54 protein-coding genes, 4 tRNA genes, 1 rRNA gene and 1 pseudogene (1 of these 60 cut by a window edge) are annotated in these 57,671 nt (G+C 42.7%); 44 read left to right on the top strand and 16 right to left on the bottom strand.

The genetic code is table 11. The features are described 5' to 3' along the window. Positions 1-1,086 carry the 5' portion of a MalY/PatB family protein gene (locus BN1765_RS16910; RefSeq protein WP_050616216.1) on the bottom strand. 90 nt of this gene lie to the left of the window's left edge, so the window shows 1,086 of its 1,176 coding nt (coding positions 1-1,086); its start codon is at positions 1,084-1,086; its stop codon lies off the left edge, out of view. A 495-nt stretch (positions 1,087-1,581) separates the two neighbouring features. Here BN1765_RS16910 and BN1765_RS16905 point away from each other — a divergent pair, with 495 nt between their 5' ends. The 3 genes from BN1765_RS16905 to BN1765_RS16895 all read left to right on the top strand — a co-directional run bounded on the left by BN1765_RS16905 (position 1,582) and on the right by BN1765_RS16895 (position 4,698). Next, positions 1,582-2,082: an Lrp/AsnC family transcriptional regulator gene (locus BN1765_RS16905; RefSeq protein WP_050616215.1), complete on the top strand. Its 501-nt coding sequence runs from the start codon at positions 1,582-1,584 to the stop codon at positions 2,080-2,082. Further along, the gene (locus BN1765_RS16900; protein WP_050616214.1) at positions 2,079-3,245 is read left to right on the top strand and encodes an aminotransferase; all 1,167 of its coding nucleotides are present in this window, start codon (positions 2,079-2,081) and stop codon (positions 3,243-3,245) included. The genes BN1765_RS16905 and BN1765_RS16900 overlap by 4 nt, the downstream gene beginning before the upstream one ends. 268 nt (positions 3,246-3,513) lie before the next feature. Then, on the top strand, positions 3,514-4,698 hold the full coding sequence (locus BN1765_RS16895) for an MFS transporter (protein WP_050616213.1): 1,185 nt from the start codon (positions 3,514-3,516) through the stop codon (positions 4,696-4,698). Between the two features lie 50 nt (positions 4,699-4,748). Here BN1765_RS16895 and BN1765_RS16890 read toward each other — a convergent pair whose 3' ends face one another. Then, positions 4,749-4,964 (bottom strand): helix-turn-helix domain-containing protein, encoded by a 216-nt coding sequence (locus BN1765_RS16890; protein ID WP_050616212.1) that lies wholly within the window; start codon positions 4,962-4,964, stop codon positions 4,749-4,751. A 267-nt stretch (positions 4,965-5,231) separates the two neighbouring features. On the opposite strand from BN1765_RS16890, the gene yugI reads away from it, so the two are divergent. Together yugI and BN1765_RS16880 are read left to right on the top strand one after the other, a co-directional pair. Further along, positions 5,232-5,630 carry a S1 domain-containing post-transcriptional regulator GSP13 gene (gene yugI, locus BN1765_RS16885; protein WP_050616211.1) on the top strand — a complete coding sequence of 133 codons (399 nt, stop codon included), beginning with the start codon at positions 5,232-5,234 and terminating at the stop codon, positions 5,628-5,630. Positions 5,631-6,220: 590 nt separating this feature from the next. Continuing rightward, the gene (locus BN1765_RS16880; RefSeq protein WP_050616210.1) at positions 6,221-7,507 is read left to right on the top strand and encodes a Glu/Leu/Phe/Val family dehydrogenase; all 1,287 of its coding nucleotides are present in this window, start codon (positions 6,221-6,223) and stop codon (positions 7,505-7,507) included. Between the two features lie 143 nt (positions 7,508-7,650). Here BN1765_RS16880 and BN1765_RS16875 read toward each other — a convergent pair whose 3' ends face one another. Continuing rightward, on the bottom strand, positions 7,651-7,884 hold the full coding sequence (locus BN1765_RS16875) for a DUF378 domain-containing protein (protein WP_050616209.1): 234 nt from the start codon (positions 7,882-7,884) through the stop codon (positions 7,651-7,653). 135 nt (positions 7,885-8,019) lie between these two features. Between BN1765_RS16875 and BN1765_RS16870 the strand changes: the two genes are divergently transcribed. From BN1765_RS16870 to BN1765_RS16845, 4 genes are all read left to right on the top strand, one after another. Further along, a complete protein-coding gene (locus BN1765_RS16870) occupies positions 8,020-9,183 on the top strand; it encodes an iron-containing alcohol dehydrogenase (RefSeq protein ID WP_050616208.1) in 1,164 nt (387 codons plus the stop codon). A gap of 328 nt (positions 9,184-9,511) precedes the next feature. Further along, a complete protein-coding gene (locus BN1765_RS16860) occupies positions 9,512-10,861 on the top strand; it encodes a glucose-6-phosphate isomerase (RefSeq protein WP_050616206.1) in 1,350 nt (449 codons plus the stop codon). A gap of 220 nt (positions 10,862-11,081) precedes the next feature. Then, positions 11,082-12,002 (top strand): hypothetical protein, encoded by a 921-nt coding sequence (locus tag BN1765_RS20170; protein WP_147554222.1) that lies wholly within the window; start codon positions 11,082-11,084, stop codon positions 12,000-12,002. Between the two features lie 102 nt (positions 12,003-12,104). Then, positions 12,105-12,509 (top strand): YugN-like family protein, encoded by a 405-nt coding sequence (locus BN1765_RS16845; RefSeq protein ID WP_050616203.1) that lies wholly within the window; start codon positions 12,105-12,107, stop codon positions 12,507-12,509. Positions 12,510-12,531: 22 nt separating this feature from the next. Here BN1765_RS16845 and BN1765_RS16840 read toward each other — a convergent pair whose 3' ends face one another. After that, positions 12,532-13,311: a potassium channel family protein gene (locus BN1765_RS16840; RefSeq protein ID WP_050616202.1), complete on the bottom strand. Its 780-nt coding sequence runs from the start codon at positions 13,309-13,311 to the stop codon at positions 12,532-12,534. Positions 13,312-13,769: 458 nt separating this feature from the next. Here BN1765_RS16840 and BN1765_RS16835 point away from each other — a divergent pair, with 458 nt between their 5' ends. Further along, positions 13,770-14,423 (top strand): HD domain-containing protein, encoded by a 654-nt coding sequence (locus BN1765_RS16835; protein ID WP_315969840.1) that lies wholly within the window; start codon positions 13,770-13,772, stop codon positions 14,421-14,423. Positions 14,424-14,709: 286 nt separating this feature from the next. Here the strand turns inward: BN1765_RS16835 and BN1765_RS16830 are convergent, their stop codons facing one another. Beyond that, a complete protein-coding gene (locus BN1765_RS16830; protein ID WP_050616200.1) occupies positions 14,710-16,551 on the bottom strand; it encodes an acyltransferase family protein in 1,842 nt (613 codons plus the stop codon). Positions 16,552-17,145: 594 nt separating this feature from the next. Between BN1765_RS16830 and lepB the strand changes: the two genes are divergently transcribed. From lepB to BN1765_RS16780, 10 genes are all read left to right on the top strand, one after another. Further along, entirely contained in the window at positions 17,146-17,685 is a 540-nt protein-coding gene (gene lepB / locus BN1765_RS16825; protein ID WP_050616199.1) for a signal peptidase I, read from the top strand. Between the two features lie 299 nt (positions 17,686-17,984). Beyond that, a complete protein-coding gene (locus tag BN1765_RS16820) occupies positions 17,985-19,370 on the top strand; it encodes an L-cystine transporter (protein ID WP_050616198.1) in 1,386 nt (461 codons plus the stop codon). Between the two features lie 192 nt (positions 19,371-19,562). Continuing rightward, on the top strand, positions 19,563-20,279 hold the full coding sequence (locus BN1765_RS16815; RefSeq protein ID WP_050616197.1) for a class I SAM-dependent methyltransferase: 717 nt from the start codon (positions 19,563-19,565) through the stop codon (positions 20,277-20,279). Positions 20,280-20,468: 189 nt separating this feature from the next. Beyond that, positions 20,469-20,912 (top strand): MaoC family dehydratase N-terminal domain-containing protein, encoded by a 444-nt coding sequence (locus tag BN1765_RS16810; protein WP_050616196.1) that lies wholly within the window; start codon positions 20,469-20,471, stop codon positions 20,910-20,912. 18 nt (positions 20,913-20,930) lie between these two features. Continuing rightward, a complete protein-coding gene (locus BN1765_RS16805; protein ID WP_050616195.1) occupies positions 20,931-21,350 on the top strand; it encodes a MaoC/PaaZ C-terminal domain-containing protein in 420 nt (139 codons plus the stop codon). Between the two features lie 21 nt (positions 21,351-21,371). Then, the gene (locus BN1765_RS16800) at positions 21,372-22,535 is read left to right on the top strand and encodes a thiolase C-terminal domain-containing protein (protein ID WP_050616194.1); all 1,164 of its coding nucleotides are present in this window, start codon (positions 21,372-21,374) and stop codon (positions 22,533-22,535) included. An 11-nt stretch (positions 22,536-22,546) separates the two neighbouring features. After that, positions 22,547-22,963, top strand: coding sequence for a Zn-ribbon domain-containing OB-fold protein (locus BN1765_RS16795; protein WP_050616193.1), 417 nt, complete (start codon positions 22,547-22,549; stop codon positions 22,961-22,963). A gap of 72 nt (positions 22,964-23,035) precedes the next feature. Beyond that, positions 23,036-24,229, top strand: coding sequence for an acyl-CoA dehydrogenase family protein (locus BN1765_RS16790; protein ID WP_050616192.1), 1,194 nt, complete (start codon positions 23,036-23,038; stop codon positions 24,227-24,229). Between the two features lie 23 nt (positions 24,230-24,252). Next, positions 24,253-25,371 (top strand): acyl-CoA dehydrogenase family protein, encoded by a 1,119-nt coding sequence (locus tag BN1765_RS16785; protein ID WP_050616191.1) that lies wholly within the window; start codon positions 24,253-24,255, stop codon positions 25,369-25,371. Positions 25,372-25,562: 191 nt separating this feature from the next. Further along, on the top strand, positions 25,563-27,740 hold the full coding sequence (locus tag BN1765_RS16780) for a sigma-54-dependent Fis family transcriptional regulator (protein WP_050616190.1): 2,178 nt from the start codon (positions 25,563-25,565) through the stop codon (positions 27,738-27,740). Positions 27,741-27,864: 124 nt separating this feature from the next. Here BN1765_RS16780 and BN1765_RS16775 read toward each other — a convergent pair whose 3' ends face one another. After that, positions 27,865-28,365, bottom strand: a complete 501-nt coding sequence (locus BN1765_RS16775) for a GNAT family N-acetyltransferase (RefSeq protein WP_050616189.1) — start codon at positions 28,363-28,365, stop codon at positions 27,865-27,867. A 374-nt stretch (positions 28,366-28,739) separates the two neighbouring features. Between BN1765_RS16775 and BN1765_RS16770 the strand changes: the two genes are divergently transcribed. Together BN1765_RS16770 and BN1765_RS16765 are read left to right on the top strand one after the other, a co-directional pair. Further along, positions 28,740-29,597: a GRP family sugar transporter gene (locus tag BN1765_RS16770; protein WP_050616188.1), complete on the top strand. Its 858-nt coding sequence runs from the start codon at positions 28,740-28,742 to the stop codon at positions 29,595-29,597. A gap of 15 nt (positions 29,598-29,612) precedes the next feature. Beyond that, on the top strand, positions 29,613-30,398 hold the full coding sequence (locus tag BN1765_RS16765; RefSeq protein WP_050616187.1) for a glucose-1-dehydrogenase: 786 nt from the start codon (positions 29,613-29,615) through the stop codon (positions 30,396-30,398). Between the two features lie 235 nt (positions 30,399-30,633). Here the strand turns inward: BN1765_RS16765 and BN1765_RS16760 are convergent, their stop codons facing one another. After that, positions 30,634-30,897: a DUF1883 domain-containing protein gene (locus tag BN1765_RS16760; protein ID WP_050616186.1), complete on the bottom strand. Its 264-nt coding sequence runs from the start codon at positions 30,895-30,897 to the stop codon at positions 30,634-30,636. Between the two features lie 635 nt (positions 30,898-31,532). Between BN1765_RS16760 and BN1765_RS16755 the strand changes: the two genes are divergently transcribed. Then, positions 31,533-32,948 (top strand): NAD-dependent succinate-semialdehyde dehydrogenase, encoded by a 1,416-nt coding sequence (locus BN1765_RS16755; protein ID WP_147554268.1) that lies wholly within the window; start codon positions 31,533-31,535, stop codon positions 32,946-32,948. 243 nt (positions 32,949-33,191) lie between these two features. Here the strand turns inward: BN1765_RS16755 and BN1765_RS16750 are convergent, their stop codons facing one another. Next, entirely contained in the window at positions 33,192-34,289 is a 1,098-nt protein-coding gene (locus BN1765_RS16750) for an AI-2E family transporter (RefSeq protein ID WP_050616184.1), read from the bottom strand. Between the two features lie 264 nt (positions 34,290-34,553). Here BN1765_RS16750 and BN1765_RS16745 point away from each other — a divergent pair, with 264 nt between their 5' ends. Further along, positions 34,554-35,069, top strand: a complete 516-nt coding sequence (locus BN1765_RS16745) for a type 1 glutamine amidotransferase domain-containing protein (RefSeq protein WP_050616183.1) — start codon at positions 34,554-34,556, stop codon at positions 35,067-35,069. 262 nt (positions 35,070-35,331) lie between these two features. On the opposite strand, the gene BN1765_RS16740 is transcribed toward BN1765_RS16745, so the two are convergent. Continuing rightward, positions 35,332-36,474, bottom strand: coding sequence for a zinc-dependent alcohol dehydrogenase (locus BN1765_RS16740; protein WP_050616182.1), 1,143 nt, complete (start codon positions 36,472-36,474; stop codon positions 35,332-35,334). A 400-nt stretch (positions 36,475-36,874) separates the two neighbouring features. Between BN1765_RS16740 and BN1765_RS16735 the strand changes: the two genes are divergently transcribed. Continuing rightward, a complete protein-coding gene (locus tag BN1765_RS16735; RefSeq protein ID WP_050616181.1) occupies positions 36,875-37,192 on the top strand; it encodes a DUF6442 family protein in 318 nt (105 codons plus the stop codon). Between the two features lie 5 nt (positions 37,193-37,197). Further along, the gene (locus BN1765_RS16730) at positions 37,198-37,407 is read left to right on the top strand and encodes a helix-turn-helix transcriptional regulator (RefSeq protein WP_050616180.1); all 210 of its coding nucleotides are present in this window, start codon (positions 37,198-37,200) and stop codon (positions 37,405-37,407) included. Positions 37,408-37,634: 227 nt separating this feature from the next. Here the strand turns inward: BN1765_RS16730 and rluF are convergent, their stop codons facing one another. After that, a complete protein-coding gene (rluF, locus tag BN1765_RS16725; protein ID WP_050616179.1) occupies positions 37,635-38,333 on the bottom strand; it encodes a 23S rRNA pseudouridine(2604) synthase RluF in 699 nt (232 codons plus the stop codon). 160 nt (positions 38,334-38,493) lie between these two features. On the opposite strand from rluF, the gene BN1765_RS16720 reads away from it, so the two are divergent. The 12 genes and pseudogenes from BN1765_RS16720 to BN1765_RS20165 all read left to right on the top strand — a co-directional run bounded on the left by BN1765_RS16720 (position 38,494) and on the right by BN1765_RS20165 (position 49,509). After that, positions 38,494-38,826, top strand: a complete 333-nt coding sequence (locus BN1765_RS16720; RefSeq protein WP_050616178.1) for a DUF1904 family protein — start codon at positions 38,494-38,496, stop codon at positions 38,824-38,826. A 268-nt stretch (positions 38,827-39,094) separates the two neighbouring features. After that, complete coding sequence (locus BN1765_RS16715; protein ID WP_050616177.1) at positions 39,095-40,627, top strand: bifunctional metallophosphatase/5'-nucleotidase; 1,533 nt, start codon at positions 39,095-39,097, stop codon at positions 40,625-40,627. 51 nt (positions 40,628-40,678) lie between these two features. Then, the gene (locus tag BN1765_RS16710; protein WP_050616176.1) at positions 40,679-41,299 is read left to right on the top strand and encodes an S-layer homology domain-containing protein; all 621 of its coding nucleotides are present in this window, start codon (positions 40,679-40,681) and stop codon (positions 41,297-41,299) included. 733 nt (positions 41,300-42,032) lie between these two features. Further along, a complete protein-coding gene (locus tag BN1765_RS16705) occupies positions 42,033-42,503 on the top strand; it encodes a GyrI-like domain-containing protein (RefSeq protein ID WP_230199544.1) in 471 nt (156 codons plus the stop codon). A 218-nt stretch (positions 42,504-42,721) separates the two neighbouring features. Next, complete coding sequence (locus BN1765_RS20525) at positions 42,722-42,985, top strand: hypothetical protein (RefSeq protein ID WP_230199543.1); 264 nt, start codon at positions 42,722-42,724, stop codon at positions 42,983-42,985. Then, complete coding sequence (locus BN1765_RS20520; RefSeq protein ID WP_230199542.1) at positions 42,970-43,392, top strand: hypothetical protein; 423 nt, start codon at positions 42,970-42,972, stop codon at positions 43,390-43,392. Before BN1765_RS20525 ends, BN1765_RS20520 begins: the two co-directional genes overlap by 16 nt. An 84-nt stretch (positions 43,393-43,476) precedes the next feature. After that, positions 43,477-44,316, top strand: a pseudogene (locus BN1765_RS19685) (tyrosine-type recombinase/integrase). A 124-nt stretch (positions 44,317-44,440) separates the two neighbouring features. Beyond that, positions 44,441-44,815 (top strand): hypothetical protein, encoded by a 375-nt coding sequence (locus BN1765_RS16685; RefSeq protein ID WP_050616172.1) that lies wholly within the window; start codon positions 44,441-44,443, stop codon positions 44,813-44,815. A gap of 490 nt (positions 44,816-45,305) precedes the next feature. Beyond that, the gene (locus BN1765_RS16680; protein ID WP_230199541.1) at positions 45,306-46,787 is read left to right on the top strand and encodes an FTR1 family iron permease; all 1,482 of its coding nucleotides are present in this window, start codon (positions 45,306-45,308) and stop codon (positions 46,785-46,787) included. Next, a complete protein-coding gene (gene efeO, locus BN1765_RS16675) occupies positions 46,784-47,953 on the top strand; it encodes an iron uptake system protein EfeO (protein WP_050616170.1) in 1,170 nt (389 codons plus the stop codon). The genes BN1765_RS16680 and efeO overlap by 4 nt, the downstream gene beginning before the upstream one ends. Positions 47,954-47,967: 14 nt before the next feature. Further along, positions 47,968-49,218 (top strand): iron uptake transporter deferrochelatase/peroxidase subunit, encoded by a 1,251-nt coding sequence (gene efeB / locus BN1765_RS16670; RefSeq protein WP_050616169.1) that lies wholly within the window; start codon positions 47,968-47,970, stop codon positions 49,216-49,218. Positions 49,219-49,347: 129 nt separating this feature from the next. Next, complete coding sequence (locus tag BN1765_RS20165) at positions 49,348-49,509, top strand: hypothetical protein (protein ID WP_154666095.1); 162 nt, start codon at positions 49,348-49,350, stop codon at positions 49,507-49,509. 158 nt (positions 49,510-49,667) lie between these two features. Here the strand turns inward: BN1765_RS20165 and BN1765_RS16665 are convergent, their stop codons facing one another. The 3 genes from BN1765_RS16665 to BN1765_RS16655 form a co-directional block, all read right to left on the bottom strand. Continuing rightward, entirely contained in the window at positions 49,668-50,942 is a 1,275-nt protein-coding gene (locus BN1765_RS16665) for an MFS transporter (RefSeq protein ID WP_050616168.1), read from the bottom strand. Then, on the bottom strand, positions 50,927-51,415 hold the full coding sequence (locus tag BN1765_RS16660; protein ID WP_230199540.1) for an ArsR/SmtB family transcription factor: 489 nt from the start codon (positions 51,413-51,415) through the stop codon (positions 50,927-50,929). The genes BN1765_RS16665 and BN1765_RS16660 overlap by 16 nt, the downstream gene beginning before the upstream one ends. A 195-nt stretch (positions 51,416-51,610) precedes the next feature. Continuing rightward, complete coding sequence (locus BN1765_RS16655; RefSeq protein ID WP_050616167.1) at positions 51,611-52,744, bottom strand: conserved virulence factor C family protein; 1,134 nt, start codon at positions 52,742-52,744, stop codon at positions 51,611-51,613. A gap of 438 nt (positions 52,745-53,182) precedes the next feature. On the opposite strand from BN1765_RS16655, the gene BN1765_RS16650 reads away from it, so the two are divergent. Next, positions 53,183-53,977 (top strand): YflT domain-containing protein, encoded by a 795-nt coding sequence (locus BN1765_RS16650; RefSeq protein ID WP_050616166.1) that lies wholly within the window; start codon positions 53,183-53,185, stop codon positions 53,975-53,977. A 113-nt stretch (positions 53,978-54,090) separates the two neighbouring features. On the opposite strand, the gene BN1765_RS16645 is transcribed toward BN1765_RS16650, so the two are convergent. From BN1765_RS16645 to BN1765_RS16635, 3 genes are all read right to left on the bottom strand, one after another. Then, positions 54,091-54,402 (bottom strand): hypothetical protein, encoded by a 312-nt coding sequence (locus BN1765_RS16645; protein ID WP_050616165.1) that lies wholly within the window; start codon positions 54,400-54,402, stop codon positions 54,091-54,093. A gap of 136 nt (positions 54,403-54,538) precedes the next feature. Then, positions 54,539-54,611: transfer RNA gene (locus BN1765_RS16640), tRNA-Ala, on the bottom strand. Positions 54,612-54,681: 70 nt separating this feature from the next. Further along, positions 54,682-55,395: an MgtC/SapB family protein gene (locus BN1765_RS16635; protein WP_082195509.1), complete on the bottom strand. Its 714-nt coding sequence runs from the start codon at positions 55,393-55,395 to the stop codon at positions 54,682-54,684. 220 nt (positions 55,396-55,615) lie between these two features. Between BN1765_RS16635 and BN1765_RS16630 the strand changes: the two genes are divergently transcribed. The 5 genes from BN1765_RS16630 (at position 55,616) to BN1765_RS16610 (ending at position 57,600) form a co-directional block, all read left to right on the top strand. Next, complete coding sequence (locus BN1765_RS16630) at positions 55,616-56,518, top strand: DMT family transporter (protein WP_050616164.1); 903 nt, start codon at positions 55,616-55,618, stop codon at positions 56,516-56,518. A gap of 698 nt (positions 56,519-57,216) precedes the next feature. Next, positions 57,217-57,332 (top strand): 5S ribosomal RNA (gene rrf, locus BN1765_RS16625). A gap of 7 nt (positions 57,333-57,339) precedes the next feature. Further along, positions 57,340-57,415: transfer RNA gene (locus BN1765_RS16620), tRNA-Val, on the top strand. A 17-nt stretch (positions 57,416-57,432) separates the two neighbouring features. After that, a tRNA-Thr gene (locus BN1765_RS16615) sits at positions 57,433-57,508 on the top strand. A gap of 16 nt (positions 57,509-57,524) precedes the next feature. Continuing rightward, positions 57,525-57,600 (top strand) — tRNA-Lys (locus BN1765_RS16610). Positions 57,601-57,671 lie beyond the last annotated feature (71 nt).

The following is a 57,671-nucleotide window of genomic DNA, read 5'->3' as shown; positions in this document are numbered from 1 at the left end:
TCCGCCAGGCCCATAGCTTTTCCCTGGCGAAACCGCGATTTTGCCTTTTTTAATTAAACGTGTTTGCAATTCTTCATCAGAAAGGCCTAAGGCTCTGCAGTCAATCCATACCAGATAGGAAGCTTGGGGAGCGAGGACTTTAATATCCGGCATTTTTTCCGCGAAGAATGCTTGGACGGTTTCGGCATGTTGCTGTAAATAAACAACCAACGCATCAAGCCACGGTTTTCCGCTCGTGTAAGCAGCTTTGATTACTTCGAATGCGAACAGATTCAATCCGTGAAAAGCAAGTCTGTGCTGTGTTGCATCTATGGCGGCCAATAACTCTTCGTTTTCACAAATGATGATGGAAGCCTGGATGCCGGCTACATTGAATGTTTTGCTCGGCGCCATGAAGGTAACGGTTCTTTTGGCAATCTCTTTGCCCAATGAAGCGATTGGATAATGTTTAGCACCGGGCAGGCAAAGATCTGCATGGATTTCATCGGAGAGAATAATCACATCGTATTTAACGCATAGCTCTCCGATTTGCTGCAGGTCAGAAGCGCTCCAGACAATGCCTCCTGGATTATGCGGGCTGCACAACAGCAAGATTTTGACGCCATCTTTTAATTTTGCTTCCAAATCCTCGAAATTGATCTTAAGCTTGCCGTTTGTATAGGTTAACGGGCTTGTCACGAGTTCGCGGTTATTATTTTTGACCGTATCGAAAAAGGGCGTGTAGACAGGTGTATGAATCAATATTTTGTCCCCAGGCTCAGAGAGGGCCAGGATGCTCATCGTGAAGCCGGAAACCACTCCCGGGCTGAAAGAGATGGCTTGCTTGGATACATTCCAACCATATACATCTTTTAACCAGTGGATAACGCTGTCATATACTTCTTTTGTCGCCCCTGTATATCCGTATACGGGGTGCTGGGCACGTTTTACGAGTGCATCTGTGATTTCTTGGGGAGAGGCGAAATCAGTATCCGCCACCCACATCGGCAATAACTCAGAACCGCCGAAACGTTCGTCGGCAAAGTCCCATTTAAGAGAAGCTGTATTCCTTCTGTTTATTTCTTCATCAAAATTCCAATCACTCATTATTCCTTCACCTTCTATGTTTATATTTGTCGGGAACAAGAACAAGGGTGTTCCCGGTCATTTGCCAGCTATCCTATGAACTATTCCCAAAGAGCAATTCCTCAGTATTCCCTTCCCTATTAATCGATTGAATAATCAAAGAAACAGCCAGGCCGGGACCTCATTCTTCTATTGTAGCGGATAAGAAAAAGGGGTGCCTGTTTATTTTGAATATTTGAGCATTTCGATTCATTCTAGCTGTCCCATACTTAACACGAGGAGGGAATGGAAGGTCAAGCGCCAGTAAGAACTTTGTTCAACGCGCCTGATCGGCGGAAGTTCTAGCTAGGAACATAGAAAGAAATCAGCCACTCCGCTAAAAAAATCCATTATCATCTATTTTGAAACTTGCTATAATAGGAATGTTTCCACACTAATCGGTTAGTTATATGTTTGTAAAAATAATAGACTATTAGTAATTTTTTCTAATAAGCATATCTCACTAGGAGGGTATTTATGCACTTAAACACAACGGAATTGCGGGCATTGCAGCTCATTGAGAATAATGGTCGGCTGGAAACGGCAGATTTGGCGAAAATGGTCGACATTACTGAATCGGAGTTGGAAGCAACTCTCAAGAAATTAGAGGATATGAAAGTCATCGTACGCTATATGACAATCATCAACTGGGCAAAAGTAGATGAGCACCATGGAGTGACAGCGATGATTGATGTAAAGGTGACTCCAAAGCGGGGCGTCGGCTTTGATGAGGTGGCCAAGCGAATCTATCGGTTCAAAGAAGTCCAATCCGTCTATTTGATGTCGGGCGCTTATGATTTGTCCGTTACGATTGAAGGGAAAACAATGAATGAAGTAGCGAGCTTTGTATCAGATAAGCTGTCAACGCTGGATTCTGTCATTTCAACAACCACTCATTTTATATTGAAAAAATACAAACATGATGGAACGATTTTTGAGCAGGGCGATGAAGACAAAAGGATTGTGGTATCACCATGAGTGGGACGAAATACTTATCGAGAACCGTCCAGGAAATGAAGCCGTCAGGCATACGTAAGTTTTTTGATTTAGCAGCGACTATGGAAGGCGTCGTTTCTCTAGGCGTCGGCGAACCGGATTTTGTGACTTCGTGGTCGGCAAGGGAGGCAGCCATTGCTTCATTGGAGCAAGGTTTTACTTCTTACACGGCCAATGCAGGTTTACTGGAATTGAGGAATGAAATTTCAAAATATATGAACAATTCATTCGGGCTTCATTACGATCCTGGGCATGAAATCATCGTGACTGTCGGAGCCAGCCAAGCACTTGATATTGCGCTGCGTGCCATTATTAACCCAGGCGATGAAGTTATAGTGGTAGAACCATCCTTTGTCGCATACGCACCACTCGTAGAGCTCGCTGGAGGTGTGCCGGTCCGTTTATCGACTAAGAAAGAAAACGGGTTTAAATTGACGGCTGCAGAGCTTGAAGAGGCCATCACGAATCGGACAAAGGCACTATTAATCTGTTCACCAAACAATCCGACCGGCACACAATTGGCCGGTAGTGATCTTCGTGAATTATCAGAAGTAATTATTAAGCATGACCTGGTTGTATTGTCGGACGAAATCTATGCGGAACTAGCCTATGATGAGCCGTTCACAAGTTTTGCAAGCATGCCTAATATGAGAGAACGTACAATTGTGATCAATGGCTTCTCTAAAGGTTTTGCCATGACGGGCTGGAGGCTCGGTTTTGTCTGTGCGCCGCGAGTGTGGAGTGAAGCAATGCTTAAAATCCATCAATACGCGATGATGTGTGCACCTTCTATGTCACAGTTTGCTGCGCTGGAAGCCTTAAAAAATGGCATGCAGGATGTCGAGGACATGCGTAACAGCTATCGTGCGCGCCGCAATTATATTGTCCATTCATTTAATGAACTTGGTTTGGACTGCCATACACCGGGGGGCGCTTTTTATGCATTTCCCTCTATTGAAAGTACAGGTTTGACATCCGAGCAATTTGCAGAAAAGCTCCTTATAGAGGAAAAAGTGGCTGTAGTGCCCGGTAATGTATTCGGTAGCAGCGGTGAAGGGCATGTCCGCGCTTCCTATGCTTCATCGTTGGAGCAGTTACAGGAGGCGGTCAAACGGATTGGCAGGTTCCTCGAGAACTATCGCTAAGAGCGCCAATTAAAGATAAGGCCGGATTGCCGTTTTTGATGGCAAAAAAAACGGACAAAACAGTGGCTGTTTTGTCCGTTAAAAGGGGGGAATACTTGAAAACAACGCCTATTGTCATGTTTGGGGGTACATGGCAACAAAGCTGATTGTTTTCTTTACTAATCAAAAGGATTAGTAGAAAGCCTTCCTTTATCAGTATGGCCCCCTATTTATTATTCTATACATCAAATGTGAGTCTATATACAAAAAAGGGTAGGGGAGAGAAAAGATGACGCAGAAAAAGTTATTGGGGATTGCCGGCCTTGGCTGGATGTTCGACGCCATGGATGTAGGAATCCTCTCCTTTGTGCTTGCTGCTCTAGCGAAAGAATGGGGGCTGTCGGCCGGGCAAATCGGGTTTGCCGGCAGCATCAATTCCATTGGGATGATGGTTGGCGCGTTTTTATTCGGTCTGATGGCAGACAGAAAAGGACGAAAAACGGTATTTATTATCACTTTATTGCTTTTTTCTATTGGAAGCGGATTATCCGCTCTTGCAACGTCCTTTGGTTTATTTTTATGTTTAAGGTTTTTAATTGGCATGGGGCTTGGCGGTGAGTTGCCTGTTGCCTCCACGCTCGTTTCCGAAACAGTGGCTGCCCATGAAAGAGGACGGATTATCGTGCTGCTGGAAAGTTTTTGGGCAGGAGGCTGGATTCTTGCTGCGCTCCTTTCCTATTTTGTCATCCCGTCTTATGGATGGCGTGCTGCCATGATGATTTGTACAATCCCGGCGTTTTATGCTCTATATTTACGGATGGGCCTCCCGGATTCACCGCAATTTCAAAAAGCAGAAAAAAGAAAGGTCAGCATCTTTACCCAAGTGGTTGAAGTGTGGGGTAAACCATACAGAAAGAAAACAGCCATGCTATGGATCCTATGGTTTTGTGTGGTCTTTTCATACTATGGCATGTTTCTTTGGCTGCCGAGCGTCATGGTTATGAAAGGATATAGCTTAATCAAAAGTTTTGAGTATGTCCTCATCATGACACTAGCGCAGCTGCCTGGTTATTTTTCGGTTGCCTGGTTGATTGAGAAAGCCGGCAGGAAATTTGTGCTGATCGTCTATTTGGTCGGAACCGCCATAAGCGCCTATTTCTTTGGAAATGCAGATTCCTTGAATGTATTGGTCATTTCGGGAGCGTTTCTGTCATTCTTTAATCTCGGAGCTTGGGGTGCTCTATATGCATATACGCCGGAGCAATATCCGGGCATCATGCGGGGGGCTGGATCGGGCATGGCTGCAGGTGCCGGCCGTTTTGGCGGGATTTTCGGCCCATTGTTGATCGGCTCTCTAGTGGCAAAGGGTACTTCTACAAGCAGTATATTTCTTATTTTTTGCGTAGCTATATTGATCGGGGCACTAGCTGTGATGGTATTGGGGACCGAAACCAAGCAACAGGAGCTGCAATAACGTTAAAAGCCGCCAGCATCGGGCAATCGTTTGCTGGCGGCTTTTTTTGCCTAAATGGTTTTGTGGTATTGTGCGTCTGCCAGTTCGGTTGCCGGCACATCCAAAGCCGTGGATAATTTCATCAGTGTCTGCACATTAGGGATTAGGGTTCCCTTTTCATATTCTTCAATGGTCTTGGTGCCGCACCGTACTTTTAATGCTAATTCCTGTACGCTGATTGCTTTTTCTTCGCGGTATTTATAAATTTTACGGCCAATCTCAGACATTATCCCACCCCCTTTTTTTTGGAAACCTGTCTATCAAATCTTTTTGTTTGTTCCATTATTTCGATAATTAAAGTATACCAGTGAAAAAATGCCAATGGAGAAAGAAAAGTGAACATTCCGTGTGCGTGTTTATAAATTGCATGTTTAGGAAACATCTAAAGAAAAGAATTTGGCAAGGGAGCTTTTTGTAAAAAGACAGTTCCTATGCTATAATATATAATTGTGTAAAAATGACTAAAAATAATGAAGCAATATAGGAGTGTTTATATGTCTACAAAGTATGAAGTAGGTTCAGTTTTAACAGGTACAGTTAAAGGAATTCAGCCTTATGGTGCGTTCGTTGCACTTGATGAGAATACACAAGGATTAGTCCACATTTCAGAAGTAACACACGGTTATGTTAAAGATGTAAACGACTATCTTAAAATTGGCGATGAAGTACAAGTAAAAGTTCTTTCAGTTGATGAAAAAGCAGGCAAAATCAGCTTATCAATCCGTGCTACTCAAGAAGCGCCAGCACAACAAGAACGTACTAAAGCACCAGCTAAAAAGCGTCAAGCCGCTGTTGTTTCTACTTCCGCTCCTGAAGAAGGATTCAACACACTTAAAGATAAGCTTCAAGAATGGATCGAGCAATCAGATCGTCAAGATCTTATCAAAAAATAATCTTGCTAAAAAGGCCGGCGAATCATTTCGCCGGCCTTTTTATGCCATTAGCTAACATTGTAACAAACAGTAGAACCACCGCTATGCTTCGAAAAAAACAGAAAGAAAATAAGGCATTTTCCTTTTCTTTTTTGAATTGTATGTTATCTTAATGGTATGATTTACAAATTTTTAAGAAATATTTTTGAAAGCGCTTTACTAATGGTGCGGTCGATACATGTTTCTTAATGGTAATGCTAAAGCATGAACAAGATGATCATTGCCGGTAAGGTGATGACAACTCAGAATGAAAGAAGGCGAAAGCGGGAGAAAATCATTGGCGAAAAATGACTGGCAACTGTCTCATTCTCTGCCGAGTATCAGTTCGGAAGCATAAGATGCCCGTTGTGGAAGGTTCAATGCGTGATTCTTTCAGTTATCTGATAAACGAGCTGAACAAAATTAGAAATCTGCCGATTAAAGAAGTGCGGGGCATCAATTTGGCCAAGAAATGTCTATACGCCTTGCACAGCCCCTGACAAAAGAGGAATTTGATTGGGCTGTTGCATATCAAAAAAAGTACTAGCGAAACAAAGGAGAAGAGTTAACAAATGGGAGCAACTGCGGTAAAACGAAACCAACAAAAAGCGAACCAGGAAGAAGCAACGAATCTTTTGACCTCTACACAAATCGTCATTCATGAAGCGTTAAGCAAACTGGGCTTTTCGGATGAAATGTATGAATTGCTGAAGGAGCCGCTGCGCATGCTGACAGTGCGGATGCCTGTGCGCATGGATGATGGCAGCATTAAGGTCTTCACTGGCTATCGTGCCCAGCATAATGATGCTGTAGGCCCTACAAAGGGTGGCGTGCGATTCCATCCAGAAGTGGATGAAGAGGAAGTGAAGGCGCTGTCCATGTGGATGAGCTTGAAGTGCGGCATTGTGAATCTGCCCTATGGCGGCGGAAAAGGCGGAATCATATGCGATCCCCGCACTATGTCTATGGGTGAGCTTGAAAGACTGAGCCGTGCGTATGTTCGAGCCATCTCTCAAATTGTTGGACCTACCAAAGATATCCCGGCTCCGGATGTATATACGAACTCACAAATCATGGCTTGGATGATGGATGAATACAGTCATCTTAGAGAGTATGATTCACCTGGTTTCATTACAGGTAAACCGCTTGTGCTCGGCGGTTCACAGGGGCGTGAAAAAGCAACTGCACAGGGAGTGACCATTTGTATCAGAGAAGCGGCGAAGCAAAAAGGATTAGAGCTTAAAGGAGCGCGCGTCATTGTTCAGGGATTCGGCAATGCCGGCAGCTTTCTGGCTAAGTTCATGCACGAGGCGGGTGCTAAGGTAGTCGGCATTTCCGATGCATATGGAGCGCTTTATGACCGCAAAGGCTTGGATATAGATTATTTATTAGACCGCCGGGACAGCTTTGGGACAGTCACGACTTTATTTGAAAACACGATAACAAATGAAGAATTATTGGAAATGGAATGCGATATTTTAGTGCCGGCAGCTATTTCCAATCAGATTACAGCCCATAATGCACACGCAATCAAAGCGCCAATTGTGGTGGAAGCGGCAAACGGACCGACTACGCTGGAAGCGACAAAAATCCTGACGGACCGCGGCATTTTACTGGTGCCGGACGTCTTGGCCAGTGCCGGCGGTGTAACGGTATCCTATTTTGAATGGGTCCAAAACAACCAAGGTTATTACTGGACCGAAGAAGAAGTAAACGAAAAGCTGGAAAAGGTTCTCGTTCAGGCGTTCAATAATGTACATCAATTATCACAGGCAAGAAGCATCGATATGCGATTGGCGGCTTATATGATCGGCGCCCGCAGAATGGCTGAAGCTTCCAAGTTCAGAGGATGGGTATAATAATAAAGTGAAACGAATCGTCTTCTTGCTGGCACTTTGACCTGCCAAATGGATAAACGCCCGATTATAGCCTGTTGAAATAGCAAAAGGAAAAAAACCGCCCAGGGTGATGGGCGGTTTTTTGATGGGAAAATTTTTAGCTCTTAACGGACAGGTTTTGTTTCCGGATTGGATTCCAATTGTTCGTTTGGCTTGAAAAGAAGCCCGAGATTCACTAAGCCGGCAATACCGACTATGCCATAGATAATCCGGGAAAAGGCGCTTCCTTGACCTCCGAAAATGGCAGCTACAAGGTCAAACTGGAAGAAGCCAATAAGTCCCCAATTGATGGCGCCGATAATAGTGAGAACAAGTGCAGTGCGTTGAATTCCGCTCATGGGGTTACCTCCTTAAGAAAAGATATTTCACCTTTATAGCTTGAGTAGAAAAACCAAAAGTATACACGCAGCGGGCGCCGTATTATTTGCCATCATAGGAGATATATGTTGAAATGAAAATGGAGGCGATGAACAATGAATTCTTTTACATATAGAAATCCCGTCAAATTAATATTTGGCAAGGACTCAGTCCAACAATTGAAAAATGAAGTTCCTAATTATGGAACAAAAATATTAATTGTATATGGTGGGGGAAGCATCAAGAAAAACGGCCTTTATGACCAAGTGACTGGCATACTGAAAGAACTGAACGCCGAAATATTTGAGCTATCCGGAGTCGAACCGAACCCAAGAATCTCTTCTGTCCGCAAAGGCGTTGATATCTGTAAAAAAGAAGGCATAGAGTTTGTCTTGGCAATCGGCGGCGGTAGTGTTATTGATTGTACAAAAGCAATTGTGGCAGGCGCTAAATATGAAGGCGATGCCTGGGATATCGTCCTGAAAAAAGTACAGGTGAAGGAAGCCCTTCCTTTCGGGACAGTGTTGACAATTGCAGCGACCGGCTCTGAAATGAATTCAGGTTCTGTCATCACAAACCTGGAAACAAAAGAAAAATACTCTTGGGGAAGCCCTTTAACATATCCGGCTTTTTCAATTCTTGATCCGCAGAATACATTTTCGGTTCCATTGAACCAGACTATTTATGGCATGGTCGACATGATGTCGCATGTATATGAACAATATTTCCATCAAACAGAGAATTCGCCATTGCAGGACCGCATGTGTGAAGGAGTATTGCAGACGGTCATTGAAACAGCTCCTAAGTTAATTGAAGACTTGAATAATTATGAACTGCGGGAAACCATCCTTTATTCAGGCACTATTGCCTTGAATGGTTATTTATCAATGGGTGTCGCATCCGATTGGGCCACACACAATATTGAGCATGCCGTATCGGCCGTCCATGACATCCCTCATGCAGGTGGCTTGGCGATCCTGTTCCCTAATTGGATGGAGCATACAATGCATGAACGGATCGAGCGTTTTGTACAATTGGCTGTGCGTGTATGGGGAGTCGATCCAGCAGGCAAAAGCAATGAGGAAATTGCCCGTGAAGGAATTGAAAAGCTGCGGGAATTCTGGAAGAGCCTTGGAGCGCCGTCACGTTTGGCAGATTACAACATAGGCGAAGATTCCATTCCTTTAATAACAGAAAAAGCAATGGCGAAAGGCGAGTTCGGCAATTTCAAAAAGTTGAACAGCGAAGACGTCACAGCTATCCTAAAAGCATCTTTATAAAGTGGAAATTTGATTGGTGGGGTTTTTATTCTTTCCCCACCGATCAGTAGTTGAACCAATTTTAGTTCTTGCTGCCGTTTTCTCTCCCGCTTTATTTCCCATGTGGGGAGTCTTCACGCCAGTTAGAATGAAAAAAACGACCTGGGAAGGTTGTTTTTTTTATGCCTGGATACGAAAAAAAGCATTATTCTATTTTCTAGTGATTGCGTATAACGACAATTATGTTACGAAACAATAGTAAGAGACTGGAATTATGCCAGGTTGTCTTGATTATCTAAAGCGGTTTCGTTAAAGTGGAAGATGTAAATTGAAAATTGGAGGCAAAGATATGACACATATTGGTTTTGATTATTCAACAGCGCTAACTTTTTTTGGTGAGCATGAAATTACATATTTGAAAAGCGCAGTGGCTGCCGCTCATCAGGCATTGCATGAAGGAACCGGGGCAGGGAACGACTTCCTAGGTTGGATCGACCTTCCTACCTCTTACGATAAAGAAGAATTCTCCCGTATCCAAAAAGCCGCAAAGAAAATCCAAAGCGATTCTGATATCCTATTGGTGATCGGGATCGGCGGTTCTTACCTGGGTGCGCGTGCCGCAATCGAAATGCTTCAGCACAGCTTTTACAACGCGTTGACAAAAGAACAAAGAAAGACACCACAAGTTGTTTTCGTAGGAAACAATATCAGTTCCACTTATATAACAGACTTGATGGATCTGCTTAAGGACAAAGACTTCTCAATCAATGTTATTTCTAAATCAGGCACTACAACGGAGCCGGCACTTGCTTTCCGTATTTTCCGCAAACTATTGGAAGATAAATATGGAAAAGAAGAAGCCCGTACGCGCATTTATGCAACTACAGATAAAGCACGTGGAGCGCTTAAGTCAGTGGCTGATGAAGAAGGCTATGAAACCTTCGTCATTGCAGATGACATCGGCGGACGCTTTTCTGTCCTGACAGCTGTAGGGTTATTGCCAATCGCTGTAACTGGAGCTGACATCCAGGCGATCATGGACGGAGCAAAAGCGGCGCAAAATGACTTCAGCACACCAGACCTTGAGAAGAATATTGCTTATCAATATGCAACTGTCCGCAACGTATTGTATAACAAAGGGTATACAATCGAAATGTTGATCAACTATGAGCCAGGCCTTCAGTATTTCTCTGAGTGGTGGAAACAATTATTCGGTGAAAGTGAAGGGAAAGACCAAAAAGGCATCTATCCTTCTTCCGCAAACTTCTCTACAGATCTACACTCTTTAGGTCAATATGTGCAAGAAGGACGCCGTGACTTGTTCGAAACAATCGTTAAAGTCGACAAGGCTCGCCATGAATTGACAATTGAACTTGAAGAGAATGATGGAGACGGATTGAACTATCTTGCAGGACAAACAGTTGACTTTGTGAATAACAAAGCATTCCAAGGAACTCTTCTTGCTCATACAGACGGCGGAGTACCGAACTTGGTCGTTACAATCCCGGCAATGGATGCCTATACATTCGGTTACCTAGTGTACTTCTTCGAAAAAGCATGTGCTATAAGCGGCTACCTACTTGGCGTCAACCCATTTGACCAGCCAGGAGTCGAAGCGTATAAAGTAAATATGTTCGCCCTTCTTGGCAAACCTGGTTTTGAAGAGAAGAAAGCAGAGCTTGAAAAACGCTTAAAATAAAAGTGTTTAAATACGAATCATAAAATGCAAGCATGGCTGATTGGCCAACCTTTTTATAGAGGTGGCGCCAGCCATGCTTTTTTTGTTTTTTCATCCATACTATATGGCTTCAGTGCTATTAAATGCCTTTGCCTATTTTTGTGTATCTAGGTGTTTGTACAAACGACTTTCTTGGAATGACATTATATATATAATAAATCCAACTAAAGGAGAAGATGACATGTCGTTTAAAAATTGTTACTGCGAATTCAGCCCATGTCGTTGCCGAAAAAAGAAATATCGTGTAGATTCTTGCAGCTATTTCAGCAGTTCTAGCTATTTCAGCAGTTCTAGTTATTGCTGCAGTTCTAGTTACGATAGCAGTTCTAACTATGACAGCAGTTCTAGCTATGACAGCAGCTGCAGCTATGACAGCAGTCCTAGCTATGACAGTAGCTCCCACCGTGAATCTCCAAGCAGTTCATCAAAACGTTCTGAAAGCAGTTCAAGCGGATCAAACAATCATTCAGAAAACAGCAGCTCATTTTCCGGCGGAGACAGAGAAAGCAGAATGCAGGCCAATATGGCATTCGGATCGCTCTATAACTCGGCAGCTAATCCTCTTGTTCCGGCAGTAGCGCTAGCCGCCTTACCTAACTCAATCTCACAGGGAACGATCGTTGATTTTCCACAAGTGGGCCCTTTCTTGGGCACCATCCCTAACCCTGCATCCAATTCCCTTACTGTCATCTCATCAGGTATCTATGATCTTTCATTCTCCTTGACCGTCAGCTTATTCACTACAGCCCTGCCAGCTGTAGGTACTCCAGATTTGATCTCATGCAGCATCTATGTGAATGATATTCTTGACCCAATTAGCACCGTAACAATCTCCAGCGATACTGTAGGAAATACAGTTTCCACATTAACTAAATCTATTCATCGTTTTCTGAATAAAGGAGATGTTGTGACTGTTCGCTGCAGTGCTGTGTCCTTAACAGAAAACACATCTACTGCTGCGTATGGAGGCTCATCTCTAGTAGTGAAAGAAATTCTGAAGACACGTTCCTTGCCGGCTTTGAACAGTTTGTCATTAGACGATGGTTTGAATATGGACAATGGATTTACCGGCACTCCAACAGGTTTAAATATAGGAGAGTAAAGTGAAGCCTCCCCCGCTATAGGCGGGTTTTTTTATTTTGGGAAGAAATACAAGATTATATGCCGGAGACAGGGAAAACCTAAAGCCGAGGAGTGAATCAAAATGATAGAAATTCCGACAAGATTGACTGGTAAAACATTTGCCTTGGCTTCTCTGGAAACTTGTTTGCGGGCGCTTGGATATACCCTTGGCGGGAATTGGGAGTATGACCATGGGTATTTTGATTATAAAATAGCGGATCTTCCCGGCTATACGTTTCTTCGGCTTCCTATCTATGCTTACCAATGTGACTTGGATGAAAAAGGCGCTTCTGTCCGCCTTGGCACTCCGTTCATACTTGCGCATCAATACCAGCCCGGCATTGATGGGAGTTATTCGAAACCAAGCACTCTGACGGCAGTTTTCAATCAATTTGCCGAGCCAATAGAAAAGGATGCTACTGTGCAAGATGAATATGTCATTTTGGGGAAAGCTTTGGTGCAGGAACTGGAGCGCCTCCTGCTGTAAAAATAGCCTGCGTGTAGCGGTTTTATTGACACGTGGGCTCTTCTCCTGTTAATAATTGCACCATGCGTTCACCGGCAAAAACATTTGTTTGGATAATCTCATCTGCCCCTGCCCGTTTGGCATTCTCGACTTGTTCTGCAGTCAGAATCTCTATGCATGCATAGATCGATGGATTCAATCCTTTGCAGGCAATCAACGTCAGAATGGAAAACATATCAGTCTGGAATTCACGCTGCCTGAAATCAGCGGTTATCAATATTTTTTTTGCGTTTTGTATACAGGCGTGTTTTAAAACTTCATCCTCAGTCGCTTTTCCATGGAGGAAATGGAACCTGAACTGAGTATCGGGATGCTTTTTTAAGGATTGGTCGATAAGTACAATCGGGGTTTTATCCTTTTTTTTTCGCAAGGATGCGATTATATTTTTCGACCGTTCGTTCCAGCCGACAATGATGTAATGTCCTTCGCCATTAAAAGCTTGTGTACCGCGCAAAAAACTTTCCTCCGATTGAACTGCCGATTTAGCTAATACAGCGAAATAAGATGTAACAAAGCCTGCACCAGTTAGAATCAGCATCATTCCTATGATTTTGCCGGATGGCGTTTTCGGCACAAAGTCACCGTATCCTACAGTGGAAGTGGTGATGATCGCCCACCATATGCCGTCCAGAAGTGTTGGGAAAGTAAAGGGCTCAATCAAAGTGATCGCAATGCCAAAAAAACTGACCAATAAAAAGACGATGATGATAAGCCGGCCAAGACGGGGAATTTTTGAAAAGAAGGCTCTAAAATGATGGTTCATCCCTCTCACCTTATCTAAATGATTTTTTGTCCTCTTCTAACCAACGCTTAGAATTCTGTTTCACCAGATGTGTGAAATGGAAAAAGTGTAAGTTGGAAATCAAGCGATAGAAAGAATGCGGGTTAGTTCAACAAATGACTGGTTGGCAGAAACCCTAGCAATCAAAGTTTCACGTTACTAGTATGTACATAAAAAAGAAAATGAACCTGTTGGACTTCTGACTGGCGCTAAGATTCCCCTCCACAGAGCAGTCTCTGTTGCTGCGTTGAATATAATGATGCTATCATTGGGAATAAGTCGTTTTAATGAGTTTAGTTGTTAATGCGGCTTTTTTGATCCATAACTGGCGCTAAAACGCCCGCTTCAACACGGAAGTGAAGATAAAGAAGCATAGGCAGGAGATCAAGAGTTAGTTAGAATCCAATTAAAGTTTCACTTTATGGATGTAAGGAGTGATCATGATGCCTTCACAAGAATCAATTCTGTTACATACTGAAGCATACGTAAAAGAAGAATTGGCCGGAGAGCCGAGCGGGCATGACTGGTGGCATATCCATCGCGTAAGGCAAACTGCGCTGGCCATTGCTGAAGCAGAAAGGGCAGATGCCTTTATTTGCGAAATGAGCGCATTGCTGCATGATCTTGCCGATGAAAAATTGAATGACAGTAAAGAAGCGGGCATGGAAAAAGTTCATGAGTGGTTATGTTCACAAGATGTTGACCCTGAGTCCAGAAAACATATAGAAATGATTATTTCCACGATGTCATATGCAGGCGGCAACGGGCCTGCCATGGAAACAATCGAAGGCAAGGTTGTGCAGGACGCCGATCGGCTTGATGCCATTGGTGCCATCGGCATTGCGAGAGCTTTTGCGTATGGCGGAGCTAAAGGGCATATCCTCCATGATCCGGACAGTTCTCCAAGGGAGATAACAACAGCCGAGGAATACCGGACAAAACCCGCTACTGCCATTAATCATTTTTATGAAAAGCTGTTCAAACTGAAAGATTTAATGAATACCTCTTTTGGACGGAAAATAGCTGAAAGAAGGACTGAACGGATGCATGTTTTCTTAGAAGCGTTCTATGCAGAGTGGGAAGGCCGGCAATAGAGACAGGCATAATAGAAAAACTATTTTCTTGAATCCTGCTCCTAATAAGAGGAAAGGCGGAATGGCTGACCCTTTCTTGGGAACGTAAATTGGTGTAAAACAAAATACAATATAAATAGCAGTGGGATAAAGTTTACATGATATATTCCCATTCGTTTCTTCTTAAAAGAGGATATGTATGGCTTCTTGCCCCATGACGGCAGCAATGTTGCGGGTGAGAAATCATTCATTGGGCTAACTGGCAATAAAGAACCCCGATCCATTTTGGTGATCGGGGTTCTTAGCTTTAGGAGTTGATTTCAGAAGAGATCAGCAAGGCAAATGCCTGCGCTCCTGTTTTTGTTAGATGGATACCATCATTGGCAAAGTACTCATTATGCCCAGTGCTGCTGTCAAACCAATCGACAAGCGAGACGTTATCATGCGAAGACGCAGCGGACGATAGGGAATCATTGACGATGCTTTCCCATGGTCTGGGCACACGCGCATTAATTAGTACAATATGTTTGTCTTTGCCGATCGCATCTAGCAGGCTGCTTAATTGTTTACTGTTGAAAGCGCCGTTTGAACCTAATCCAATGATAATCGTATCGCCCAGCTTTCCATCGCGTTTCATTTGTTCCACTATCGATTCAGCCTGGTGCATCTGTCTGCCGACTTTGGCATCGATGATGATGTTTGGAAAATGTTCCTTTAGAAAAGGGGCAGCATCAATCATGACCGAGTCGCCGATGACGCTGACCATTTTAAGGCTATGTTTAACCTGGTTTTTCTCCGGCTGCTTGCCTTCAGATGGTTTTGTTTGGGATGGCGGGCTGTTATGGTCGCCAACCTGCATATTGGCCGTCTGTGTGTTATGTTGCTCAACGATTGCTTCTGTTTTTTTGTGGCTGGCCAGATCCTTGTCTTGGTTTTCAGGAGTGGATGCCAACCCTATTGATGAAATACAAATGGCGATTAATCCGCATCCAAGCGCAATCCAGCGGCTGGTTGCAACGGCCTTCCATTGGATTTGCCCTGACCGGACCTTTTTCGAGATTCTTCCGATTGCACCGTGTCTAATCGGATTTTCGATATACCGGTAAGATAACTCAGCGATTGCGACGGTGAGCGCCATTTGCGCCAACATACGGAGTGGATGGGCTGAGCCGGTATCCACTTGCTGGGTGGTCAACAAGATAATCGGATAATGCCATAAATAGATACCGTACGACCGCATGCCAATCCATTTCAATGGTTTAAAGCTCATATAGGTTGCCAATTTGCTGCTCGGATGTACAAGTACAGCTATCAGGATGGCAGTGAGTAAAGAAAGCAGCACCATTCCTCCCCGATAAAGAAAGCTATTGTACTCATTTGACAGAACCATCATAAGCAAAATGGAAGCAAGGGCAACGCCGCCTATGATATCCATTGAAAAGCGGATTTTTTTTGGCAATGCCCGCGATAATTTATGGCTGGGCCAAACCATGGCCAATGCCGCGCCAATTAATAAAGAAAACGCTCTTGTGTCCGTTCCGTAGTAGATGCGGCTTGGATCGACCGTCGGGCTGTACAAGATGGCCATTGCCAAAGCGGATGCAAATGCTGCCGTTAATGTGATGACTAACCGCTGCTTCTTTTTCAACTTGAAGAAAAAAGCTCCGAATATCAATAGTGGCCAGACAATATAGAACTGTTCTTCGACTGCTAAGGACCAAAAATGCGTCAAAAGCGATGGTGTACCCATACTTTCAAAATAGGATAAATCTTGGAAGATGTACCACCAGTTGCTGTAATAAAAGACTGCCGGCAAGAAATCATCTCTCAACTTCGCCAAGAAGGATTGGTCGAACAGAGTAACCCAGGCAGTCACCGCGAATAACATAGTGAACATGGCGGGCAGCAATCTTCTTGCTCTCCGGATCCAGAAGTTTTTTAAATCGATGCGTTGGGTCCGGTCCCACTCGATCAATAATAAATTTGTAATTAGATAACCTGATAAAACAAAGAAAATGGTTACACCCAACAAACCGCCGGATGCCCATTTGAAATTCAAATGATAAGCGATAACCGCGAGCACTGCAATGGCTCGCAATCCATCCAGGCCAGGGATATAACGGCTATGCTCTCTTTTTTTCTTAACCATGAGTATTGCCTCTCATGAAGATAAGCTGTTTCATTGAATCATTGTTTGCATGCGTTTTTTGATTTTTCATAGCTGATCCTTCCATTCTATTAAAAAAATAAATTGTCATTGGAATCCATCTAAAATACCACATAATGTATAGGGATCGTATTACGGTTTCGTTACATTTATTTAAACGATGCAAAAAGTATATAAGTTGTGTTTTTTTTATGTTTTTTATGTCCGTTTTAAGTCACTGCCTATTTTGCTTTACACTTGCCCTAACCATTAGGGGGAGTGGATAATTTACATAAACTTCTGAATGTTATACTATTTAGGTAAGTCTATTTCCCATCATAAAAAAATATTGGAAAATGCAGTATATATACTAAGTAAAAAGAAATTTACCAGTATTGTAAAGCGATATGTTCATGAATTTCTATTTGAGGCAAGAAGTAGGAGGAAAAAACTATTTTTATATAGTTCCTATTGACTGAACATTAATTTATTTCAGTTGATTGAATGAGTATGGGGAGCGCATTTGGGAGGGATTTTCCTGCCAAGAAGGCTGTAGCCGGGAATTTTGGTATATGAACACATGAGGAGTGTTGGAGAGTGGTTAAAAATGAAATATTCTCTTGGATTAAATCAATTGTATTCGCATTGGTTATTGTTTTTGTCTGCCGGCAATTTCTGTTTACGCCGGTTACCGTTTCAGGCGAAAGTATGATGCCGACATTTGAAGACCATAATAAAGTGATTGTCAGCAAGATCAGTAAAATTAAGCGATTTGATGTCGTCGTTTTTAAAAGTCCCGAATCGGACGACAATTATATAAAGAGAGTAATCGGTCTGCCTGGCGATACGATAAAGGTAAAAGGAGATGTTCTCTATATTAATGGCCGAGCCTATGAAGAACCTTATCTTAATCAATATAAAGAGGCTCTTCCAATAGGTACGCACTTAACGGACGATTTTACCCTTGCCGAAAAAACGGGTAAAACACAAGTTCCTGAAGGCACCATATTTGTTATGGGGGACAATCGAAGAAACAGCAATGACAGCCGGATGTTCGGCTTTATTTCCGACAAAGCGGTGATGGGCGAAGTGAAGTTCCGGTTCTTTCCTTTTGATGAAATGGGAAACCCCGAATAGAGTGGTACCTTAATCCATTTGGAGTTCCTGTGAAGGATCTTGGCATTTCATATGAATAGCAGAAAAACCAAATAGGGTGAGGAGAGAACTAGAATCTTCAAGAATGGGAAAGGCGCTTAGGTCGCCTTTTTTGTTTGTTCTCTAAATCAATAGGGTCGTTTTAAAAAATCTCAATCTTTAAATGTGTAAAACTAGTCACAACCATCGATGGGATGGTAATATAATGTAGCAAGTGTATTAATCCTATAAGTTTTATTGGTATTGTTAAACTTGTTTACACAATTTAAGGAGGTAATGGAATGACAGGCTATGCTATTTTAAATATTGTTATTATGGTCATCCTATTGGCAGTGCTGGTATATATGCAGAAAAAACATGTGTCCTTCACCAAACGTGTATTTACTGCTTTGGGGATCGGGATTGTGTTCGGTTTATTTTTGCAATATGTCTACGAACCGCAGTCAAAGGCGGTTACTGAAGCGGTAGACTGGTTCAGTATCGTCGGGAGCGGCTATGTGAAATTCCTGCAGATGATTGTTATGCCATTGGTATTCATATCAATTGTTTCTGCTTTCACTCGTTTGAAACTTACGACGAATATCGGCAAAATTGCCATTTTGATTATAGGTATCTTATTAGGGACGACAGCGATTGCTGCTGCTGTAGGGATTGCGTCTGCTAATATCTTTCACTTAGAAGCTGTGCAAATCCAGCAGGGAGATGCAGAGCTTGAAAGGGCAAATCAGCTGAAAGAAACATACGGGACAGTCGATGGCAAGACAATGCCGCAACAGATTCTTGAATTGATCCCTTCAAATCCGTTCCTTGATTTTACTGGCGCCCGTCCAACTTCTACGATTTCTGTCGTCATCTTTGCTGCCTTCATCGGCATCGCCTTTTTGGGTGTCAGACGGAAACAGCCGGAGCATGCAGAGTTCTTTGGGAAAATTGTTGATACGTTCTATAGCATCATTATGAGAATTGTTACACTGATTTTGCGTTTGACTCCATATGGGATTCTCGCCATTATGACTAAAACAGTTGCGACAACCGATATTGATTCGATCGTTAAACTCGGTAAGTTTGTAGGGGCATCTTATGCTGCGATTATTACGATGTTCATCGTACATCTAATTCTCTTGGCGCTAGGTGGATTGAATCCCTATATTTATGCCAAGAAAGCATTCCCTGTCCTATCATTTGCATTTACTTCGAGAACAAGCGCCGGTGCGTTGCCATTGAATGTAAAGACACAGAAACAACTCGGCGTTTCGGATGGCATTGCCAATTTTGCCGGATCATTCGGATTATCGATCGGCCAAAACGGTTGTGCAGGTTTATATCCGGCGATGCTTGCAGTCATGATCGCCCCTACTCAGGGCATTGATCCGATGACACCTTCCTTCATCGCCTCATTGATTGTCATTGTCGCCATCAGTTCATTTGGTGTTGCCGGCGTGGGAGGCGGAGCTACATTCGCAGCCATTTTGGTCCTTTCGGCCATGAACCTGCCAATTGCTCTTGCCGGGCTGCTGATTTCGGTTGAACCATTAATCGATATGGGCCGGACCGCTCTGAATGTCAGCGGAAGTATGACATCCGGTATACTGACCAGCCGGATCATCGGCGACTTGGATACAACACAATATACGGATCAAACCACTAAACTTGAAGCTGAAATGTAAGCGAGAAGAACTGTCTGTTAATGGACAGTTCTTTTTTTATCTAATTGGCGCTAAGACATTCACTTTAAAACGGGTGTAAAGGTGAAGAATGATAAAGTGGGTGTTCAAACTCCAGTAAGAATCCGATTCGTTCAACCATTAAGCTATAATGGAAGGAAAGTGTAATTTGAACAAACAAAGGGGGCTTGATTCATGAAAAAAGAGTTGATCCATACGTACCGAACATTGGCGGACACCTATGCTAACGAAGAGATTGAAGATAATCTGTACAATATATTGTATGAACGGCCGGCTATGATGAAGTTGGTGCCGGAAAATCTTGATGGCTGCGCCGTTTTGGATGCAGGCTGTTCGGCAGGGTGGTATTTAGAAGAAATGCTAAAGAGAGGGGCGGACGTATCCGGTCTCGATCTTAATGAAAAAATGGTGGAGCTTTCAAAGGAAAGATTGGGGGATCAAGCGGATATCCGCTGTCTTGATTTAGAGAAACAACTGCCATACGAAGACCATTCATTCGATTTGATTGTCAGTTCGTTAACGCTGCACTATCTTAAGGATTGGGCGTTCACTTTCCGGGAATTCCATCGGGTCATGAAGCCAGGGGGAATGCTTCTTTTTTCGGTTCATCATCCTTTTAGTGATTTCACGTTATTCAAAAGGGAAGATTATTTCAAAAGAGAACTTTTAAATGATGTTTGGGAGAAGAAGGCCGGTAAAGTGGAGATCCAATTTTACCGCAGGCCCCTTGAAGAAATAGTGGGCCATGTAACCGACCAATTCCTGTTAGATGCTTTGGTTGAACCGCGGCCATTGCCTGAGATGAAGCGATACAGTGAGAAGGCATTCCATTTCCTCAATAAGAATCCTCACTTTCTGATTGTCCAAGCAAAAAAATGTAAAGCTGAATAATTGTCTGGATACTGCTCCTAATGCCGGGGCAGTTTTTTTATTGTTTTTTTGGAAGAAATGCCGCAAACCTTGGCGATTAAAGGTTTCAAGAGCCGCGAGTCGTGTTGGAAAGTGTCTGTCTAAAGTGTCCGGAACGGCTTTTGCATAAATAATAGACAGAGCAACTATTAAAAAAAGGATGTGAATAGGATGGACCTCGATACAAGCATAATCGGCCTGCAGGGGGACATGTTCGTTGTTGAAGTGGAAAAAGGCCATATTAAACGGTTCGCACAGGCCATTGGCGACGATAACCCTTTGTATACGGATGAAGAGTTTGCTAAACAAACCCCTTATGGCGGCTTGATTGCACCGCCGTCATTCCCAATCGCCTTGGCAGCAGGCGATAAAGGAATCGAACTTAATTTAGATGAAAAACGAATGCTGCATGGAGAGCAGGAGTTTATTTATACAAGGCCGATCCGCCCGGGAGATGTCTTGCACTGTCAGATGAAAGTAGCAGATTTTTATGAAAAAGAGGGGAAAAGCGGCAAGATGCAGTTCCTTGTGCTGGATACGGAGATGAAGGATAAAGAAGGAAATATGGTTGTTGTCAGCCGCACGAACATCGTATATAGACCAGCAGCTATTTAATGAAAGGAGGCAGGAAGTATGATCGGCCAATATGAAAAATTGAAAGAAGGCCAACAGTTAGAGAGGCTTCAAAAAAAGGCAGTAACGAAAGTCCAATTAGTTAAATATGCCGGTGCCTCGGGGGATTTCAACCCTCTACATACCGATGATGCATTTGCCCAAAGCATTGGCATGAGCGGTGTAATAGCGCATGGCATGCTTATAATGGGCTTTCTGGGGGAGTATGTCATGAAATTGGCGGGCACGGATGCTGAGGTCCATACCTTTAATATGCGGTTTGGCGCCATGACGAGGCCTGGAGACAGCATTTTCTGTGATGGGACGGTGGAAGAACTGTTCGAGGAAGATGGGCGGCGGTATGTGCGCTTGCTTCTGAAGGCAACAAAAGAAGAAGGCATCACAGTAGGCACAGGAAAAGCAGTACTTCGTTTTTTTTAAAACAATAGAGGAGGACCACTGATGCAAAATATAAAAGATCAGTATGCCATAGTTGGAGTGGGGGAAAGTAAACGGTCCAAGAATTCGGGCACTACTCCCTTGCATTTAGCGTTGGATGCAGCAAGAGCGGCAATCGCGGATGCCGGCATTTCAGCGAAAGAGATAGATGGCTTCATGAGCTATTCCGAAAATGACTCATGTACATCCCATCAGCTGGCGACCTATTTAGGCGTTCGGCCTGCTTACGTAAAGGATATTTCAGGAGGCGGCAGCAGTACGGAAATGTTGATTGCGGATGCAATCGGCTTAATTGAGACAGGCCAGGTCAATACGGTATTGATTTTCCGGGCAATGAATGGCCGATCCGGCGTACGGATGGGCGGTGGAGGCTGGGATGCCAATATGCTCCAGGGTGCCTTTGAAGGCGGAAGCTTTCTTATTCCTTACGGAGCAGGAGGACCGGGTCAATGGTTCGGATTGTTTGCCACTCGGCATATGCATGAAACTGGCTTAACGAAGGAACACCTCGGCCATGTCTGCACTAGCTTTTATGAGCATGCACAGCGTAATCCTAAAGCATTTTTCTATGGCAAGCCGCTGACGATGGAGGAATATCTTGAAACGCCAACGTTAAGCTATCCATTCAATAAGCATGATTTCTGCCTCGAATCGGATGAAGCGAATGCCATTATCGTAACGTCAGCGGAAAGGGCAAAAGACTGTAAATCCAGACCTGTTTATATTATGGGCATGGCTGCACGCCAATGTGTTTCACATGCACACTACTGGGCCAATGTGAATGAAGTGGCATCCGATTATGTGGCTCCTCAGCTCTACAAAAACGCAGGCGTTAAGCCGGAAGATATTCAAGTTGCTTCCATCTATGACTGTTATAGCTGGGTAGTGTTAAGGCAATTAGAGGCATATGGATTGGCCCCGCGCGGAGAGGTAGGGGATTTTGTGGCTGCCGGCAATCTGCGGATGGGCGGAAAACTGCCGTCCAATACGGCGGGAGGCATGCTGTCTGAAGGATATACACACGGCATGAACAATGTACTTGAGATCGTTAGGCAAATCAGACATGAGTACGAAGGGACAGACCGCCAAGTGGAAGGGTGCGAAATCGGCATCTGCACTGGCTGGGCGGGCCCTGATATAGCAGGTGCTATGATTCTACGAAATTAGGAGGGAACAAGATGAGTTACCAAAAACCGATACCGTTAAAAACACCTGACAACAGTCCGTATTGGGATGCTGCAGACCGCCATGAATTGCATTTGCAAAAATGCAACAGTTGCCAAGCCTATTCACATCCGCCAGGCCCGGCTTGCGCCAAGTGTGGAAGTACCGATCTGAGTTGGGAAAAGATCGGCAGCGAGATAACAGGGACATTATATTCCTATGTTGTTTCCTACAGGCCTTTCCTTCCAGGTTTCCAGGACGACCTGCCATTGACCATCGCCATTGTGGAACTCGATCAAGTGCCATCTGTCAAACTGATCGGCAATATCCTTGATAGCGATCCTGAGCAATTGAAGATTGGCATGCCGCTTCGCATGGTTTGGGAGGATATCACGGAAGAGAGGGCTTTGCCGCAGTGGAAGTTGGCTTAAAGAGTCTGTTTTCCTCCAATGGATTTCAGAACGCAAAGAAATTGAATCGCTCTAAATAGGGAGGGGAAAGCAATGGATTTTTCATTTACAGAAAAGGAAGAAGCGTTTCGCCAAGAGTTAAGGACATGGCTTGAGGATAATCTGCCGAGCGGCTGGCTAGAAGGCGAGCGTGCATTAGATAAAGCAAGCGATGAATATCCTGCATTCTTGCGCAACTGGCAGAAGAAATTATATGAAGGGGGTTGGGCAGCGATTGCCTGGCCGAAAGAATACGGTGGGCGGAATGCCACACTGATGGAGGAGATTATCTACCAGCAGGAGATGGTCAGAGTACAGGCCCCGCCCCTCATCAATTACGTGGGTATCCATATGGTTGCACCTACGTTAATGCAGATTGGGACAGAAGAACAGAAGAAAAAGTATATCGAAAAAATTCTTACAGGAGAAGAAGTATGGTGCCAAGGGTATTCCGAGCCGAATGCCGGTTCCGATTTGACGGCTATCCAGACGACAGCTGTCAAGGATGGCGACCGATGGATCTTGAACGGGCAAAAGGTGTGGACTTCCTATGGCCACTTGGCTGATCGCTGTTTTGTTTTAGCGCGCACGAGCAACCAGGAAAAACGCCACAAAGGAATCACGGTCTTCCTCCTGGATATGCATCAAAGCGGTGTAGAGACGCGCCCGATTATCCAAATGGACGGCGAACATGATTTCAATGAAGTATATCTTAATGATGCTGTTGCATATGACGCCGATATTGTCGGCGAGGTGGACGAGGGCTGGAGAGTCACAATCGCTTTGCTGATGCATGAACGGACAGGGATAGGCGGCCAGGTTTTCACGCTGGAAAAGCAGTTCAATGATCTAGCCGATTCAGCCCGACAGTTGCGGATTGACGGCAAGCCTGCATTTAAAGACCCTTTTGTGAGGCAGAAAATGGTCGAACTATACAGCAAGACAAGAGGTTCCTTACTGAATTATTACCGCAATTTAACCAAAACGTTGAAAAACGGACACCCAGGCCCGGAAGGATCGATGGACAAACTGATGGTCAGCGAATTGACCCAGGAAGTACTCAGTTATGCCGTGTCCTTACAAGGGCATCAAGGCATGCTGTGGAAAAAAGATGCCATTATGGATCCATCCTGGCAAGATACTTATCTCTATTCATTTGGTATGACGATTGGCGGCGGAACGAGTGAAGTACAGAAAAATACCATTGGCGAGCGTATTTTAGGATTGCCGAAGGATTTGGGACGTTAGTCATAAGGAGGTGCTTAGGAAAAATGGATTTTTCATTGAATCAGGAACAAGAAATGTTTCGTGGATACGTCCGTAAATATTTGGATGGAGCGGGGCAGACTAAAGTTGCAAGAGACTGGGCTAAGGGAAATATAGATTCATTTAATAAAGCGATGGCAGGTTTGAGTGAGCTTGGATGCATGGGTATTACCATCTCCGAACAATACGAAGGGCTTGGGCTGAGTTCCTTGGATTTGGTACCGGTCCTCGAGGAAATGGGAAGAGCGTTGTTTCCCGGCGTGTATATGGAGACGATGGCTTTTGCCGTCCCGTTGCTGGAGAAGTATGGAACTGAAGAACAGAAGGAACAATATCTTCCTGAAATTGCTTCCGGAAGCAAAACAGTGACGCTGGCATGGCTGGAAGAAGGCAAGAGCTATGGCATTGAAAATCTTGGCTTCCAGGCCCTTCGGGAAGGTGACCATTACACGCTGGATGGCATCAAAACAATGGTTCCTAATGGAAGTTTGACAGACTATCTTATTTTGCTTGCCCGCAGTGAAGAAGGACCGTCTTTCTTTATTGTAGAACAGGAACAATTGACGGCAGTATACGATCAACAGTCCTTTGATCAATCGAGCCTTCTTTCCCAAATTACCTGCAGGAATGTGACAATTCCATTGAACCGATTGATTGGCACGGAAGGCAGGGGTGGAGAAATGCTCGAAGAAGGGTTGCTGCATATCAATGCTGCCTTGTGTTCTTATATGGTCGGAGCTATGGACCATATTGTATCGATGGCAGCAGAGTATGCGAAAATCCGTGTCCAATTCGGCCAGCAAATCGGACGATTCCAAGCCATCAAACATCGGATTGTCGATATGAAATTGGCATTAGAGACAGCCCGTTCTTTAAGCTACTATGCAAACTGGGCTTTAGACAATAATGCGGAAGACCGATCTGCTGCCATCTATAGCGCACGCGCTTATATTTCAGAAGCGTTTATCGCTTCCTCGGCAGCCAATGTCCAAATCCATGGAGGAATTGGTGTTACAGAAGAATTGGACTGCCATCTATTTGTCAAAAGAGCCCGCTATTATGAGAGTTATCTAGGAACTGTCAGAGAGAACAGAGAAAAAGCAGCGCTTGCGTTGAACTGGTAATCAGACAAATCTTCTTTATTCTATATCCGCTAAAAACTATGGTTTTCCCCGCCATAGTTTTTTTTGCGTGTCCAGATGATGAATGAACAGGTATATAACTGAAATATCAGATATTTTGAAAGTTGCAGTTGAATAAAAAGTATGTAAAGGTTTATCATTGAAATAATGGAAAGTGATGGAAGGGTGATGGGATGTTGAAAACAACAAAAGCGATTGATGTAGCATTGTTAAATATACTCACTCTATATAAAGAAGAAACGATTTTTAAAGCGGTCCATTTATTCCGGCAACATCATTGCGATGCTTTGCCGATTATAGATGAAAATGGCAAATTATGCGGTATTTTCACTCGCTCTAATATTTATAACGTCCTGCTGTCGGGATTTGATTTGCAACGTCCTGTAAGCGATGTCATGGTTAGCGATGTATTCGCTTTATCCTATAATGATGAGATTGATATCAGCCTTTCACTGGGAAGCCCGAAAGGCCAGGTTGTCATCGTTGATGATGATTACCGCCCTATTGGCATGATTAATAAAAGCACTGCATTCCAAACGCTGCTCAGCCAGTCGAATGCTCTTGCCTCTAATTTAAGCTCGCTGGTAGAAACAATGGAAGACGGAGTTATCAATGTCAATGAAGACGGGACCATTCAAGTGTTTAATGCAGCTGCGGCAGAAATGCTCGAAGTGGAAGCCAAGGACATGATCGGCAAATCCATTGATGATTTGTTCCCTTCACTAGGAATTGCTGGTGTCCTTTCCGACGGCCAGTCTATATTTGGGCAGCGATGTACGGTCGGGGAGCATATCTTTTTGGTTCATTGCAGAATGGTGGACGGTCCTCATGGCTGGTTCGGCGCAGTGGCCATCCTGCAGGATATGACTAAGCTGGAATTGCTCACAAATGAACTACAGAGTGTCCAGCAATTGAACACAACGCTCGATACGGTGCTTGAACTGGCCTATGATGGAATAGTTGTTGTGAATAAAGAAGGCAATATTACCATGATTAACAGCAATATGTGCCATTTCCTTGGAGTGGAGACAGGGGAAGCGATAGGGAGGTCCATACGTGAGCTGCGCCCGGACAGCCATCTGATGAATGTCTTGGAAACAGGCCTGGCAGACATCAATGATATTCAGATGATCAGGGGCACCCGTTACACGGTTACATGCCTGCCATTGGTTGAGAATGGACAGGCTGTGGGAGCAGTTGAGAAAGTAACCTTCCACCACATTAAAGAATTGAAAAAATTGGTAGAAAAAATGGAATCGTTGGAAAAGGAAATCACTTATTTTCGCCAAGAGGCCAGACAATCCAATTATGCCAAATATACCTTTAAGCATATTGTATCTGTAAATCCCAAGGTAGATCTAGCTAAAAAAGAAGCGATGAGAGTGGCCCAGGCGAACCTTCCCGTTGTCATTCTGGGACCGAGCGGGACTGGGAAAGAGCTCTTTGCGCACAGTATACATAATGCCAGCCCGAGAAGAGCAGCCCCATTTATTAAAGTAAATTGTGCAGCGATTCCTGAAGAACTGATGGAATCTGAATTTTTTGGCTATGAAGAAGGCGCCTTTACGGGGGCCAAGAAGAAAGGCAAGCCCGGTAAGTTTGAATTGGCGAACGGCGGCACCCTTTTTCTTGATGAAATAGGCGATATGTCACCAGCTTTGCAGGTAAAGCTGCTTCGCGTCCTGCAAGACGGCGAGTTTGAAAGAGTAGGAGGCATAGATCCTATTAAGGTAAATGTGAGAATTATTGCAGCGACTAATACCCAGTTGGAGGACAAGGTCCGATCGGGAGAGTTTCGCCTGGATCTCTATTACCGCATCAATGTATTTTCCATTACTATTCCGCCGCTTTCAGAACGAAAGGATGATATCCCTCATCTGGCCAAGATGTTCATCAACAAATTCAGTTCAGAGCTGGGCATTCGTGTGACCGGCATCGAAAAAGAAGCGATGGATGCCCTGACAGCGCATGAATGGCCCGGCAACGTTCGGGAACTTGAAAATGTGATTCGCCGGGCCGTCTATCTGTTAGAAGGCGAACAAATTAAATTGAAGGATCTGCCTGAGCATATCTCGCATATGACCGTCCCTTATGCAAAACTGACCACTGCCATTGAGGCCGAAGAAGCAGAATATATACCGATTCTTTCTGAAGGAGAGCCAGAAGTAGCTGGATCAAGTTTGGAAGATCGGGAAAGACAGCTTATTATCGGTACGCTGCAACAAACCAATGGGAACCGCTCTAAAGCGGCTAAGCTAATGGGAATGGGCCGGTCGACTTTATATGAAAAAATGAATCGGCTTGGCATACCGACTGCCAAGGAAGCAAAAACTAGAGTCAAAAGCACATAGCCAAATTGGTCTATGTGCTTTTTCATTGTCTGTTGGTCTTATGCGAGGAAGAGACTAGCTTGGAAACTTTGATAGGTGAGAGATCCATCTATTATCCACGCTTATCCATCTGCGCTCATTTGTATTATATGCGTTTCCCCATAATAATTAAATCCCTTTCGACGCCATCTAATTCGGCTACTCTCGGAAGCAAACCCCATTTTTCAAACGAAAAACGTTCAAACAAAAGGATACTCGGGCGGTTGTGGCCGAATATGAATCCGAGCAATGTTTGTATCCCTAAAGAAGGCGAGGCTTCCAGTGCCTGTTGAAGCATCATGCTTCCGAGTCCCTGTCCGCGGAAATGTTCATGTAAATAGATGCTCACTTCGGCTGTGCCTTGATACGCTGGCCGGCCATAAAAAGATTGAAAGCTGATCCATCCGCAAATCTCGCCCTGGTATCGGGCAATCCATAGCGGCCGGTTCTCTGGGTTGTGTTCATGAAACCAGGGAATTCGGCTTTCAACGGTAACAGGCTCTAAATCGGCTGTCACTAATCGGGAAGGAATTGTTGAATTATAGATATCTATGATGATCGGTAAATCATTAAGTGTGGCATCTGCAAATTCTATTTGTGCTGACATAGAAGGTTCACTTCCTGCTCATTCAATTTTTGGATGATTTTAATTTTACTCTCTACATCCCTTGCTTTCTAGTGAAAAAGCTCATCGCGCATAGATCATGCTCGTTTTCTGATCAATGATTGTATCAATAGGCTTAAAAAAGGACAGATAGGGTATTGCTAGAAAAGAATTAATCAGTCAATTGCAGAAACTATTTATTTTTCTCTCCTCATATAGAGTTTCTACCTTTGTAAAGGCAGGAGCTAACCTTTTAACTTTTTATCTAAAACGAAGTTTCTTTTAGAAGGAAGGGGGGAATAAACAATATAGTTGAATAATTAATCGTAATTAATTCGAATAGAGTAATAATTTACTGGGAAGAGAGAGGGATTTATATGGAGGGTATATTGTTTGCGTTATTGCCGGCTCTGACGTGGGGCAGTTTGGTACTCGTCAGTGAAAAGTTGGGTGGTAACTCGTATTCCCAAACCCTGGGAATTACATCCGGGGCTTTTTTATTTGCTATTGTAATGTATTTTATCAAGCAGCCTCAATTGGATGCGACCATTTGGATTGTAGGCATCATTTCCGGTGCAGGCTGGGCAGTCGGCCAGCTTAACCAGTTTAATAGTGTGAAACAAGTTGGTGTAGCGAAAACGGTCCCGATTTCCACAGGACTGCAATTGTTGGGTACTAGTTTCTTTGGTGTCGTTGTTTTCAAGGAATGGACGGACACAACGACAGTCATCCTGGGCATCCTCGCACTGCTTTGTATCATTGCCGGTGTTATTCTGACGGGCTTTCAGCAGGGCAGTGAAGAGGGGGAAAAAGGGAACGCCAAAAAAGGAGCCATGTTCCTGTTCATTTCAACAATTGGTTATGTTCTTTATGTTGTCATTGTAAGATGGTTTGATATTAATGGCTGGGCCGCCATTCTGCCGCAGGCAATCGGTATGTTCATAACAGCCTTTATTTTGTCGCTTAAAAAGAAACCATTCAATAAATACGCATTGCGAAACGTTATTACGGGAATTATGTGGGCAATCGGTAATATCGGGCTGTTATTGGCAAATCCCAGAGTGGGAGTTGCCATTGGCTTCTCATTTGCGCAAATGGGTATCGTGATCTCTACACTCGGCGGAATCTTCTTGTTGGGTGAAAAGAAATCAAAGAAACAACTGACGTTTATCATCATTGGCTGTGCGCTTGTTATTGCAGGCGGTGTATTGTTGGGCTTTACAAAAAGATCATAAAAAGGAGAGAGCATTATGTATGAAGATTTAAAAGGAAAAGTAGTTATTATTACAGGTGCTGGTACAGGATTGGGGAAAGCGATGGCTAAACGTTTCGGCAAGGAACAGGCAAAGGTGGTCATTGGTTATCATGAGAATAACCAGGATTTTCAAGATATAATTGAGTATATTGAATCAAACGGCGGACAAGCGGCAGCTTTCAAAGTGGATGTGACAAAAGAAGATGAAGTAAAATCCATGATTTCATTTGCGGCTAAAACTTTTGGATCTGTGGATGTTATGGTTAACAATGCTGGTATGGAAAATGAGGTTCCTTCAGATCAGCTGCCTCTTGAAGATTGGCAAAAAGTCATTGATGTAAACTTAACAGGCATGTTCCTTGGAAGCAGGGAAGCAATTAAATATATGCTTGAGCATGATATAAAAGGGGCAGTTGTTAATATGGCTTCTGTCCACGACCGTATTCCATGGCCGCATTTCGCTCACTATGCAGCCAGCAAAGGTGGCGTAAAGATGCTCTCTGAAACATTGGCGTTGGAATATGCTCCTAAAGGCATCAGAGTGAACAATATCTCTCCGGGAGCCATCGATACGCCAATCAATGCGGAAAAATTCGAAGATCCAGAAGCAAAACAAGGAGTAATAGATTTAATCCCAATGGGCTATATCGGTAAACCAGAGCAAGTTGCAGCTTGTGCTGTATGGTTGGCATCAGAGGAAGCCAGCTATGTTACGGGCAATACCATCTATCCGGATGGAGCTATGACAAAATACCCAGGTTTCCAAGCCGGCAGAGGTTAATAGAAAAATAATAAATGAAACTTTGAAAGGTGGGGGATTCCTCACCTTTCGTTAATTGAACCAATCGGATTCTTATTAGCGCTTGATCCCACTTATACTTTTCTTTTTACGTATCTTTTGCAGTGGGAGTCCTAGCACTGGTCCCAAGGAGATAAAAAGCACCCATTCCGAAATGCCCCTCTATTGTTGAACATTTGTCCAACAATTAGGGTACACTTCACGAGGGGTGTCTTTTTTAGTTTCTGATTATCTGAATGCTATGCTTGATTGGTCCTACTGATCCCGATTTTTTGATGATAACATGCCAGTGGCCTGAGTTCGGAGCTGGTATTCTCATGGTGTTCTGATCTGTATGGCCACCATAATATCTGAATTTAGAGCCCTTAAGGTAATTGGCATAATTTTTATCATCCATCAGCATAACGAGAGCTGGGCGGTCTAATTTAATGACCACTGAATCCCACATGCTTAGCTCAATTTGATAATCTGAATGATTCATATTACTCACTCCTTAAGAACTATTTTACGACATAAACCCTCTTAATTCCTCCTAAAGTCCTAAAATATTTTGTAAGTTCCTATTTTTAAAAAAATGGGTTATACGAAAGAAAGATTCCACTTTACTGAATCCGATGCAATACATACTTTTCAAAAAGCCTGGATAAGCAGGGAGACATTCATCCCCTACTATCGGGATAAAGGCAATCCAAAACAAAAAACAAGAGCTTTTTTAAAAAGCTGGTTATGAAAAGGGAGATCGAATCATAGATGTAAGTAAGAAGGTACTGTCCCAAGTTGCCGCTTATCAATTCGAGCGGGCAATAGAGAGGTGAAAGGCCGGAGCAGAGAACAGTAGAGGTCTTTCTTTTTAATAACGGAAGCTAGGAAAGGTGGAGGCTATATAGAAGGAAAAAAGTTTACGAGAATTAAGATAGAATGATTTGGGCCATTTTTAAGATGTTGCTGCAACGCTGCTCTGCAACTGTTGCTAAGGTATCAGCATTTAGTGGTCTGTTTACTCATGCTTTTAGTGATCAAGGACGAGCAACTGGAAGAAGGGGACTATGGAAGCTGTTTTTTCATTCAAGGAGGTAAACGATGGATAAGATACATGAAAAATATAAAATCCAGCCAATGTATATCGATGGCTGCTGGATAGGGCATGAGAGTGAACACCTCACGGAAGTGAATAATCCGGCCACAGGCGAAATACTTGCTGCTGTCCCGACTGGTGGAGCAGTGGAAGCAAAGCAAGCAGTCGATGCCGCTTACAGGGCTTTTCCTCTGTGGTCCCAAAAAACGGCAGATGAACGCTTCGCTATTATGATCAAATGGTTTGCCCTTATTCAGGAACATAAGGAGGAAATGGCTGAAATCATGACAAAGGAGCAAGGGAAGCCATTCAAAGAAGCTCTTGGTGAAGTGGGGTACGCAAACAGTTTTATCTCTTGGTATGCAGAGGAAGGAAAGCGCATATATGGTGAAAGCATCCCTGCTTCGCATAAAGATAAACGCATCTTTGTCAGAAAAGAACCAGTGGGCGTAGTGGCAGCCCTCACTCCTTGGAACTTTCCTGCAGCCATGATCACGCGCAAAGTTGGGCCTGCCCTTGCGGCTGGTTGCACTGTTGTAGTGAAACCAGCCTCGCAGACACCCCTTACAGCCTTGAAAATGGCGGAACTGGCCCATCAGGCAGGCATTCCTCCCGGCGTCATCAATGTCGTCACTGGGAGATCTTCTGAAATCGGTGAGAGCTGGCTGAAGGATTCCCGCGTCCGCAAGATTACTTTCACAGGTTCTACGGCGGTGGGGAAAACACTTATGAGGGGAGCAGCAGAAACCGTCAAAAAAATATCGCTGGAACTTGGCGGCAATGCCCCTTTTATTATCCTTAAGGATGCCGATCTGAAAAAGGCGGCAAAGGGGGTGGTCCAGTCTAAATTCAGGAATGCCGGCCAAACATGCATCTGCACAAACCGTATCTACGTTCAGGAAGAGGTGGCCGCTTCCTTCACTGAATGGTTTATCAAAGAACTGCAGCAGCTGAAGGTCGGCAATGGGATGGATGAGGGCGTCGACATCGGGCCGATGATCGATATGGACGCAAAGGAAAAGGTGAAAGAGTTTATGGAAGATGCGCTTGATAAAGGAGCGGCCATATCCTACCAAAGCAAGGAAGAACTGGCAGCGGACTGTTGTTTCTTCCCGCCGACCATTTTAACAGGCGCCAGCGAGGATATGCTTTGCATGAAAGAGGAGATTTTCGGCCCTATTGCCCCTATTGCAGCGTTTAAACATATTGAAGAAGTAATCGAACGTGCTAACGACTCCCTTTATGGATTGGCTGCATATGTCTATTCCGAAAATATTTCGAACGCCCTTAAAGTAACGGAAGCATTAGAATATGGCATTATCGGTTTAAATGATGCCCTTCCATCCGTAGCCCAGGCTCCTTTTGGAGGTTATAAAGAGAGCGGCCTCGGCCGTGAAGGCGGCCATCATGGAATCGATGAATTTTTGGAAGTGAAGTTCATTTCTCTGGGGCTGTAGGTGTACTACAAGCGGAAGCGCCTGATAAGGAGAAGTGACGATGGCATGTCATATTGTAAATGAAAAGAAGTGCATCACTAATGATCCAGTGATGCACTTCTTGTTCATTTATAACTGGCCTTAAGACTCCTGCTTCAACATAAGAGCAAAGATGAAGAAGTGCGAGTGGGCCAGTTAGAATCCGATTGGTTCAATTGATAATCAGCGGAGGATGAATGAACCCCCACCGATTAAAATGTCACTTTAGGTTTCTAACTCTGCTTGCTTGCGTGCATTCAGCAATTTGATCATGCTTAAAATAATCGTTTTGCAGACAGCATAAGTTGGCACTGCCAGTACCATTCCGATGACTCCGGCAATATTGCCGGCGACAAGAAGCATCACAATGACGGTAACAGGGTGAATATCAAGGGTTTTGCCGAGAATCAATGGAGACAGGAAGTTCCCTTCTAGCTGCTGGGCGATTGTGATGACAATGACAACCAGCACTGCCTGGAAAGGAGAATCAAATAAGGCTACAATCACTGCCGGCGCGCCCCCAAGAATGGGGCCAACATATGGGATGATATTCGTTACAGCGACAATCAACGCCATGACAAGAGCATAGGGAACGTCAATAATCAGGAATCCGATCAGGGACAGGATACCCACACAGCAGGCAACAGTAACTTGGCCACTGATATAGTTGGATAAAGTTGTTCCTACGTCTTCAATGATTTTTAATCCCTCTCTACGGTAGGAACCGGGTATAAACTTCGCCAACGCTACCGGAAGGCGATGGCCATCTTTGAACATGTAAAACAGCAAGACAGGAACTGTGACAATCGTAATCGTTGCATTTGTCACGAAGCCAAAGATGCCGAACACGCCATTGGTGATTTTACCGGGCAGTGTATTCATGAATTCCGTCAGTTTATGTTGGAAGGTTTCCAGAGAAATATAGTCATTCGCTAAAAGCGTCTGGATGTCTTTGGAATCGGTCAATCTATCAAAGAATTGTTCAATCTGTTTGCCGTAAACAGGAATAGCTTCAATAAAAGCAGAAATCTGCTTCGTAATGATTGGCACAATATTGCCTATCACTAGGGAAATCAACGCAATCACAAGGACATATAGTAAAATGATGGCGATAATCCTAGGCAGCTTCAGCCATTTCTGCAATATTTTCAGGACAGGGTTGAAAATGAAAAATAGAAATCCTGAAATCAATAAAGGGAAGAACAGCGTAGAGAAAAAGATGCCGATCGGTTCGAGCAGGAAGGATATTTTGGTAGATACAAAAATAATCGTCAATAAAATGAGAATTTGTAAAGACCAATTCTTAAATTTACCGCTGGACAAAATGCAATCACCTCAATTTTCAAAAGTGCCACGTTAGAGCATATGCACATAACCAGTATGGACAAGCATATGGTTATTTAATAGCTGTTATGACTTATTCCTTATTGTAAGCCGAGAAACAAAAGAAAGATAGGGGATTTTTTGTAATGGCCGACATAATAGGGCATGTAGAAGTTTTCAGACTTTATTATTCTATGATTAAAGACGTGGTTACCGGGTAAACACATAGTATAACCAAAAAAAAGAAAGAGGGATGTTCATATTATGGGTAAAAAGATTGCAACTGTTCTAACAAACTATTTCGAAGACGTTGAGTATACTCAACCTGCGGAAGCATTTAAAAAAGAGGGCCATGAGGTTGTAACAATAGAAAAAGAAGCAGGAGCAACAGTCAAAGGCAAACAGGGTGAAGCAGAAGTGAAAATAGACAAAGGAATCGATGACGTAAAAGCGGAAGATTTCGATGCTTTGTTCATTCCAGGAGGTTTCTCCCCTGACCAATTGCGCGGAGATGAACGCTTTGTGAAATTCGCTAAATCATTTGCGGATGCTAATAAACCAATCTTCGCAATTTGCCATGGTCCACAATTGCTAATCACTGCTGAAGTGCTTAATGGCAAAAAAGCGACTGGCTACCACTCCATCGCGGTAGATATGAAAAATGCCGGCGTTAACTTCGAGGATCAAGAAGTAGTAGTTGACGATCAATTGGTTACAAGCCGCCAACCAGATGATATTCCTGCCTTTAATCGGGAAGCGTTGGCTGTGTTAGCTAAATAAGAATGAGAAATTGAAAAGAGGAAGCGGCCGCCGCTTCCTCTTTTTGCCGTAGCAAATGCTTTTTGGTTGTTTAGTAAAAAAGGGGCTTCCCGCTGTCTTTAAGCGTGGAGCCCCTTTGTCATTTAACTGGCGCTAAGACTTCTACTTCAACACGGAAGTGCTGACAAAGAAGTGTATGTGGGAGAGCGCGCACCAGTAAGAATCCGATTGGTTCAACGAATAATCGGTGGGAGATGAATGCCCCCGCCGATTAGTGTTCACTTTATGGTTTTAAAACAACCTTGATACATTCATCTTGTTTTTCATTAAAAATTTTATATGCATTACTGGCATCCTCTAAAGGAATTTTGTGGGATATGATCTCAGTTGGGTCAATTTTTCCTTCAGAGATCATTTTGAAAAGTTTCGGCATATAGTGGATGACTGGTGCTTGCCCCATTGTCAACGTTATATTCCGTTCAAATAGGCTGCCAAGAGGGAACATATTATACATTGAACCATATACGCCGGTTAATTGGATCGTACCAAATTTGCGGACCGAATTTATTCCGATCTTGATTGGGCTCAATGTCCCTCCTTGGAGCTTAAGTTTTTGTTCAACGGCTTCGAGAGGGCTTTTCTTTCCATCCATTCCTACGCAATCAATGACCACATCCGCGCCTCCATGCGTTGTTTCTTTGATGAAAGCGCCTGTATCGCTGTAATCCTCGAAATTGATTGCTTCCACATTGTTCATTTTTTTGGCATGCTCAAGACGGTAAGGGACGCGGTCTACTGCGATGACACGCTTCGCTCCCTTCATCCAAGCAAATTTTTGGGTCATTAATCCAACGGGGCCGCACCCTAGGACAACGACCGTGTCACCTGGTTTCATGCCTGAATTTTCAACACTCCAATAAGCGGTTGGAAGAACGTCGGATAAAAATAATACCGCCTCATCTTCAAGTTCACAGGATTCAGGAATAACGAAAGGCATAAAGTTTCCATAAGGAACGCGCAAATATTCGGCTTGTCCTCCTGGATAATTGCCGTAGCGCTCCGTAAAACCAAAATAGCCGCCTGTATCTATTTCCGGTTTGGACTTGTTCGAATTATCACATTGGCTTTCCATATCATGGGTGCAGTAGTAGCAATGTCCGCAGGATACGTTGAATGGAAGAACGATGCGGTCGCCCTTTTTGACTTTGGTGACTTCGGGTCCGACTTCTTCAACAATTCCCATGGGTTCGTGGCCGATGACATAATCTTTATGGGCAGGGATGGCCCCTTGATAAATATGGAGATCAGAGCCGCATATAGCCGTGGATGTGATACGGACAATGATGTCATCCTTCTTCTGTAATTTGGGATCTTCGACTTCTTTTACTTGAATATCTTTTGCTCCTTGGAACGTGACAGCTTTCATTAAGATCCTCCTCAGTGGTATATATATTCGTTATGTCCCTTTAGTTAACGAATATACCCGGAATCAGAAGGCGCCTAAACATTCTAATATAAAAAAAGATGGCCCTACAATGCTGGTAACAGGTTCTCTTTTCGGGTGCAAATTATCAAATAACGAAACAAATAGGGTATGAAATCGCTATTGATTTCGCACCCTATTTTTATTGATATAACAGGATGTACCCTTTTTTAGTACATCAATTTGCATAGCAATTCGCATTCTTTATTGTTGATAGGTTTTATAGTAAATATGTAAAGTTTTATATATAGTATGACAAGTTTTATTTGCATTGCGAATTGTATATGATATTCTATCCTTAATAAAGGAAAGAAGTCGTTTTAAAGGAAAGGAGTTGTTTTAATTGAATAAAGAGGAAATTTTGAAAAAAAGCCGACTTGAAAATGAAAATATGGATGAACGAGAACGAAAAATAGATGAATATTCTGTTTATCAAGGGATGATAGGGATATTTATATTAGTATTTTTATACCTATTCTTCAAAGTGTTTACGAACCAGCCAGTAACAGATATGCTTTCTATTTTGACAGCTAATCTTACTGTTATATCATTTTATAAGTATAAAAGAATACCAGATAAAAAATTTTTTCTTATAAATACAATTATGGGAGCAATCACAACGGTTGGATTCATTACAGCTTATGTGATTGGGGTGATTTAAAAGTAATGAATGAAAATTTGATTTTAAAGAATAGATTAAAAGTTGCAAGAGCAGAAAAAAACCTATCCCAAGGAGATTTAGCTAAGATAGTCGGTGTATCTCGTCAAACAATTAGTTCAATTGAAACTGGTCAATTTAGTCCCACAGCAAAATTGGCATTAATCTTATGTATTGCTCTGGATAAAAAATTTGAAGATATGTTTTATTTTGATTAGGAATGTATAAAAAGCAGAGTTATTATATGTAAATAACTCTGCTTTTTCATGTACTATTTTAGGTGTTTTTTCTATTTTTGCACCTCAAAAGAGAACCCGTTAATAATGCTGATGGCCATCCTTTTTCAATATCTTATTATCCCGTTTTCACTGGCCACTTCAGCCTGAGAGTAAATCTAGTGATCGGTTGGGAGTGAATGAACCCCAAGCCCAATCTAAGTTTCACTTTATCTTTTGTAATTCAGGTCTTTGAACAATTGATCCAGTTCTTTTGGCGTCAGGTCGCGCCATTGACCGACTTTAAGGCCGTCAAGACGAATATTCATAATACGTATCCGTTGCAGACTTTTTACCTCGTAGCCCAATGCTGCACACATCCGGCGGATCTGCCGGTTCAAACCTTGTGTCAAAATGATTTTAAAAACATATTTGGACATTTGGACAACCTTGCAGGGCAGTGTTTTTGTATCCAGGATCTCCACGCCGCTTGCCATTTGTTTGAGAAACTGGGCAGTGATCGGTTTATTAACTGTAACGATATATTCTTTTTCATGCTTATTTTCAGCCCGCAATATTTCGTTTACAATATCTCCGTCATTGGTCATAAGAATCAAGCCCTCTGATTCTTTATCGAGACGGCCAATATGGAAGATGCGCAATGGATGGTTGACAAAATCGACAATATTGCCTTTTATATGTCTTTCTGTAGTTGAAGTGATCCCGACCGGCTTGTTAAGGGCTATATAAACAAGCTGCTTCTCCGTCTTAATTGGTTTGCCGTCGACTCGGACATCATCCCCTTCTTCCACGCGGCTTCCCAGCTCGGCAATGGCCCCATTTATGGTTACTCGCCGTTCGGCAATCAATTTGTCTGCCCCGCGTCTGGAAGTTATTCCTGATTCACCGATAAATTTATTAATTCGCAACAATAAGCACACCTTTAATCTTTAGTTTTGTGTACTTAAGATAACGTAAAAAGAACAGAAAGTAAAATAGGAATGCTATTTGAGAAATGTAATGATTATGGTAAGATAACGACAAAATAATAAAGATCAATAAAAGCGGTCCGTGACAGGAGGAAAAAAGATGCCTCAAATCCGTTTTAGAGGAATTTCGGTAGAACAGATAAAAGAAATCAGTAAACCATTAGTAGAGGAATTGGCTAAGTTGTGCGAGTGCGGTACAGACAATTTTACTTTGGAATGCGTGCATTCAACGTACATCTTTGATGGCCAAACAACGGAGATGTATCCGTTTATTGAAGTAGAATGGTTTGAAAGGGGACGGAAGGTAAGAGATGCCTTCGCCGGTATCCTTACAAAGCATGTTCTAGGCTTAGGAATGGAAGAAGTAGAAGTTGCCTTCAATATTTATCGGGAGGAAGGCTACTATATGAATGGAGAAAGCTGCGCCGAATAGTGATGGATGCGCTTATCAAAATGGCCTATGCCCACTTGGCGGTGCATGGGCTTTTTTGTATTCCGAGGATATTTCAAATAACTCCTATATTGGGATTATAGAGTGAAACTTTAATCAGTCCCACACAACTAAGTAAAATTACCATATTCAGCGATTAGCCATTATAATAAGGATTGGGAAGAATGACATCTTGTGCCAATATTGATGGAACGCCGTATGCGCTGAAAGGCGCCCGTACGGTGTCAGCCCAGTGTGAACTGGGAATGGCATGGATTTAACCGTGTTGCATACCAATGATACCCATGCAAATCTGGATGGGATCGCACGCACCATCTCGGCCATCAAACAGCAAAGAGAGGAACACCCTAATAACGTTCTCTTGAGTGCCGGTGATGTTTTCTCTGGAACATTATATTTCAATAAGTTCAAGGGACAGGCTGATCTCGACTTCATGAAACTGGCTAAATATGATGCCATGACATTCGGAAACCATGAATTTGACGAGGGGTCTAAAACGCTTGTGGAATTTGTGAAGAAGGCCTCATTCCCGTTTGTCAGTGCTAATGTCGACTTTGCCAAAGATGAATTAATGAAGCCATACTTTCATCGAACATATACGTCTTCACCGCAAAATGGCCAGATTTATAATGGCATCGTGAAAACAATCAATGGCCAAAAAGTCGGCATATTCGGTTTGACAACTGCAGAAACAGCCACTATTTCAAGCCCTGGCAGTATCGCTTTTGAAGACTATATTGATGCGGCAAAAAAATCCGTTGCAGTATTCGAGGAACAAGGCATCAATAAAATCATTGCTGTTAACCATATCGGTTATAAGGATGGCGGCGGCGACAATGATTCTATCCTAGCTAATAGAGTGGAAGGGATTGATATCATTGTAGGAGGCCATGACCATTATAAGATGTCTGAGCCGGATGTCGTGAAGCATTTCGCTGCGCCTACTGTCATCGTGCAGGCAAACGAATACAATAAGTATCTCGGAACGCTGAATGTCACATTTGATGGCAAAGGTGTCATCACCAAGCATGACGGTAAGCTGATTGAAATCGATGCCAAAGATGAGAAAGGCAATTACATCATCCAGGAGGACAAGGAAGCGGCTGACCTGTTAAATTCAACATACAAACCGGCTGTTGACGAGATGAAAAAGCAAATTGTCGCCAAATCCTCCGTTGATTTGATTGGCGGCAACCCGCCTGCCCGGACGATGGAAACCAATCTAGGAGACTTGATTGCAGATGGCATGTTGGCCAAAGCCAAAACCATCAATAAGGATACGGTCATTGCCCTGCAAAACGGCGGCGGTGTCCGTACGACAATCCCAGCCGGAAATATCTCGATCGCAGATGTTTTGACTGTACTGCCATTCGGGAATGCGCTCGGCTTGGTTGAATTGTCCGGAACTGAACTAAAAGGCATTTTAGAGCGCAGTGTCAAATCAGCGCCTGCTGCCGATGGAGGATTCCTTCAAGTAGCAGGGGTGAAATACCAATATGACAGCTCGAAGCCGGCGGGAAGCCGTGTCGTATCCGTGAATATCATAAAAGACGGCAAAGAGACGCCGTTGGTAGATACGGAAAAATATATGGTGGCGACAAATGTATTCACGGCCCGCGGAGGGGATGACTATCCAATCCTCAAAAAAGCATACGAAGAGGGACGTGTAAGTGAACCTGGTTTTGTTGATTGGGAGATATTCTCTGACTATCTGAAGGCACAACCAAATCAAACGATCTCTCCTGAAGTTGAAGGAAGAATCGTCGACATAGCTAAGAAGTAATCAGCTCATTCAATAATAAAACCAGTTTACGAAAATAGGGGGATTCACGAAATGTCTAAACAAAGAAAAACACAGCGCACATTTATCGCAACTGCTGCAGCGACTGCAATTGCTGCGTCTGCAATCGCACCGGCTGTATCGGCTTCTTCATCTTTTACAGACGTAGCGCCAAAATATAAAGAAGCAATAGATTTTATGGTTTCTAAAGGAGCCAAAGGAATCAATGCTACGACGTTCGGTACGGACAAAGAGATCACCCGTGCAGATGCAGCTATTATCTTGGCAAAGGTATTGGGCTTGGATACCGAAAAAGCGCCTGCCTCAGGGTTTACTGATGTGCCAAAACGCGCGGTTACATATGTAAACGCTATCAAGAAAGCGGGCATCACGTCAGGAAAAACGAAAACAGCATTTGGCAGCCATGCCCCCATTACCCGCGGCGAACTCGCTGTTTGGATCCAAATAGCTTATTCCCTAAAAGGCCAAAGCAGTAACGCATTCACCGATGTGAGTGCAAAATATACAGAAGCTGTTTCAGCACTGATTGCCCATAAAATTGCGAACGGGCTGACAATATCGAAATTCGGTACAGGCCAAAATGTAAAACGAGGCGATTTTGCCTTAATGCTTCATAAAGCCGACGCAACCAAAAAGACTCCTAAACACAATTAAACGAAACGTTGCTTTATAAGCCGTCAGAAACGGTGAAATAAGCGGAGAAGCCTTTCTCTAACTGCTGCTTCGATATGGAGGGTGAAAGTCTCTCCCTTGCCCAATAGCTAAAATGGCAAGAGCCTGATCCTCCTGCATCCAGTGATGCTCTGACAGGCTGAAGGGATGAAGTCAGGTAAAGACGTACCCGGACTTTCCGGGGCGGGGTTCCATAAAAGGCGGCTATGGCTAGGAAACGAATCCGCAAAAAAGCAGGATAAGATAATGAATGATATGGAATTGCCAGGAGTTTATCATTCATCCGCCTATATGAAATCATAGGCTGGGATTCCGGACAATTGGCTATTAAACGGAATCTGTTTATGCTGGATAGCGGAAGCCTAAGGCTGTCAAAGAGAGGGATAGAAGCAGTGGAACGTTTGAAGTTCTGCATGTGGAGGCTTGTCAGGGCTTTTGAAGCATGCGGAATGGCTGCGCATCTGTAGTAGTGTTGATCATCCGCCGCTATGATCGCTGTGGCAACATGGCGAGAGGACAAAACGGATGGGAACGAAGAGATGCAATCAATCTTGGCATAGATAAAATTCTTCCCAAAGAATTGAACTCTACTCTGTAAAATGAAGGACAAGTGAATGTACCTGCCTTTTTAGTAGCAGAGTAGACTTTCGTCTTTAATATCTAAAAAACAATATATTCACTACAGTTGAATATAGAAAAGAATTGGGTGAAAAAGGTGGGCAGGTTGACTTTTAATGAAGCTATAAAGAGTTCATTTGTGTTAGTAGGATATAGTGCAGCAGGAAAATGGAGTGGAGATATTGTTCATCCGATTCCAGAACTGTGGGAAAGATCATATAAATGTATTAGTGAAAAAAATGCAGATAGAATCGTTGGAGTTTGTCTTCCTCCAAGAAGCGATCATTATTTCTATACCTGTGGAATGGAAATAGAGTCTGTAGATTTCCATAAAGTTGAACAAGGAATGACTTTACATACTTTTCCTACACAAAAATATGTCGTATTTAAACATATTGGTCACTCTAAGGAAATTCCAAATACTTACGCCTTATTATGGGACACATTTGATAATGAAGGATATAAAATGAAAGAAGGAATGCCTGAAATTGAGATAGTACACGCTAATATGTATGGAAAAGAAGAAACAAATGAATATGAAATGGAAATTTGGATACCTGTTGAATAATAAGTAGAGCCTTTTCAGCTAACGGGTGCTAGAGCAGAAGAGCAAGGCTGCTAATGAGCAGTCTTTTTTTGTTAGGTCACTATTGGGGCAGAAGAGTTGAAGAAGAAAATGATTTATTTGAACAAAGGGGATGTTCTTTTAGTGAAACAAATATATGCATTTGAACAAAAGAAGAATACGAAAAATATCAAGATCCTATACAACGATTCAGTAAAGAATTGAATGAATACCAAAAAATACTTGAACAAGAATATGCTTTGGTGGATATACCTAAAGGGATTTTGTGGACAACTAAAGAATTAGCAACTACTATTTTCTCTGTGATACCTATACCAGCCTACACCAATAAAGATTTAATTTATATGACACCTGATATAGAAAGCTGGCAGCAAATTTTTATAAAACAATTAGAGGGAAAAAACTTCCTAATGTACAAAGATTTTATGAAAGCTGTACAGAGAAAGAAATGCTTATTATATTAGCACACGAACTTACCCACCATTCTGATTTATTCTTAGATGATTTTGATGATGAAAGGGAAGATGGTATATGGTTTGAGGAGGGTATGTGTTTTTATTTGCCCAGAAAAATATTGTTAAATGAAAAGGAATTCAATGAAATAACATATGTAGAAACAGAGTTATTTGAAACTTTTAAAGATGAATATGGAAATCATTCATTGGATGACTTTGGTACTAGTTCATATCAAGGTAGTCTATCAGGTATTATGTTTGATTATTGGCGTAGTTATCTTGCTGTAAAATTTTTAGTAGAAGTAAGTGCTAATAACGATGTGAAGTTAGTTTTTGAAGAATATCATAAATGGGACCAAGAAGGTAGAAAAGTATCCTTAGCGGAGTATTTTGATATAAATTCCTTATTCAAGTAACAGGGGCAATCGTTTAATAAGATTGGCGTATTACTTCCTTTCTATTTGTCTATACTGATAAAAATAGAGGAGGAGAGTAATAGGATGATATTATCTGAAGCCTGGAATTTATATAAAGCTGACAAACAGATTCAAGGATATTCACCCCAGACGTTGAAAGCATATAATGTTCAATTAAAGTTGTTAATCCGACACCTCGGTGATCTTCCTCTTGATGAGATAACCACCGATTCATTAAAACTATACCTTGGAAATGTTGCTGATCAATTAAAGGCTGCTAGCTTGAGTCATAGGATTCGCTTTATATAATCGCTGTTTAGGTGGGCCCAGGACGAAAATGTTCTGAATGGTAATCCAGCGTCAAAAATTAAGGAACCCAAATTGGATATTCGAATACCAAAGTTTTTATCTGAAGTGGAAATTGAACATTTAAGAGAAGCTTGTCAAACTCCTTTAGAAAATGCATTATTTGAATTTATGTATTCAACTGGTTGTCGAATTGGAGAAGCCGTGACGCTCAATCGACAATCCATTCATTTTTCTAATCAGTCCTTAATTGTCTTAGGGAAGGGAAATAAAGAAAGAGAAGTTTATTTCAATACCAGGTGTGATATCTGGTTGAAGCGGTATTTGGACGAGAGAACAGATGATCAAGAAGCATTATTTGTAACGGTCCGTGCTCCACATCGAATGAGCATACCCCAAATGAGATATGTCATTAAACAGATATCTAAAAGATCGGGCATTAATAAAAATATTCATCCCCATCAGTTGAGACACAGCTATGCTACTACATTATTGAATAACGGAGCACCTCTAGAAGTCATTCAGAACTTGATGGGACACGAGAAGAGCGAAACAACGAAAATTTACGCCTATTTAAGTGGGACACTGCGCCGTGAGCTATATAAAAAGTATTTCTGATGAACAGTGGCATTGATTCAAGAAGGATTAATGCCTTTTTGTGTTGAACTCCTTATAAAGGTAACGGGCAGTTTAGCTCTAGAAGAAAATGCTAAAATAGAGGGTGAAAGGTGATGAAAAGTAAATGAATGAATTTCCAGAAGAATACGATCTTCTTTCGTTGTTTGAGTCTGAGCCTACCTTTTTGGACACTCCTTCAAATAATTTTCTATTTTATTACAATGAAGCAACCTATCAATTTTCTAATGGAGAGGAAGATTTTATTGTTAAACTTTGTCCTTCATATGGTGATGTGAGTATTCAAGTGAATCAACGGATTTCGAGGCGATTAATATCTCATTTGGATTTTAAACGAATAAATAAATTTGAAATTACAGCAGACAAAAAAGATACTTCGAGTATATTATTAACCATTTTAGATGAGGATTTTAAACAAATAATTGAAATTGATTTTAAACCAATCTTTAAACTTATTTTTAGCGAAGAGTGCATTCGGTAAAAGCAGTCATTACTGCACTAAAGATACAATAGCATAAAAACAGAACGGTCAGTTAGATGGCTTTTTTATTCTGCTAACAGGGGTGTTGATCCAAGAAGGATTAATGCCCTTTTATATTGAAAGCCTTAATGTAGAAACGTGGCAGGTTAGCTTAATAAGAAAGTGTTGTAGTAAATGAGGCCATTTGTTGTACAAAAAGAGGATAGATAGAGCATATTTTCTTCTGCTCATCTATCCTCTTTCATTTAACCTTCTATAATGTCTGACATTGTATAGAAATTCACTGTTGATAAAGGTTTTAAGAAATATATTGACTTTTAATAAAAAATGGTAGTTCCTTTTTATGTTTACAGAGGATAAATAAGATAAAATTTTCTATCAATTATGAAATTAGTAATTGACATTCACTATAGACGGGATAATAATATGAAAGGGAATGATAATTATTATCATTTAGAATATTAAAACGACAACTGAAAGGATGATGGCATTGTATAAAAAATGGAGTCTATTGCTTTTATGTTGTCTGTTTTACATGGCAATGGGGTCTTTTGGAGCAGCCTCCGCCAAAGAAAGCAACACAGCGCGGTCAGCCGAAAACCTTCTGCCCCCTCTTGAGGAAATGAAGGCAGAAGCTAAAACCGGCGATCTTGAAGGCGCGAACCTTTCTTTTTCGGCTTATAAGCAGCTTTTACTGCAAAAGAAAAACGATATACGTGAAGATTCTCCAGAAGCGCTCAGCAGCATCCAGACAGCAACTGCATCCCTTTCTCTGTCGCTGCTGAACGGTGAAGATGACCAATTGCTACAGGATATAGAAATCCTCACAGCTACCATCGAACAGTATAGCAACGGATCCTTGCAGACGGATCCCAATAAAATAGAAAAAACAAATTTGGCAGCTTATATTGCTTTATTGAAAGAAACAAGGAAGTCTCTAGAGAATGGGGATATAGCAAAAGCACAGGTCCAGGTTGGCGACTTAACACAGCAATGGCTTGGTGTAGAAGGGGATGTCGTCAGCCAGTCGCAGTCTGTTTATAATGATTCGGAAAAAAATTTAGTTTTGCTTGCTGATTACGTCAAGAACCGTGCAACGATTGATAAAGCAGTCCATATTTTGGACAAAATGGCCGTTAATCTGGAACCGCTTCAAAAAGATTCTTACGGCATGTGGGATGCCGCCTTTATCCCAATCCGCGAGGGCGTGGAAGCATTGCTTGTGATCGGCGCTTTGTTGACTGTGACTAAAAAGTCGAAGGTCCCGAACGGAAAGCGGTGGGTATGGGGAGGCACTTTGGTTGGCGTCATAGCCAGCATAGCTATCGGGTTTGTTGTTACATACTTCCTGTCTGCTATTGCTTTTGGAAAAAACAATTTCCTGCTTAATGGCTGGTCAGGTGTGATTGCGGCAGCCATGCTTTTGTATGTAAGCTACTGGCTGCACAGAAATACCTATGTAAAGCAGTGGAACCAATACATTAAAGGAAAGACTGAGAGTGCTCTAGGGAGCGGCAAAATGCTGTCATTTGCCTTTTTGGCATTCTTGGCAATTTTGAGGGAAGGGATGGAAACAGTTATCTTTCTAATCGGAATGGTCAATAGAATGGAAATGAGCACTTTTATAACAGGGATTCTAACAGGATTCGGAATTTTGGTTATCATTGGTTTCATCATGTTGAAACTGGGGGCTTCTCTCCCGCTTAAACCGTTCTTTCTGGTATCAAGTATAGTTGTCTTCTATCTGTGCCTTAAGTTCCTCGGTTCAGGCATCCATAGTCTGCAGCTTGCAGGTTTATTGGATTCCACAGTCAATGAAAGCCTCCCGACGATTGCTTTCTTAGGCGTATATCCGTCTTGGTACAGCACTTTGCCACAAGTGATTGTAGTGGCGGCAGCCATAGCTATTGTTGGAAAAAAATATATTCATAAACAATCAACAGAAAAACGTACAGGGGGATCTTATTCATGAACGTATACCGCAATTCTATGAAGGCATTCGCGCTTTCATCACTTCTATTGGTACCTGCTCTAGCCGGATGTTCGGATGATGCCGGCAAAAAAGAAGAAAAAACAGAGCAAAACACAGCAAAAACTACAAACAAAGATATAAAGCAAACAGCCCAGTCATTAAAAAAAATGGTGAAGACACTTGATGGTACAATAGAGGCTGCTGATCAGAAAAAATCAAAAGAAGCAGCTGAGACATTAAATAATGAATGGCTTGCAAAGGAAAATAATATTCGGGAAACCTACCCGCTTTTGTACACGGAAGTGGAAAAATACATGCAGCCTCTATATATGGAAGCAACAAAAGAGAAGCCTGACCAAAGCAAAATGAAGGATCTTTCCGGACAATTGGATACAGCGTTGGACAAACTGGCCAATGCAAAAGAATCTGAAGAAAAATCATCCGAAGCTTTAACTAAAGCGGTTAGTGATTATAAGCAATATGTAGATGAACAAATGAATCTATTAGTGGCATCAACCAAATCATTTGTCGACAGTGTGAAAGCGAAGGACAGTGAAAAAGCTAAACAATATTATGTCGAGTCGCGCACCTATTATGAACGAGTAGAACCAATCGCAGAAAGTTTTGGCGACCTGGATCCTAAAATTGATGCGCGTGAAGGAGATGTAGAGGCCTCTGAATGGGGAGGCTTCCACCGTATCGAAAAGGCACTATGGCAAAATGAAAATCTGGAACCTATGGCAAAAGTGGCGGATACACTAAACGCTGATGTGCTGACACTGCAGCAAAAGGTAAAAGATATCCAATTAAAACCTACACAAATTGTCGCAGGCTCCATGGAGCTGATCAATGAGGCGGCCATCTCTAAAATTACAGGTGAAGAAGAGCATTATTCACATGTAGACCTTATGGATCTGGCGGCGAATGTCGACGGATCACAAGCTGTATACCATGCGATCCTGCCGGCATTGAATGCAAAGGATCCTGAGTTATCCAGCAAACTTGATCAACAGTTCAATACACTGAACACAGCTTTGGCTCAATACCGTAAAAATGACCAATTCATTTTGTATACAGAATTAACAAAAGAGCAAGTTCGCGATTTAAGCCAAAAGCTAGGCGTGCTTGCTGAATATATGGGCAAAACCGCACAAATTCTACAATAAAGGACTGAGGAAACATGTCGGCTGAGAAAACCACCTCCAAGAAAATGACAAGACGGGAAATGCTTAAGATGTCGGCCTTTGCCGGAGCAGGGGCCATAATCGGAGCCAGCGGTTTAGGAGCAGTGACTGCTTTATCTGATCATCTGATGCCTAGTTCGAAAAAAGCTGCGGCTTCGGGAGAAAACGATCACCGTGTTCCATTCTATGGCGACCATCAGTCCGGCATCGTGACCCCTCAGCAAACGAGTGCTTATCTTGCTGCATTTACGATCACGGCGACCAAGAAGGAAGAAATAATCGCTTTATTTAAGGATTGGACCCATCTGGCCGAAATGCTCTCCAAGGGAGAAGTAAAACAAGAGGACCATGCCAATGATTTTATTCCGCCGAGCGACACGGGTGAATCAGCTGGTCTTGGCGCATCCAATTTGACCATTACGTTTGGAATCGGGCCAACTTTCTTTATGAAAAACGGTGTCGACCGATTCGGACTGGCCGCAAAGAAGCCAAAGTATTTGCTCGAAATCCCTGCAATGCGGGGAGACAGCCTGCAGGAACCGTTCATTGGAGGGGACCTTTGCATACAGGCCTGTGCCGATGATCAGCAAGTAGCATTCCATGCAATCCGCAATATGATCAAGGCGGCATCCGGCACTGCAGATATTCTGTGGCTACAATCTGGCTTCATCAATGGAGCAAAAGGAGAGACGCCACGCAATCTATTCGGATTTAAAGACGGTACTGCAAACGTTTCTCACAAGGAGACAAACAGACTGAAACAAATTGTCTGGGCAGATGAAGGAGAGCCGGCATGGATGAAAGGCGGATCCTATATGGCATACCGTAAAATCATGATGATGATCGAAATATGGGACCGTACCTCGCTCAAAAGCCAGGAGGATACGTTTGGCCGAAAGAAAGACAGCGGTGCAGGCTATGGAAAAGTGAAGGAACATGATGCTGTTGATACCACACAGATGCCGATTGGCGCCCATACACGTGTAGCCAGGGAAACGGGCCGGGAAATTTATCGCCGGGCTTATTCTTATACGGATGGCATCGATACGTTGACCGGCAATATGAATTCCGGCCTGATGTTCATCTCTTTCCAAAAGAATCCGGCTAAGCAATTTGTGCCTATGCTGAAAAAACTGGCTGAGACAGATGCTCTGAATGAATATATCAAACATGTCGGCAGCGCTATGTTCGCCTGTCCCCGCGGCGTGCGGAAAGGCGAATACCTTGCTCAGGATTTATTTAAATGAATAGTGAACGAAAAAGCGGCATCCTGGTTATATAAAAGGATACCGCTTTTTTTGTTTGGTTTAGCGTAGGTATGGAGGGAAATAAATAAAGGAAAGAAGTGAATGAAAGAAAGTGAGGGGGTGGAGGTCATGAGTGAAAAGGAAAATACGAAGAAGAATCAAGCGGCCGTTTATGATCAATCGGTTCAGATGAGCAAGGAAGAAAGAAAACAATGGTTCAAGAACCAATGGAAAAAAGGGGATCCTATCCTGAAGGGAATCATGGATGAAGTAAAAAAAGACCGTAAATAGAAAGACAATCGATCAGGTGTAAGATCATTCTAAGTTGCGCTAAAACGCCCACTTGAATGCGGGAGTAAAGACAAAGAAATGAAGTGGAAAATCAAGCTTCAGTAAGAATCCGATTGGTTCGGTGGGGGATAAATACCCCCACCGATAAAAGGTTCACTTTATCCTTCTACGACGGGTTGAATTGCCTGGTCGAGGGATTGTAGCTGCTGGACAAACGTCTTTTTCCATATATGATAGGCGATTAAGGCAAGAATGCTGAGTCCGCAAATGCCAAGCAGCAGCCAAGAAGGCATTTTTTCTAATAAACTGCCGAATAGGATATATCCAAGGGGCGTCATCGCGGTCGCACCTGTTTCCAGGAGAGAATTCACACGGCCCCGATACTGGTCGGGCACATGCTTTTGCATGAGGACGCCGATTGGCATATTCACGATCATCAACAAAATGGAAAGGATAAAGACCAACGAAATTAAGTAAATAAATACCGTTGTGTTAGAGAGGCTTTGAAAGGCGGATAAAGATGGAAGCCCCATCAAGATCAATAGGATGGATAAACCTGCAATTCCACCTAAAATGCCGATATCCTTCCGTTTCATTTCCGGACGGGTGGACATGAAAATCGCCATTAACATGAAGCCGACGGAAAACGATCCTTCAATGATACCGAATTGGGTGGAACTCATATGGCGAATGGTCAGGACTAAATACGGCATGGCAACCGGAAAGACAGCGAACCAAAAGTTAATCCAAATAGAAATGCTAATCAGTTGTTTGATGAATGGCTGTGTTCTTACATAGGCCAATCCGGATTTTAAATCCGCCAAAACGCTGGATGTCTGTTCTTGATCACGCGGTTCGGCAAAGAGATTATACTGGATAAAGACACTGGCAATAGCAGAGACCAAAAAAGTGAACATATTAATCACCATAAAATCATGGAGAGGCAAGATGCCGAATAGAATGCCGCCGAGCACCGGGCCAAGAATGGTGGAAAGAGATGAAACGGCTTGATTAAGCGACATCGCTTTTTGAATATGGTCGGGGCCGACTGTGTTATGGACAGCCGATACCACAGCAGAAGAATAAAAAACATTCAGTATATTTAGAATAAATGTTGATAAGTAAAGCACCCAAATATCCTGTGATACAAAGGTGAACAGCGCTAAAATAACGCCGATCCAAACAGCGCAGGCAAAATCGGAAAATATAATGATTTTTTTCCGATCCCAGCGATCGCTCAGTGTTCCAGCAATCGGCGATAGGAGTACCCTTGGCAGCGTGCTCAGTAATAGGGTTATGGCGAAATTCAGGCTGGAGCCTGTTTCGGCCAGGATATAGAGCCCCACGGTAAAACTAAAAATAGAAGAACCAAGCACTGCTGTCAACTTGCCTGTCATAAACAGGATTAGATTCTTTTTTATGGCCTGTTCCATTCATCTTCCTCCTCTATGGGCACCTTCTTAAATATGCAGTTAATCTCATAAGATGTCCTTTCCTGATTATTTCTCAGGGTTTTTTCGACAAAGCGCTCCAATAAACTGTCAAATTGTTTATTAAATTCTTCTAGTTCTTCCTCGGACAGTGAAATATAGGACCTTCTGCATTGTTGTATTTCTAAGTAGTCCTGCGGTTCATCCTTTAAGCGGAAATGTGTAGCGAGGGGGCGGTAATATTTTTCCACGATCCCTTTATTCATTTTTGTTTCTTCGATGTGGAGGATGCCGCCATTGTATAACTGCTGGATATGGTAATGGATGCTGCCCGGGCTTTTCCCAAGCTCGTCTGCTACTTGCTTGGCTGTCATCGCCTTTTCGGCAAGCAGATAAAGTATTTTTACACGCAGCGGCGAGGAGACCAGTTTTTGTTGGACAAGATCGATATCCATAATCTTAGGGGTTAGTTTCATATTTCCACTTCTTTCTGTTCACTCTGTCAATTATTGAACTAAAGTTATTGTACATTCTAATTTTTTAGAACACAACCATAATTTGGCATTTTTGTCCTAGTATGCATAGTGATCAAAAAAACATCCACCGACATATTAGTCAATGGATGCAGGTACTCATCTATTCTTTTACATACAGTTTTTTAAGCATTGTTTTTATTCAGTTGCTTGTCTTGCCTCTGTCATCTGTTTCCAAACAGACCCTTTTGCCGCTTCTCCGTTTTCAATCCGGTCGATTGCCATTTTAACCTGTAGGGCGACTTCGAATTCGGGATCATTTTCGGCTGCGTGCAGTTGCGGCAATACGCGCTCGTCCCCTAATTCATACAAAAACATTGCTGCACGCCAGCGAACAATTTTACTTTTGTCCTGCAAACTTTTGGCCATTTCATCCATTGCCTGTGGAAATCCAAGGTCGGACAAACAATCGCCTGCTGTTCTGCGGACGGAAGGATTTTTGTCATTCAATCCTTTATAAAGAGCGGGCAGCACTTTTTCATCCTCAATCATTCCAAGATACACGACAGCTAGCCGGCGTATGGAGGTTTTAGGATCGTTCAAGGCTTTTTCAAGAAGTCCGATATCTTCGCTTGTCGGATCTTCCATTTGATCCAATGCCATATAGCGTTTTTCCCAATCATCGGCCTCAAGCATCTCTTCTGTCAATTTGATTTTTGGCTTTCGTGTGTGGTTCTTTTGGGAAGCGGATTGCTGCTGGGTTTCCTTGACAAGGGAATCAAGTCTCTCTTGAGGGTAGGTGGCCAAAATTTCTTCTTCAATTTCTTTGCCTATGGCTTCCATATCGCCGTACCGAACGCCATAATCTACCCATTTCCGTGACATAACAACATTATCATCAGGCTTTTGGGAGGCGCCGATTGCGTCTATAAATTGTTTTGGGAGGGCAAAACGCTTCTCAGCAGTTCCATCATTCAGCTTTATTTGCATGGGGATGCCCTTGAATTGCTGGACTAGGACATTCACTTCTCCATAGTGTTCAAGCATGTCATTGCTGCCTTCGCTGGAAGCTCCCTCTTCACCGAAGACACGGCGGACACTGATTAAGAGGTCTTTCCAGTCATATTTTGGATTGCGTTCGACAGCAAGAAAGTCGGCAACATGGTATACGCCTTTAATTCCTTCAATCTCAAGGATCTCCCGGATAAGCTGGGGAGCATGTTCGGCCTGACCGCTTTTGTAATTATTGCTTTTTCCGGCAGGCAGCTCTTCTGTTAGGTTTATTTTCATGGTATTGGGGCTCGGGGTAGGTTCGATCGAGTTGATATTCATCACGGTACACTCCTTTTTCATGCATCAAGTCAATATAGCTTCATCTTACATAAGTCTAATTGAAGAAATCAAACCGGGAGCTTACAGATAAAGCGAAACTTTGACCGGTGAGGGTTTTCATTCCTCCCACAAATCATATTAGATGAACCAATTTGGAACGGAATAAAAGCAGCAGACATAAACATACCCCGGATGATAGAAATTCCAGGGTACACCAATCTAGATGGATGAATAGTCAGCAACGGAGCCATCTTTTCGTAATAAGCATCTCTTTCCGCTTGTTCGGCGTCTTTATCGAAAGGTGTCGTTTGGGTTTTAGAAGCAGGAATTACCACGTACAATGCAGTTTAGCACGAGGGGTACTGGGTATTATTTCTATATGAAATATAGATCGCTATTTAAAGATAAGCGCTTATTTAAAGAGAGGGAGGAAAACAAATGTATAAATCAGTGTTTGGCGTGTATGAAACGGGTTCTGAAGTGAAGAAAGTGATTACGGCTCTAATTCAAAAAGGGTATGAAGAAGATGAAATTACAGTGGTTGCTGATCGCGAAGACAGACTCGCTTTCACCCATTACCATCCGACAGATGTAAATAGGGTCACGAATTCAGAAGAAAACGAAACGTTCATGGATAAATTCATTTCGTTCTTTACGGATGATGAAACGCATATCGTCGAAGAAAAGTTGGAATCGTACGGATTGTCAAAAGAAGAACGGGATGTTTATTTGAGAGATATCGAACATGGGCGAATCCTTGTTTTAATAGATGATAAAAGACAGAGACAGCTTGCTTATGCAGAACGGAATGTGCCGCTAACAACTACAGAAGAATATGATACGCTCGGCAACCATAATCCTGATCCCAATCTTTTTGCCCAGAGGGATGAAACGTTGGAGAACCTTGATTTTGACAGCAGACAAGAGCTGTTGAGGAAGAGTGCCGAAGAGGAGCTGCGGCACCCGCATTCGAAGGGCCAATCAGGACAGCATGAACAACTTTCTTGGGATACGGATGGCCAAGGATTGCATGGCAACCGTCATGGAGACCAAAAGCCAAATACCCATGCTACCGGAAGCGTAATAATGACTTTAGGAGAATTACATGAACGCCAACAAAGGGGGAACGATCCGGCAAGAAACGGCATCATGGAAGAACAATCGCTGACAGAAAATGAAAGACGGGCGGCAGTCGATTTGACTAAAGATACAAATTCAGCTAGGAAAGAATGACTGAGGGCTGATTTAAGCACAGGCTCTCCTAAAAAGAAACCTATTGAAAAAGCAAAGCGTTCTTCATCGCTTTGCTTTTTTACTTGCTATCCTCTGTGCTTCTTCGGCGTTTGTTAAGATTTAAAATAAACGGTGTAGCCGAATTCCTTTTCTAGGATGCTTTTCGCCTTGTTGGCCGACTCTGCCGTAGTGAATATTCCTGTTGTAATGCGCAGTCCGTTTTTATTGTAAGGGTAGATGATCCATCCAGTTTTTTTGCTCACTGCTTCAATCGCTGCTTTTTGTGAAGCTTGGTCAGTAAAAGTTCCAGTCACTAACCGATAATATTTTGCCTTATTGCCGTTGTTATATCCGCTTTCTCTATCTTTGTCAGCTGCCCCTGAATTGCTGCTGGCATGTCCAGAGTCAGTGAAGATTTTCACCATTTTGCTCACCTCTACATAGTGTATGATTTGAAAAGGACAAGTGTGATTTAGCTATGAGATGTAATGCTTTGGCCAAAAATAATATATATATAAAATAAAAAAGCCTTAGAACCAATCGGTTCTAAGGCTTAAGTGATGGAGAATAGGGGGCTCGAACCCCTGACCTCTACGCTGCCAGCGTAGCGCTCTCCCAGCTGAGCTAATCCCCCGGGATAAAACTAGATTACCTCTCTAATTTTATCCAAAAAACTATTTTTGTCAATAAAAAAATCAAAAATATTATAGATCCTGCAATTCTACTGCTTTGATGCCTTCAATTTGTTTAATGCTTTCGTATACTTCCACTGTTTTTTTCAGGCGATGCACGGTGGCTGTAATTTGTATAAGGTGGCTTTTCTCTAAATCACGGATTTTTAGAGTTTTAATATGGATATGTTTTGCTTTAATACTCTCGACAATATTCGTGATCTTCTCGTGTTCTTCTACTTTTAATTGGATCAACAATACTTTATGCCGCAATTGTTTAGGACCGATATAATTCATGATCAAGGGCACTAGATCAACAGAAATAATAATCAGGCACACTACCGCAATTGCTTCCACAAAGAAACCTGCCCCCACCGCAATCCCGATGCCGGCAGCTCCCCAAATGATGGCAGCCGTTGTCAGTCCGGAAATGCTGTCGTTTTCCCGTCTCAGTATAACCCCCGCGCCAAGGAATCCAATTCCGGAAACGATTTGGGCAGCAAGACGGAGTGGGTCAAACGATATGTTGACATTGCTCTGTGCGGGAGTGATATATGTAGTATCGATGGATACAATGGTTAGCAAGCAGCTTACAATGGAAATAACGAGACTGGTCTTTAGTCCGACAGGTTTTCTTTTAATTTGTCTTTCCATACCGATGATCATTCCAAGAACAGCTGTCAATCCAAGTTTGAAAAGAATATCTAAACGGGTGTGAAAGGCAAATAGGTTTTCTATCATGTCCATTGGGCCATCTCCTTCCTTGAGGTGAAATCCTTGTTTATGTACAGACTTATAGATTATTTGTTTACTATATTCACTGTCTGTAAACATGGAAAAGATTATTAATTCTTTAAGCGTTGTTTTTCTGAGGGCAGGTGTTTTTGGCTTTTTAAACAGTGACTTATGGGTCAGATCAAGAGTAGAATGGTTTTTATATAGATTATGATAGATTGAGGAGGAAGCGATGGAGAAACCAAAATACAATCCATATTTTTTATTAGCGATAGGGGTTTTTTCTGTCTCCACGTCAGCTATTTTCGTAAAATTATCCACAGCACCATCCGGGGTGATTGCTTTCTATCGCTTGTTCTTTTCGGTGGTCGTTATGCTACCGATTTTTGTGTGGAAATGCAGGCCTGAGCTGAAGCGTATTACAAAGCGGGATTGGTTGTTAATGGCGGCAGCGGGGATCTTTTTAGCTTTTCATTTCATTTTATGGTTTGAATCTTTGCGGTATACATCCGTAGCGAGTTCGACCGTACTCGTCACCATTCAGCCATTATTCGCATTCGTAGGGGCTTTCCTCTTTTTTAAGGAAAGTATATCGATGAAAGGGATAATTAGTGGGCTCATCGCCATAGCGGGTAGTTTCATCATTAGTTGGGGAGACTTTAAGATAAGTGGAATGGCATTATTTGGTGATGTCCTGGCGTTGATTGCTTGTGGTCTTATAACAGCATATCTTTTAATAGGGCAGGATGTCAGACGAAGAATAACATTGGTTGCATATACGTTTCTTGTTTATAGTGCGAGCTCTATCGTCCTGTTCTTGTATGTGTTGATTCGAAAACAGCCATTATTACATTATCCTGTAAGCGACTGGATGTATTTCTTATTGCTTGCACTTATACCTACGCTGCTTGGCCATACATTGTTCAATTGGTCTGTACGTTGGATTTCTGCTACAACCATTTCTATGGCAATTCTTCTAGAACCAATAGGGGCAGCGATTCTTGCCTACTTTGTTTTAGATGAAACAGTGGCCATCACCCAAGCAATAGGAGGGATTATTGTCATAGCAGGTTTGTGTTTATTTTTAATAGATGAAAGAAGTGTAAAAACGAAAGCAGGGAAAATACGGTCATAAGCAGGCAGCCAATCACTGGCTGCCTGTGTTTATAGGAATAAAGGCAAATTTTGTCTTTGGAAGTTTTAGCGCTCGCTAGAATGGGTAAAATAAGTTTTTGAAAAAAATTTTAAGAAACTATTGCACAATCGTGATTATCGTGATAAATTATATCTTGTCGCTGAGATGAAACAAGGCGGCAATCAAAAAATAACTTTTTCAAAAAAGTTATTGACACCGATTTAACGAGGTGTTATATTAATAAAGTCGCTCGGTTGAGTGATTTGAAAAAGAAATAAAAAAGTTGTTGACAAGAAAAACTTATTTCGATATAATGAAATAGTTGTTTCTAACAAATGGNAGATGAGATTTCCCATAGCGTCAAGCTAGTAAGACCCCTGAGAGATGATCAGGTTGATAGGTTCGAGATGGAAGTGTGGCGACACATGGAGTTGACGAATACTAATCGGTCGAGGACTTAACCTAATTATAAAGCGAAGGCGACTGTCCAGCTTTGACGGCGTTGGAGGGTTGACACTACAAATCCCGGTTTTGGATTTGCAGTGGCGAACCGAAACGACCGAAAAGCTAGGAGCCGTAGCTAGATTGAGTGTTTGAACAAAAATCTTACCCCTTCCGTTATCTAGTTTTGAAGGAATAAATTTCTTCTTGAAATTATTTGGACAAGCAGATATAATAATACTTGTCTCAAATGAATGTCTGGTAATGATGGCGAAGAGGTCACACCCGTTCCCATTCCGAACACGGAAGTTAAGCTCTTCAGCGCCGATGGTAGTTGGGGGCTTCCCCCTGCGAGAGTAGGACGTTGCCAGGCAATAAATGGAGGATTAGCTCAGCTGGGAGAGCATCTGCCTTACAAGCAGAGGGTCGGCGGTTCGATCCCGTCATCCTCCACCATATTTTCCTTATAAGATGCCGGTGTAGCTCAGTTGGTAGAGCAACTGACTTGTAATCAGTAGGTCGGGGGTTCGACTCCTCTTGCCGGCACCATCTTTCTTATGAAAGAGAGCCATTAGCTCAGTTGGTAGAGCATCTGACTTTTAATCAGAGGGTCGAAGGTTCGAATCCTTCATGGCTCACCATTCAGATTTGCGGGTGTGGCGGAATTGGCAGACGCACCAGACTTAGGATCTGGCGCCTTACGGCGTGGGGG

The sequence above is a fragment of the Bacillus testis genome, assembly GCF_001243895.1.
GTDB lineage: Bacteria > Bacillota > Bacilli > Bacillales > DSM-1321 > Bacillus_AD > Bacillus_AD testis.
The sequence above is the reverse complement of the archived record's forward strand: the minus strand, read 5'-3'. Positions and strand labels throughout refer to the sequence as shown.

Coding starts and splice junctions, on each gene's coding strand:
- BN1765_RS16905 (WP_050616215.1), top strand. CDS start 1,582: ATGCACTTAAACACAACGGAATTGCGGGCATTGCAGCTCATTGAGAAT.
- BN1765_RS16900 (WP_050616214.1), top strand. CDS start 2,079: ATGAGTGGGACGAAATACTTATCGAGAACCGTCCAGGAAATGAAGCCG.
- BN1765_RS16895 (WP_050616213.1), top strand. CDS start 3,514: ATGACGCAGAAAAAGTTATTGGGGATTGCCGGCCTTGGCTGGATGTTC.
- BN1765_RS16890 (WP_050616212.1), bottom strand. CDS start 4,964: ATGTCTGAGATTGGCCGTAAAATTTATAAATACCGCGAAGAAAAAGCA.
- yugI (WP_050616211.1), top strand. CDS start 5,232: ATGTCTACAAAGTATGAAGTAGGTTCAGTTTTAACAGGTACAGTTAAA.
- BN1765_RS16880 (WP_050616210.1), top strand. CDS start 6,221: ATGGGAGCAACTGCGGTAAAACGAAACCAACAAAAAGCGAACCAGGAA.
- BN1765_RS16875 (WP_050616209.1), bottom strand. CDS start 7,884: ATGAGCGGAATTCAACGCACTGCACTTGTTCTCACTATTATCGGCGCC.
- BN1765_RS16870 (WP_050616208.1), top strand. CDS start 8,020: ATGAATTCTTTTACATATAGAAATCCCGTCAAATTAATATTTGGCAAG.
- BN1765_RS16860 (WP_050616206.1), top strand. CDS start 9,512: ATGACACATATTGGTTTTGATTATTCAACAGCGCTAACTTTTTTTGGT.
- BN1765_RS20170 (WP_147554222.1), top strand. CDS start 11,082: ATGTCGTTTAAAAATTGTTACTGCGAATTCAGCCCATGTCGTTGCCGA.
- BN1765_RS16845 (WP_050616203.1), top strand. CDS start 12,105: ATGATAGAAATTCCGACAAGATTGACTGGTAAAACATTTGCCTTGGCT.
- BN1765_RS16840 (WP_050616202.1), bottom strand. CDS start 13,311: ATGAACCATCATTTTAGAGCCTTCTTTTCAAAAATTCCCCGTCTTGGC.
- BN1765_RS16835 (WP_315969840.1), top strand. CDS start 13,770: ATGATGCCTTCACAAGAATCAATTCTGTTACATACTGAAGCATACGTA.
- BN1765_RS16830 (WP_050616200.1), bottom strand. CDS start 16,551: ATGGTTAAGAAAAAAAGAGAGCATAGCCGTTATATCCCTGGCCTGGAT.
- BN1765_RS16820 (WP_050616198.1), top strand. CDS start 17,985: ATGACAGGCTATGCTATTTTAAATATTGTTATTATGGTCATCCTATTG.
- BN1765_RS16815 (WP_050616197.1), top strand. CDS start 19,563: ATGAAAAAAGAGTTGATCCATACGTACCGAACATTGGCGGACACCTAT.
- BN1765_RS16810 (WP_050616196.1), top strand. CDS start 20,469: ATGGACCTCGATACAAGCATAATCGGCCTGCAGGGGGACATGTTCGTT.
- BN1765_RS16805 (WP_050616195.1), top strand. CDS start 20,931: ATGATCGGCCAATATGAAAAATTGAAAGAAGGCCAACAGTTAGAGAGG.
- BN1765_RS16800 (WP_050616194.1), top strand. CDS start 21,372: ATGCAAAATATAAAAGATCAGTATGCCATAGTTGGAGTGGGGGAAAGT.
- BN1765_RS16795 (WP_050616193.1), top strand. CDS start 22,547: ATGAGTTACCAAAAACCGATACCGTTAAAAACACCTGACAACAGTCCG.
- BN1765_RS16790 (WP_050616192.1), top strand. CDS start 23,036: ATGGATTTTTCATTTACAGAAAAGGAAGAAGCGTTTCGCCAAGAGTTA.
- BN1765_RS16785 (WP_050616191.1), top strand. CDS start 24,253: ATGGATTTTTCATTGAATCAGGAACAAGAAATGTTTCGTGGATACGTC.
- BN1765_RS16780 (WP_050616190.1), top strand. CDS start 25,563: ATGTTGAAAACAACAAAAGCGATTGATGTAGCATTGTTAAATATACTC.
- BN1765_RS16775 (WP_050616189.1), bottom strand. CDS start 28,365: ATGTCAGCACAAATAGAATTTGCAGATGCCACACTTAATGATTTACCG.
- BN1765_RS16770 (WP_050616188.1), top strand. CDS start 28,740: ATGGAGGGTATATTGTTTGCGTTATTGCCGGCTCTGACGTGGGGCAGT.
- BN1765_RS16765 (WP_050616187.1), top strand. CDS start 29,613: ATGTATGAAGATTTAAAAGGAAAAGTAGTTATTATTACAGGTGCTGGT.
- BN1765_RS16760 (WP_050616186.1), bottom strand. CDS start 30,897: ATGAATCATTCAGATTATCAAATTGAGCTAAGCATGTGGGATTCAGTG.
- BN1765_RS16755 (WP_147554268.1), top strand. CDS start 31,533: ATGTATATCGATGGCTGCTGGATAGGGCATGAGAGTGAACACCTCACG.
- BN1765_RS16745 (WP_050616183.1), top strand. CDS start 34,554: ATGGGTAAAAAGATTGCAACTGTTCTAACAAACTATTTCGAAGACGTT.
- BN1765_RS16740 (WP_050616182.1), bottom strand. CDS start 36,474: ATGAAAGCTGTCACGTTCCAAGGAGCAAAAGATATTCAAGTAAAAGAA.
- BN1765_RS16730 (WP_050616180.1), top strand. CDS start 37,198: ATGAATGAAAATTTGATTTTAAAGAATAGATTAAAAGTTGCAAGAGCA.
- BN1765_RS16720 (WP_050616178.1), top strand. CDS start 38,494: ATGCCTCAAATCCGTTTTAGAGGAATTTCGGTAGAACAGATAAAAGAA.
- BN1765_RS16715 (WP_050616177.1), top strand. CDS start 39,095: ATGGATTTAACCGTGTTGCATACCAATGATACCCATGCAAATCTGGAT.
- BN1765_RS16710 (WP_050616176.1), top strand. CDS start 40,679: ATGTCTAAACAAAGAAAAACACAGCGCACATTTATCGCAACTGCTGCA.
- BN1765_RS20520 (WP_230199542.1), top strand. CDS start 42,970: ATGCTTATTATATTAGCACACGAACTTACCCACCATTCTGATTTATTC.
- BN1765_RS16685 (WP_050616172.1), top strand. CDS start 44,441: ATGAATGAATTTCCAGAAGAATACGATCTTCTTTCGTTGTTTGAGTCT.
- efeO (WP_050616170.1), top strand. CDS start 46,784: ATGAACGTATACCGCAATTCTATGAAGGCATTCGCGCTTTCATCACTT.
- efeB (WP_050616169.1), top strand. CDS start 47,968: ATGTCGGCTGAGAAAACCACCTCCAAGAAAATGACAAGACGGGAAATG.
- BN1765_RS20165 (WP_154666095.1), top strand. CDS start 49,348: ATGAGTGAAAAGGAAAATACGAAGAAGAATCAAGCGGCCGTTTATGAT.
- BN1765_RS16665 (WP_050616168.1), bottom strand. CDS start 50,942: ATGGAACAGGCCATAAAAAAGAATCTAATCCTGTTTATGACAGGCAAG.
- BN1765_RS16660 (WP_230199540.1), bottom strand. CDS start 51,415: ATGAAACTAACCCCTAAGATTATGGATATCGATCTTGTCCAACAAAAA.
- BN1765_RS16655 (WP_050616167.1), bottom strand. CDS start 52,744: ATGAATATCAACTCGATCGAACCTACCCCGAGCCCCAATACCATGAAA.
- BN1765_RS16650 (WP_050616166.1), top strand. CDS start 53,183: ATGTATAAATCAGTGTTTGGCGTGTATGAAACGGGTTCTGAAGTGAAG.
- BN1765_RS16645 (WP_050616165.1), bottom strand. CDS start 54,402: ATGGTGAAAATCTTCACTGACTCTGGACATGCCAGCAGCAATTCAGGG.
- BN1765_RS16635 (WP_082195509.1), bottom strand. CDS start 55,395: ATGGACATGATAGAAAACCTATTTGCCTTTCACACCCGTTTAGATATT.
- BN1765_RS16630 (WP_050616164.1), top strand. CDS start 55,616: ATGGAGAAACCAAAATACAATCCATATTTTTTATTAGCGATAGGGGTT.